The organism is Achromobacter sp. SX5 (assembly GCF_056711425.1).
In genome coordinates this window covers 3590195-3647865 of record NZ_CM160041.1, presented here as the reverse complement: position 1 = coordinate 3647865, position 57671 = coordinate 3590195, and the positions used below count along the sequence as shown (strand labels likewise).

Here is a 57671-nt window from a genome sequence, read left to right as displayed (position 1 = left end):
ACCTTACCCTTGAAGGGTTGGTCTTCGGTAACCGTCAGGTCCGTGCCTTCGATGACCGGTGCGTCATTGACGGCGGCGATCGTGACATTGACGGTGGAGGAGGTCTTGCCGCCGTTGCCGTCATCGACGAGAACGGTGAACTGGTCTGGGCCGTTGTAGTCCGGTTTTGGGGTGTAGGTGTACTCGCCGGTGGCCAGGTCGAGATCGAGTTTTCCGTTTTTTGGAGGCTCGGCGATCGTATAGCTCAGCGTATCGCCATCCGCGTCGGTCGCGATGATCTTGCCCTTGATGGGCTGGTCTTCGTCGATCGTGATGTCCACTCCTTCGATGACCGGCGCGTCATTGACGGCGGTGATGGTGATATTGACGGTCGATATTGTCTTGCCGCCGTGCTCGTCATCGACGAGCACGGTGAACTGGTCAGGGCCGTTGTAGTCGGGATTGGGGGTGTAGGTGTACTCGCCGGTGGCCAGGTCGAGATCGAGTTTTCCATTTTTTGGAGATTCAGCGATCGTATAGCGCAACGTGTCGCCGTCCGCATCGGTCGCGATGATTTTGCCCTTGATGGGCTCATCCTCGGCAATCGTGATATCGACGCCTTCGACGACCGGCGCGTCGTTGACGGCGGTGACGGTGACGTTGACGGTCGATGTTGTTTTGCCGCCGTGATCGTCATCGACGAGGACGGTGAACTGGTCAGGGCCGTTGTAGTCCGGATTGGGGGTGTAGGTGTACTCGCCGGTGGTCAGATCGAGGTCGAGTTTTCCATTTTTCGGAGACTCGCCGATCGTATAGCGCAACGTGTCGCCGTCCGCATCGCTCGCGATGACTTTGCCTTTGATGGGTTCATCCTCGGCAATCGTGATATTGGCGCCTTCGACCACCGGCGCGTCATTGACGGCGGTGATGGTGATGTTGACGGTGGACGAGGTCTTGCCCCCGTGATCGTCATCGACAAGAACGGTGAACCGGTCAGGGCCGTTGTAGTCCGGATTGGGGGTGTAGGTGTATGCGCCGGTGGTCAGATCGAGCTCGAGGTTTCCATTTTTCGGCGGTTCGCCGATCGTATAGCGCAACGTGTCGCCATCCACGTCGGTCGCGACGATCTTGCCCTTGATGGGCTCATCCTCGGCAATCGTGATATCGACGCTGTCGACCGCCGGCGCGTCGTTGACGGCGGTGACGGTGACGTTGACGGTTGATGTCGTCTTGCCGCCGTGCTCGTCATCGACAAGGACGGTGAATTGATCGGGACCGTTGTAGTCCAGGGAAGGGGTGTAGACATATGTCCCGGTGAGCGGATCGAGATCAACGTTGCCGTGCTTCGGATCTTCGGCAACCGTATAGCGCAGCGTATCGCCATCCGCATCGGTCGCGACGACCTTGCCCTTGAAGGGTTGGTCTTCGGCAACCGTCAGGTCTGCGCCTTCGATGACCGGCGCGTCATTGACGGCGGTGATGGCGATATTGACGGTGGATGAAGTCTTGCCGCCGTTGCCGTCATCGACGAGAACGGTGAACTGGTCAGGACCGTTGTAGTCCGGATTTGGGGTGTACGTGTATTCGCCGGTGACCAGGTCGAGTGTGAGATCTCCATTCTTTGGAGGCTCGCTGACCGTATAGCTCAACGTATCGCCTTCTGCGTCGGTTGCGACGATCTTGCCCTTGAAGGGCTGGTCTTCGTCGACCGTGACGTCGACGCCTTCGATGACCGGCGGGTCATTGACGGCCGTGACTGTGATATTGACGGTGGAGGAAGCCTTGCCGCCCTGGCCGTCATCGACGAGTACCGTGAACTGGTCCGGGCCGTTGTAGTCCTGGTTCGGGACGTAGGTGTACTTGCCGGTAAGCGGGTCCACTTCGACCTTGCCGTGTTCCGGGGACTGGCCGATGGTGTAGTTCAGCGTGTCCTGGTCGGCGTCGGTGGCGACGATCGTGCCGCTGAGGGGCTGGTCTTCTGCGATGGTGAGCGTGTAGTCGGAAACTTCCGGCAGGTCGTTGGCGCCGGTGACGGTTACGGTGAGCGAGGCGGTCGAGGTGGCCTGGGACGGGTCGGCGATCGTGTACGAGATCGAGCTGACGGCGGTCTGGCCGGCGCCCAGGGGCTTGAAGTCGCCGCGCGGGTCGAATTCGTAGGATCCATCGGGACGGATGGTGAAGGCGCCGCCGTGGGAGCCGGGGACGGTGAGGCCGTTGATTCCCATCGGCAGGCCGTTGACGGAGGCAAGCGTCAGCGGGTCGCCGTCGGGATCGCTGTCGTTGGCGAGCAGGTTGCCGCGGATGCGTTCGTCCTGCGAGCCGCTGGCGGTGTCGTCGAGCGCGATCGGCGCCGAATTGGGCGGGCCGGTTTCATCGCCGGCTCCGGCGCCGGCGCCAGGCTGGCGGGGCAGCGCGTCATTGGCGCGGGCCGGATTGGGGTAGGCCAGGTCCAGCGGGGTGGTGGTTTCGAGGATGCGGGCCAGGCGCACGATGCTGGTGCCGCCGCCTTCGCCGCCGCCGGCCAGCACGGCCGCGGCGGGGTCGAGCTGATCGAACGGGTCGCGGCCTTCGCGCAGCGCCGCCAGCAGGCGCTCGGTTTCCGGTCCGACCGGGGCAACGATCGCGGCCTCGGAGACGTCGGCCAGGGGCGAGTCGATTTCCGGGCCCAATGCGACATCGCGGTTTTCTCCGATCACTATCGGCATGCCGTTGCCGGTCTGGAGGGTAACCGTGGCGCCGGCGGCCGTGACGATGTCGCTACCGATGGGAACCTTGTTGCCCTGGCGCAGCTCCGTCAAGGAGCCATCGCTATTGCGTATCCAGGCGCGGCCGGTGATTTCGTTGACGACGGCGAGGAGGGGAGTAGCCATGACGGTTCCGTTCCAGGATTGATCCACATGGCCAGATGTTAGGGGCGGCGTTCTACGGCCAGCCCGTGTTCGCAGACGATGTCAGGGGTGAATTTGTCCGGTTGTCCTGAATGAAACCTGGTAAAGAAGAACGCCCGGCGCCTGCCTGAGTGCTCAGGCAGGAAGGCCGGGCGCCAACGGATGGTCCGCGCTTGCGGATCATCCGAGGGAAGCGGCCGCGGGCCGCTTCCCGGGTGGGTGCAGCTTAGTGGTCGTTGACGTTCAGCTTCCCCTTCTGGAGCAGGTCGTTGATGATGGTCTGGTTGTCCAGGAGCTGGCCGTTGGTGCCATGCATCAGGTCGACGTTTTCGAGCACGATCTTCTGGTCGGGACCCTGGCCGATTTCGCCCTTGGTGTTGATCTCGATCACCGTGTTCTTGGCGTTGTCCGGGTCCTGCTTGAAGTTCAGGTACTGGCTCAGCGTCGACTGCTTTTCGCCGACCAGCAGATCCCTCAGGTCCAGGATGTCGCCGCCGTCGGCGGGCTTCAGGATCGAGAAGTCCTTGATCGTGTCGACAGCCGGAGCGCCGACCGTGCCCTGGTCGTTCAGCTCCCACTTGAACGTGTCGCTGCCTTCTCCGCCGATCAGGGTGTCGTTGCCCTTGCCGCCGTGCAGGACGTCGTTGCCGTCGCCGCCGTACAGCGTGTCGTGCCCGTCCCCGCCGCGCAGCACGTCATTGCCCGCGCCGCCGTAGAGGAAGTCGTCGCCGGTGCCGCCGGTCAGGGTGTCGGCGCCCGACGTGCCGTAGGTCACGGCATCGACGCGGATCGTGAGGTCGCTGTCACGGTTGTAGGTATAGGCGCTGCCATCCTGATCGTGGCCCTGGATCGTGATGTCGATATTCAGGTCCAGCGCGCCGGTAAAGCCGGCGGACGGCTTGAGCGTCAGCGTGTCGAGGTTCCAGCCCTTGACGTCCACCGAGCCGTTGGCGTCCGTGGCCGTGAAGCTGTGGCCCTGGCCGTCGCTCAGCACGAAGCCGGCCAGCAGGTTCTCGACCATGATGCCGACGACATGCTCGCCGCTGGCCAGCGGCAGGTTGGCCGGGTCGACCTGGATCTGCGACAGCTTGATCTCGGCGTTCACCGGGGCTTCGTTGTAGCCGTAGACCTTGTAGTGGCCATAGCCTTCGGTACCGATCAGGCTGCCGACCTTGAAGCCGGAGTCCTTGGCGGCCAGCTGTTCCTTGGCGGCCTCGAAGCTCGGGAAGAAGGTCAGCGCCTTGCCCGGATCGCTGCTGTTCTCGATCCAGACGTTGAACATGCCCGGGCCGTTCTGGTTATGCAGGAACATATCCAGGGTGTACAGGCCGCTCTCCGTCGGGGTGAAGGTGAAGGTCTTGACCGTGGCATGGTCGCTGCCCCAGCGCAGGTCCACCACCTGGCCGCCCATGTTGCGGTCGCCCAGCACCACGCGCAGGCTGTCGTCGCCCTGGGCGTGCACGGTGTAGGTTTCGCCGGCCTTCAGGTAGATCACGCCGTTGGCGTGGATCGCCGTATTGCCGTTGACGTTGCCCCATTGCGAACGGGCGTCGCCTTGCGGGTCCTTGCCCATCAGGTCCTGGACCAGGTACTGGCTAGGATCGGTGGACTTGCTGCCGGTGAAGCCGGCATCGCCGTACTTGTGGCCGCGGCCCGAACCGATGGGGTCCTTGGAGCGGAAGCCATTGCCGTTCGAGTCGATGTCCATCAACTGCTTGATCAGGGCTTCGAGGTCGTTGGAGTAGGCGCCGTTGCCCTCCGTACCGCCGCTCTTGTCGAGCTTGGTCAGCACGTCGTTCACGTCCTTGTCCGACTTGGACAGATTCCAGCCGCTCTTGGTCGCCCACACCGTCAGGTTAAGGCCCTCGTTGGTCAGGGTCGGCTGCGGCGTCTTCACCGCCACGTCATCGTCGTGAATGGTCGTGGTCGCCGGGTTCTTGTCCGCCAGAATGCCGCGGTCGAAGGCGTTGCCCCCGGTCACGTTGCCCAGCGACAGCGACAGGCCCTTGTTGCCCTCGACCGCATGGTCGTTGACCACGCCCACGGTCACGGTGGCGCTGGACTGCCCACCGCCGATCGTGACGGAGCCGGGCAGGTTGCCGGTGTCCGTATTGCCGGTGGCGTCGCCTTCCCACTGCAGCGCGGCGGTGATGGACTTGCCGTCCGGCACCTTGACTTCGTTGCCGTCCTTGTCGACCAGCATGACGGTGTAGGAGACCGATCCGTCGGCCTCGCTGACGTGGGCCGAGTCGGCCACGACCTTCAGGAAGACGGCCGGCCCGTTGTCGTAGCCATTCAGGTTGATGGTGATATGGCCTTGCTGGCTGTCGCCGTCGGCGTCGGTGACGGTATAGGTGTAGGTCAGCGCCTTGTTGCCGATTTCGAAGTTGTCGTAGGCCTTGCGGCTCATTTCGAACGTGTAGTGGCCGTTGGCGTCGATGGTCAGCTTGCCGTACTCGTTCTCGATGACCGTCGAGCCATCGGCCCGGGTGACGCCGCCGGTCCAGGCCACCGAGCCGGCGCCGTCGGCGCCGTACTGCCAGCCTGCGACGCCGCCGCCTTCGGTGCTGAACAGGTCGCCTTCGACCTTGGGCAGCGGGTCGGTGGACGATACCGTGGCATACAGTTCGAAGGAGTTGGCCTGGCCTTCCTTGGTGTGGATTTCCGTGACCAGCTTGCCGTTGGCGTCCTTGAAGCCCGGGATGTTCAGCACATAGGTGCGGTCGCCGACCTGGAAGGTCTGCTGCAGCGAGGAGTCGGAGATCCGGACGATGTCGTCATCGCGGTAATCGCCATAGTTGTTCGGCGTTTCCGTATGTTCCAGCGTGATCGTGTGGTTGACGACGTGCTCGACGCCATCGATGGTGACGCGCAGCACCACGTTCAGCTCGACCGACTTCAGCGAATTTCCGGTCATCGGGAAGTTGTTGTGCGTGAACGTGCCGATCTTGAAGGTGGTGTCCAGCAGATCGGTGGCGTTGCTGCGCAGTCCCTCGTTGTCCACGAAGGCATAGCCGGAGTACTTCGAGCCCCAGTTGGACGGCTTGCCCCAGGTGATCGCGTCGATTCCGGGATCGCTGTCGTTGTTGGTCTGGCTATTCAGCGAGCCGTTGTTTTCCAGCTTCCAGTTGCTGAAGCCGGATTGCAGGCCGCCGACGCCGATCTCGCTGACCGGCACGCCGACGCTGGACGTCGGGTTCGGGTTGTTGGCCGGCATATCGTCTTCGACGTTGACGGTGATCGTGGCGGTGCTGCTGGCGCCCAGCGCGTCGGTCACCTTCACGCCGATGCCGAACGACTGCACGTCCTCGACGCCCTTGTTCGGGTGGTCGACCGGCGCGTCCAGCTTGACGCTGTAGTTGCCCTGGTTGTCGACGGTGACGGTGATCACGGTCTTGCCGTCGACCGTGCCGGTCAGGGTCTGGTTGCCGTTGGCCAGCGTCCAGGTCACGGGCTTGCCGCCCGACACCAGGACACCGTCGGCCGGAGCCTGCAGGCTGACCGACAGGCCCTGGTTGCCGTTGGCGTCGGAGATCTGCAGCACGCCCGAGTAGGACGTTTCGTTCGACTGGTCGACCGTGCCGTTGGAGTCTTTGATGCCGCCGGCCAGGCCTTCCTCGGAAACCGATACGTGGGCGTCGTGGATCTCGGGAGCGCTGTTCTCCGTGGCCTTGGAGGTCACGGTGAACTCGCCCGTCACCTGGTCGCCGTCGCCATCGGTGCCGGTCACGCCGACGGTGAAGTCCATCGGGCCGGCCGGGACGTTCTCCGTATAGGAACCGGTCGTGAGGAACGACATCTTGACGCCGCCGCCCGCGGTGAACTGGATCGCGTCGAAATGAGACAGCGAGGGGGTGCCGCTTTCCAGCATGTCCTTCGTGATGTGGAGGCTGCCAGTCGATGGGTTCACGTCCAACGAGAAGGTCCTGGACTCGTTGCCGCTCCAGACCGTGACCTGGATCGTGCCCGATCCCTTGACTTCGGCCACGTCCAGGCTGAAGTCCGACAGCGCCTGCTTGAAGTCCATGCGGAAGCTCTCGCCCGCATCGAAGGAGGTGTTGCCGATGCCGAACGAGTTGCCGCCGTCGAACGAATTGGCGTTGAACGTCTTGCCGCCGCCGGCGGTCAGCGTGGCGTAGCCCAGGTCGTAGCTGGTCTGCGGGTTGTTGGTGATGCTGGAGGCCAGGTCGATCGATTCGGTCGTTCCCGGGCGGGCTTCGTGCTGGGTGACCGTATAGCCGCCGGCCGGATTCACCGTGACCGTGAAAATCTTGCTGCCGTCGGGCGAGAAGATGTCGACCGAGGATTGGCCCAGCGTGCTGGTGGTCCAGCCTTCGGGCAGCTTCCCGATGGAGGAGACGACCAGCGTGGCGCCGACGGAATCGGCGCCGGTATTGAACTCCAGCGTGCCTTGCACCGTGGAGCTGGTGTTGTCCATGGTGGTGTTGGTGATGGTGCCGAACTCGGGGCTGTCATCCTCGATATTGACGGTGATGCTGCCGCCGGAGGTGGTGTGGCCGTCGCTGACCACCACGCCGACACCCAGCTGCAGCACGTCCTCGACCGAATTCGTCGGATGATCCACCTGGCCGGACAGGGTGACCGTGTAGTCGCCCGTGTTCGTCACCGTCATGGTGATGACGGGCTTGCCCAGGTAGTCGGTGCCGACCAGGGTGTGGCCGTCGCCGGACAGGGACCAGACGACCGGCCGTCCTTGCGAGTACAGCGCCGTGTCGGCCGGCTTGACCAGCGTCACGGTATGGGCGTCGCCCGAGTCCACGTCGGCAATGATCAGCTTGCCGGAGTAGGTCGCGGCGTCCGTCGTATCGGCAACGCCCTTGTCGTCCTCCAGGCCGAGCGGCAGCCCCTCTTCGGAGATGCTGAGGATGGCGCTGGTGATCGTGGGCGCGTCGTTGGCGCCGTTGATGCTCAGGCTGAGCGTGGCGCTGGATTCATCGCCATCCGCGTCGGTGATGGTGTAGTCCAGCGTGAAGTCCAGCTTGGTGTTCGCGCCCAGCGCCTGGACGGCCGGCTTGCTGTTGTCCAGCGTGAACCGCCAGGTGCCGTCGTTGTTCAGGGTCAGCGTGCCGTACTGCTCGATCTCGGCGCGCTGCGCGTCGGAGACGTTCCAGGTCACGTCCTTGATGGCGTCGGCGCCCTTGGTGTCGTTGTCCACGACGTTGCCGCCCAGGGTGTTGACGGTGGCGTCTTCGGTGACGCTGCCGCCGTCGTCGTCATTGGCCGTGGGTTCGGTGTCGATGATCTGGATGACGAGGTCGCCCGTGGTGGTCTTGCCGGCCACGTCGGTGACGGCGACCTGGAACTCGTCACGCACCTTGTCGTCACCCGCGCTGTGATCGTCGGCGCCGCCCGTCTCCTCGTAGGAGTAGGTGATCTTGCCGGTGGTCGCATCGTAGCCGGTGATGGTCAGGATGCCCTTGTCGGTGGTGATAACCACCGGCGTGTTGTTGGCGCCAGTAACGTCCTGGCCGCCGACGGTCACGCCACGGATGCCGGCCTCGGCCGAGACCGTGACGGAGCCGGTGACGATGTCGCCCGTGCCTTCGATCACGCTGTTGTGCGCACCGGTGACGGTGCCGTCGCTGTCCTCGGGGGTGATGACAGGCGGGCCGTCGGTCTGGCCGTTGATCGTGATGGTGATCACCGCCTCGGCGATGTCGCCATCGGCGTCGGTGATCGTGTAGCGGATGGTCTCGGTCAGCGTGTCGCCGTCGTTCAGGGCCTGGACAGCTTCCAGGCCGTTGTTCAACTGATACGACCAGGTGCCGTCGCCGTTGTCGATCAGCGTGCCGTACTTGGCGTCGGCCGTGTTGATGACGGTGGTGCTGGCGTCCGCGCCCAACGTGTCGTTGGCCAGCACGTTGCCGGTGATCGGGGCGGTCGCGTCTTCCGTGACGGAAGCGACGTCGTCCTCGGCCTTGGGCTCGGTGTCGATGATCTGGATGACGAGGTTGTTATCACGGCTGACGTTGGCCACGTCGGTGACCACGATTTGGAACTCATCACGCACGCTATCGTTGCCTGCACGGTGATCGTCCGCGCCGCCCGTTTCCTCGTAGGAGTACGTGATCTTGCCGGTGGCGGCATCGTAACCGGTGATGGTCAGGATGCCCTTGTCGGTGGTGATGACCACTGGCGTGGTGTTGGCGCCGGTGACGTCCTGGCCGCCGACGGTGACGCCACGGATGCCGGCCTCGGCCGACACCGTGACGGAGCCGGTGACGATGTCGCCGGTGCCTTCGACCACGCTGTTGTGCGCACCGGTGACGGTGCCGTCGCTGTCCTCGGGGGTGATGACAGGCGGGCCATCAGTCTGGCCGTTGATCGTGATGGTGATCACCGCCTCGGCGATGTCGCCATCGGCGTCGGTGATGGTGTAGCGGATGGTCTCGGTCAGCGTATCGCCATCGTTCAGGGCCTGCACAGCCTCCAGGCCGTTGTTCAACTGATACGACCAGGTGCCGTCGCCGTTGTCGATCAGCGTGCCGTACTTGGCGTCGGCCGTGTTGATGACGGTGGTGCTGGCATCGGCGCCCAGCGTGTCGTTGGCCAGCACGTTGCCGGTGATCGGGGCGGTCGCGTCTTCCGTGACGGAAGCGACATCGTCCTCGGCCTTGGGCTCGGTGTCGATGATCTGGATGACGAGGTTGTTATCACGGCTGACGTTGGCCACGTCGGTGACCACGATTTGGAACTCATCACGCACGCTATCGTTGCCTGCACGGTGATCGTCCGCGCCGCCCGTTTCCTCGTAGGAGTACGTGATCTTGCCGGTGGCGGCATCGTAACCGGTGATGGTCAGGATGCCCTTGTCGGTGGTGATGACCACCGGCGTGGTGTTGGCGCCGGTGACGTCCTGGCCGCCGACGGTCACGCCACGGATGCCGGCTTCGGCCGACACCGTGACGGAACCGGTGACGATGTCGCCCGTGCCTTCGATCACACTGTTGTGCGCACCGGTGACGGTGCCGTCGGTGTCCTCGGGGGTGATGACAGGCGGGCCGTCGGTCTGGCCGTTGATCGTGATGGTGATCACGGCCTCGGCGATGTCGCCATCGGCGTCGGTGATGGTGTAGCGGATCGTCTCGGTCAGCGTATCGCCGTCGTTCAGGGCCTGGACAGCCTCCAGGCCGTTGTTCAACTGATACGACCAGGTGCCGTCGCCGTTGTCGATCAGCGTGCCGTACTTGGCGTCGGCCGTGTTGATGACGGTGGTGCTGGCGTCCGCGCCCAGCGTGTCGTTGGCCAGCACGTTGCCGGTGATCGGGGCGGTCGCGTCTTCCGTGACGGAAGCCGTGTCGTCCTCGGCCTTGGGCTCGGTGTCGATGATCTGGATGACGAGGTCGCCCGTGGTGGTCTTGCCTGCCACGTCGGTGACTGCGACCTGGAACAGGTCGCGCACGGCGTTGTCGCCGTCGCTGTGGTCGTCCGCGCCACCGGTCTCCTGGTAGGAGTAGGTGATCTTGCCGGTGGCGGCGTCGTAACCGGTGATGGTCAGGATGCCCTTGTCGGTGGTGATGACGACGGGGGTGTTGTTGGCGCCCGTGACGTCCTGGCCACCGACGGTGACGCCGCGGATGCCGGCTTCGGCCGACACCGTGACCGAACCGGTGACGATGTCGCCCGTGCCTTCGATCACGCTGTTGTGCGCACCGGTGACGGTGCCGTCGGTGTCTTCAGGCGTAATGACCGGCGGGCCGTCGTTCTGGCCGTTGATGGTGATAGTGATCACCGCCTCGGCGATGTCGCCATCGGCGTCGGTGATGGTGTAGCGGATGGTCTCGGTCAGCGTGTCGCCGTCGTTCAGGGCCTGGACGGCTTCCAGGCCGTTGTTCAGCTGATACGACCAGGTACCGTCGCCGTTGTCGATCAGCGTGCCGTACTTGGCGTCGGCCGTGTTGATGACGGTGGTGCTGGCGTCCGCGCCCAGCGTGTCGTTGGCCAGCACGTTGCCGGTGATCGGGGCGGTCGCGTCTTCCGTGACGGAAGCCGTGTCGTCCTCGGCCTTGGGCTCGGTGTCGATGATCTGGATGACGAGGTCGCCCGTGGTGGTCTTGCCTGCCACGTCGGTGACTGCGACCTGGAACAGGTCGCGCACGGCGTTGTCGCCGTCGCTGTGGTCGTCCGCGCCACCGGTCTCCTGGTAGGAGTAGGTGATCTTGCCGGTGGCGGCGTCGTAACCGGTGATGGTCAGGATGCCCTTGTCGGTGGTGATGACGACGGGGGTGTTGTTGGCGCCCGTGACGTCCTGGCCACCGACGGTGACGCCGCGGATGCCGGCTTCGGCCGACACCGTGACCGAACCGGTGACGATGTCGCCCGTGCCTTCGATCACGCTGTTGTGCGCACCGGTGACGGTGCCGTCGGTGTCTTCAGGCGTAATGACCGGCGGGCCGTCGTTCTGGCCGTTGATGGTGATAGTGATCACCGCCTCGGCGATGTCGCCATCGGCGTCGGTGATGGTGTAGCGGATGGTCTCGGTCAGCGTGTCGCCGTCGTTCAGGGCCTGGACGGCTTCCAGGCCGTTGTTCAGCTGATACGACCAGGTACCGTCGCCGTTGTCGATCAGCGTGCCGTACTTGGCGTCGGCCGTGTTGATGACGGTGGTGCTGGTATCGGCGCCCAGCGTGTCGTTGGCCAGCACGTTGCCGGTGATCGGGGCGGTGGCATCTTCCGTGACGGAAGCGACGTCGTCCTCGGCCTTGGGCTCGGTGTCGATGATCTGGATGACGAGGTCGCCCGTGGTGGTCTTGCCGGCCACGTCGGTGACTGCGACCTGGAACAGGTCGCGCACGGCATTGTCGCCGTCGCTGTGGTCGTCGGCTCCACCCGTCTCCTGGTAGGAGTAGGTGATCTTGCCGGTGGCGGCGTCGTAACCGGTGATGGTCAGGATGCCCTTGTCGGTGGTGATAACCACCGGCGTGGTGTTGGCGCCGGTGACGTCCTGGCCGCCGACGGTCACGCCACGGATGCCGGCCTCGGCCGACACTGTGACGGAGCCGGTGACGATGTCGCCCGTGCCTTCGATCACGCTGTTGTGTGCGCCCGTGACGGTGCCGTCGCTGTCTTCAGGCGTGATGACCGGCGGGCCATCGGTCTGGCCGTTGATCGTGATGGTGATTACCGCCTCGGCGATGTCGCCATCGGCGTCGGTGATGGTGTAGCGGATCGTCTCGGTCAGCGTATCGCCGTCATTGAGCGCCTGCACAGCCTCCAGGCCGTTGTTCAGCTGATACGACCAGGTGCCGTCGCCGTTGTCGATCAGTGTGCCGTACTTGGCGTCGGCCGTATTGATGACGGTGGTGCTGGCGTCCGCGCCCAGCGTGTCGTTGGCCAGCACGTTGCCGGTGATCGGGGCGGTGGCGTCTTCCGTGACGGAAGCGACGTCGTCCTCGGCCTTGGGCTCGGTGTCGATGATCTGGATGACGAGGTCGCCCGTGGTGGTCTTGCCGGCCACGTCGGTGACTGCGACCTGGAACAGGTCGCGCACGGCGTTGTCGCCGTCGCTGTGGTCATCGGCTCCACCCGTCTCCTGGTAGGAGTAGGTGATCTTGCCGGTGGCCGCATCGTAACCGGTGATGGTCAGGATGCCCTTGTCGGTGGTGATGACGACGGGGGTGTTGTTGGCGCCGGTGACGTCCTGGCCGCCCACGGTCACTCCACGGATGCCGGCCTCGGCCGACACCGTGACGGAGCCGGTGACGATGTCGCCCGTGCCTTCGATCACACTGTTGTGCGCACCGGTGACGGTGCCGTCGCTGTCCTCGGGGGTGATGACAGGCGGACCGTCGGTCTGGCCGTTGATCGTGATGGTGATCACCGCCTCGGCGATGTCCCCATCGGCGTCGGTGATCGTGTAGCGGATGGTCTCGGTCAGCGTGTCGCCGTCGTTGAGCGCCTGCACAGCTTCCAGGCCGTTGTTCAACTGATACGACCAGGTGCCGTCGCCGTTGTCGATCAGCGTGCCGTACTTGGCGTCGGCCGTGTTGATGACGGTGGTGCTGGCATCGGCGCCCAACGTGTCGTTAGCCAGCACGTTGCCGGTGATCGGGGCGGTGGCATCTTCCGTGACGGAAGCGACGTCGTCCTCGGCCTTGGGCTCGGTGTCGATGATCTGGATGACGAGGTCGCCCGTGGTGGTCTTGCCGGCCACGTCGGTGACTGCGACCTGGAACAGGTCGCGCACGGCGTTGTCGCCGTCGCTGTGGTCGTCGGCTCCACCGGTCTCCTGGTAGGAGTAGGTGATCTTGCCGGTGGCCGCATCGTAACCGGTGATGGTCAGGATGCCCTTGTCGGTGGTGATGACGACGGGGGTGTTGTTGGCGCCCGTGACGTCCTGGCCGCCGACGGTCACGCCACGGATGCCGGCTTCGGCCGACACCGTGACGGAACCGGTGACGATGTCGCCCGTGCCTTCGATCACGCTGTTGTGTGCGCCCGTGACGGTGCCGTCGCTGTCTTCAGGCGTGATGACCGGCGGGCCGTCGTTCTGGCCGTTGATCGTGATGGTGATCACCGCCTCGGCGATGTCGCCATCGGCGTCGGTGATGGTGTAGCGGATGGTCTCGGTCAGCGTATCGCCATCGTTCAGGGCCTGGACAGCCTCCAGGCCGTTGTTCAGCTGATACGACCACGTACCGTCGCCGTTGTCGATCAGCGTGCCGTACTTGGCGTCGGCCGTGTTGATGACGGTGGTGCTGGCATCGGCGCCCAGCGTGTCGTTGGCCAGCACGTTGCCGGTGATCGGGGCGGTGGCATCTTCCGTGACGGAAGCCGTGTCGTCCTCGGCCTTGGGCTCGGTGTCGATGATCTGGATGACGAGGTCGCCGGTGGTGGTCTTGCCTGCCACGTCGGTGACTGCGACCTGGAACAGGTCGCGCACGGCATTGTCGCCGTCGCTGTGGTCGTCGGCTCCACCCGTCTCCTGGTAGGAGTAGGTGATCTTGCCGGTGGCGGCGTCGTAACCGGTGATGGTCAGGATGCCCTTGTCGGTGGTGATGACGACCGGCGTGGTGTTGGCGCCGGTGACGTCCTGGCCGCCCACGGTGACGCCACGGATGCCGGCTTCGGCCGAGACCGTGACGGAACCGGTGACGATGTCGCCGGTGCCTTCGATCACGCTGTTGTGCGCACCGGTGACGGTGCCGTCGCTGTCCTCGGGGGTGATGACAGGCGGGCCGTCGGTCTGGCCGTTGATCGTGATGGTGATCACGGCCTCGGCGATGTCGCCATCGGCGTCGGTGATCGTGTAGCGGATCGTCTCGGTCAGCGTGTCGCCGTCGTTCAGGGCCTGGACGGCTTCCAGGCCGTTGTTCAGCTGATACGACCAGGTGCCGTCGCCGTTGTCGATCAGCGTGCCGTACTTGGCGTCGGCCGTGTTGATGACGGTGGTGCTGGCATCGGCGCCCAACGTGTCGTTGGCCAGCACGTTGCCGGTGATCGGGGCAGTGGCGTCTTCCGTGACGGAAGCGACGTCGTCCTCGGCCTTGGGCTCGGTGTCGATGATCTGGATGACGAGGTCGTTGCTGTTGCTGGCGCCCGCAAGGTCGGTGACGACCACCGGGAAGCTGTCGCGCACGGCGTTGTCGCCGCCGCTGTGGTCGTCCGCGCCGCCCGTTTCCTGGTAGGAGTAGGTGATCTTGCCGGTGGCCGCATCGTAACCGGTGATGGTCAGGATGCCCTTGTCGGTGGTGATGACCACCGGCGTGTTGTTGGCGCCGGTGACGTCCTGGCCGCCGACGGTCACGCCACGGATGCCGGCCTCGGCCGAGACCGTGACGGAACCGGTGACGATGTCGCCGCTGGCTTCGATCACACTGTTGTGCGCGCCGGTGACCGTGCCGTCGGTGTCCTCGGGGGTGATGACGGGCGGGGCGTCGGTCTGGCCGGTGACCGTGACGGTCAGCGTGGCGGTGGTCGTGGCGCCGTCCGCGTCGACGACCGTGTAGGTGATCGAGGTGGTGGCGGTCTGCTGGTCGTTCAGGTACTGGAAGTCGCTGCCCGGGTTGAACGAGTACGAGCCGTCGGCGTTCAGCGTGAAGGTGCCGCCGTGCGAGCCGGCCACCGGCTGGCCGACGCTGGCGTCGTTGTTGTTGACCTGCGAGACCTTGATGGTGTCGCCGTCGGGATCGCTATCGTTGGCCAGTACGCCATTGCTGGCGTCGACGGTGAGCGAGGTTTCTTCGTCGGTCGTGTTCTGGTCGTCGACGGCCTTGGGCGCGGGGTTCTTGATGTCCCATTCGAAGGTCTGGCTGATCTTGGCGCCGGATGCGTCGGTCGCGGTGACGACGATCGTGTAGACGCCGTTGTTGCCGCCCTGCGAGGCCGAGGAGTCGATCTTGCCGGAGATGAGGCCGGTGACGGGGTCCAGCGCCAGGCCCGGCGGCAGGCCGGTGGCGGTGTAGGTGAGGGTGTCGCCCTGGTCCACGTCCTGGAACTGCCTGGCGATGTCGACCGGGGTGATGACGTCGCTGTCGTTGTTGCTCAGGTCGCCCAGAATGACGTCCGGCGTGAGGATCGGGGCGTCGTTGTTGCCGGTGACCGTGATGACCAGGGTGGCGGTGGTCGTGGCCCCGTCCGCATCGACGACCGTATAGGTGATCGAGGTGGTGGCGGTCTGCTGATTGTTCAGGTACTGGAAGTCGCCGCCCGGATTGAACGAGTACGAGCCGTCGGCGTTCAGCGTGAAGGTGCCGCCGTGCGAGCCGGCCACCGGCTGGCCGACGCTGGCGTCGTTGTTGTTGACCTGCGAGACCTTGATGGTGTCGCCGTCGGGATCGCTATCGTTGGCCAGCACGCCATTGCTGGCGTCGACGGTGAGCGAGGTTTCTTCGTCGGTCGTGTTCTGGTCGTCGACGGCCTTGGGCGCGGGGTTCTTGATGTCCCATTCGAAGGTCTGGCTGATCTTGGCGCCGGACGCGTCGGTCGCGGTGACGACGATCGTGTAGACGCCGTTGTTGCCGCCCTGCGAGGCCGAGGAGTCGATCTTGCCGGAGATGAGGCCGGTGACGGGGTCCAGCGCCAGGCCCGGCGGCAGGCCGGTGGCGGTGTAGGTGAGGGTGTCGCCCTGGTCCACGTCCTGGAACTGCCTGGCGATGTCGACCGGGGTGATGACGTCGCTGTCGTTGTTGCTCAGGTCGCCCAGGATGACGTCCGGCGTGAGAATCGGGGCGTCGTTGCTGCCGGTGACCGTGATGACCAGCGTGGCCTTGTCCGTGGCGCCCTGGGCGTCGGTCACGGTGTAGGTGATGGAGGTGGTCGCCGTCTGGCCGTCGCCCAGGCGCTGGAAGTCCGCGCCCGGATTGAAGGTGTAGGTGCCGTCGGCGTTCAGCGTGAAGGTGCCGCCGTTGGAGCCGGCCACGGGCTGGCCCACGCCGGCTTCCTTGCCGTTGACCTGCGAGACCGAGAGCGCGTCGCCGTCCGGATCGCGGTCGTTGCCGAGCACGCCTTCGGTGCGGTGGTCGACGACCAGGACGGTGTCTTCCTGGGTGCGGCCGGCGTCATCGAGGGCGATCGGCTCGGGGTTGCCGATGGTCCAGACGAAGGTCTGCGAGACCGAGGCGCCCGATTTGTCGGTGGCGGTCACGGTGATCAGGTACTCGCCCTTGACGCCGGTGTTGGTGTGGTCGGAGGCCCAGTTGGCCAGCGTGCCGGAGAAGGTGCCGGTGGCGGTGTCGAAGGTGAGGCCGCCGGGCACGTGGTCGACGGAGTAGGTCAGCGCGTCGCCATTGTCGATATCGCTGAAATAGCCGGACAGGTCATAGCTGACCGTGTCGCCGTCCATGTTGTCGCGGTTGTCCAGCGCGATCGCCACGGGCGCATCGTTGGTGCCGGTGATCTCGACCGTCAGGGTGGCCGTGCTGGTGCCGCCTTCGCCGTCCGAAACCAGGTAGGTGATGGAGCTGCTGGTCTTCTCGCCGGCCGCCAGGTTCTGGAAGTCCGAGCCGGGGTTGAAGGTGTACGAGCCGTCGGCGTTCAGCGTGAACGTGCCGCCGCCCGAGCCGGTGACGACGCTGCCCACGCCTGCGGCGCTGCCGTTGACTGCGGTGACGGTCAGCGTGTCGCCGTCCGGGTCGTTGTCGTTGGACAGCACGCCGTTCGCGGCGTCGACGCTCAGGGTGGTGTCTTCGTCGGTCTGGCCGGCGTCATCCAGGGCGGTGGGCGCGGGGTTGGTCACGTCCCAGTCGAAGGACTGCGAGGTGGTGGCGCCGGAGGGGGCGGTGGCGGTCACGGTGACCGTGTAGACGCCGTTGTTGCCGCCCTGCGAGGCCGAGTGGTCGATGGTGCCGGTGATCACGCCCGTGTTGGGATCGATGCTCAGTCCGGGCGGCAGGCCGTTGGCGGTGTAGGTCAGCTTGTCGCTGGTGTCCGGGTCGGAGAAGTAGCCGGAGACGTCGTAGCTCACGCCGGTCTGGGCGTCGACGCCGCTGGTGCCGGAGATGGCGGTCGACACCGGGCCTTCGTTGCTGCCGGTGATCGTGATGACCACGTTGGCGGTGGAGGTGGCGCCGCTGGGGTCCGTGATGACGTACGAAATCGTGGTGGTGGTGGTTTCGCCTTCGGCCAGGTGGGTGTAGTTGCCGCCCGGGTTGAAGACGTAGCTGCCGTCGGGCTGGATGGTGAAGGTGCCGCCGTTGCTGCCGTTGACGGTGATGCCGCCCGGGGTCATGGGACGGCCGCTGATCGAGACGATGGCCAGCGGGTCGCCGTCGGGATCGGAGTCGTTGAGCAGCAGGTTGCCGCGCACCAGGCTGTCCTGGCCGCCGCGGCCGGCGTCGTCGAGCGCGTTGGGCGCGTTATTGACGGTGGTGGGGGTGACGGTCGCTTCTTCGTCGTCGCCGCGCGAGCCCAGGCCCGACAGGCGGGGCAGCACGTCGTTGGCGCGGGCAGGATTGGGGTAGGCCAGGTCCAGCGGAGAGGTGGTTTCGAGGATGCGGGCCAGGCGCACGAAGCTGCTGCCGCCGTTATCGCCGCCGCCGGCCACCACGGCCGCGGTGGGATCGAGTTCGTCGAACGGGTCGCGGCCGTCGCGCAGGGCGGCCAGCAGGCGGTCGGAATCGGTGCCGCTGGGCGGGGCCACCGCGGCTTCCGAGGGATCGGCCAGCGGGCCGCCCATGTCGCCGTTCATCGCCACTTCGCGGCCTTCGCCGATCACGATCGGCATGCCGTCGCCCACCTGAAGCGAAACCGTGGCGCCCGAGGCCGTGACGACCTCGCTGCCGGCGGGCACTTTGCTGCCCTGGTGCAGTTCGGTCAGGGAACCATCGCTATTGCGTATCCAGGCGCGACCGGTGATTTCGTTGACGACTGCAGGGGTAGTGTTGGCCATGTTGGTTCCGTTTCAGGGAGTTATCCAAGATGACCAGATACTAGGTCGCGCCGGCGGCGCGGGATATTGTCCTCAAGGACAGTATCAGGAGGCGATTTTGGCGGCGCTGTCGGCGGGGGTGGAAATGCCGTGGACCAGCAGGGCGAGCTGCAGGCGGTCGGTGACGCCCAGCTTCTCGAAAACGGCCGACAGGTGGGCCTTGACCGTGCGTTCGGTAATGCCCAGGGTCTCGGCGATGGGCGCGTTGGCATGGCCGTTGGCGGCGTAGCGCGCCACCGTCATTTCGCGTTCGGTCAAGAGGCCGCCGTCCCACGAGGGCGCGCCCTGGGTGCGTTCGGCCACCAGCTTGAGCAGCCGGGACACCAGGGACCTGCCCATCCAGATGCCGCCGGAGGCCACTACCTCCAGCGCCTGCGACAGGGCCGCCGCCGGCGCATAGCTGTGGCAATAGCCGTGGGCGCCCGCGCCCAGGGCTTGTGTGCCTTCTTCGTCGTTGGGGCTGGGGCTGGCCACGACGACGCGCATTTCCGCCAGGGCGGCGGTCCAGCTGGGGTCCTGCCAGGAGGGAAGCCGGGGCAGGCCGGTATCCAGCACCGCCAGCGTGCGGCCCTGCTCGCGCCAGCGCTGCAGGTCGGCAAGGCCGCGCCCGCGGGCGGCCATCCAGCGCGCCGGGTCCAGCGCGCGCCAGTGTTGCCACAACAGGTCGTCGTGCGTAATCAACAGGACAGGAACGGGTTTCATAAAGCCTTGCAGTCCTCCGTCAACGTTCGGTGAAGGCATTCGCCTTGGCGCGCAATATCGGCTTGAGCAGGTATTGCAGCACCGTGCGCTTGCCGGTCAGGATATGGACCTCCGCCACCATCCCGGGGATGATGGGCAACAGCTTCTCGCCCACGGTGCTGCGGTCCGTGCGGACGCGCACCACGTAGTAGGAATTGCCTTTCTCGTCGGTAACGGTGTCCGCGCCGATCTGCTCGACCTTGCCTTCCAGGCCGCCGTAGATGGCGAAGTCGTAGGCGGTGAACTTCACTTCGGCCTTCTGGTCGGCGTGCAGGAAGCCGATGTCGCGCGGCAGGATGCGCACTTCGAGCAGCAGGGTGTCGTCCTTGGGCACGATCTCGATGATGTCCTTGCCCGGCTGCACCACGCCGCCGACGGTGTTGTTGAACAGCGTCTTGACGGTGCCGCGCACCGGGGCGCGGACTTCGGCCAGCTTGACCCGGTCGACCAGCGCCAGCTTGCCTTCGCGCAGCGTCGACAGCTTGGTGTTGGTTTCGGACAGCTCGCTGCGGGCCTGGTTGCGGATATTGAGCTCGGCTTCCTGGATCTTGCTTTCGGCTTCCTTGATCGAGGCCTGGAAACGGTCGATCTGCGCTTCGGCGCCTTTCTGTTCGCCGCAATAGCGCGCCACGTCGCGCTGCAGGCGCAGCAGGTCGACCTCGGAGACGGCGCCGCTCTTGAGCAGCGGGCGGGTCACCTGCAGTTCGCGCGAGGTCAGGCCACAGCTGGCGGCGGCCTGGTCGCGCTTGGCGATGGTTTCGCGCAGGTCTTCCTGGCGCTGATTGAGCTGTTCGCGGGCGACGTTGACGGTGGCGTTCAGTTCGCTGGTGCGGGCCTGCCACGCATTGCGTTCCATTTCGACCAGCCCGGGCGCCTGCGCCAGCACCTCTTCGGGCGCGACGAAGGGCTCGCCCGTGGCCAGCGCCTTCAGGCGCGCCGACTTGGCCAGCAGCGACAGGTATTCGGCGTTGTTCTCGCCCAGCGAGGAGGCGAAGCGGGTGGAGTCGATCCTGAGCAGGACTTCGCCGGCCTCGACCTCCTGGCCGGGGCGCACCAGGATTTCCTCGACGATGCCGCCGTCCAGGCTCTGGATGATCTGCACCTGGCGCGACGGCACGACCTTGCCTTCGCCGCGGACGACCTCGTCGATGCTGCCCACGGCGGCCCAGAACAGCAGGCCGCCGGTGGCCAGCAGGCTGACCCACAGCAGGATGCGCGAGCCGCGCGCCTGGGATTCGTGGATGACCCATTCCGCATTGCCGACGTAGTCGGAGCGGTGCTGCGGCTTGTTCCGGTCGGCGCCGTCGAGCAGGCGGTCGAAAAAGAACATGAAGACGCCGCGCAGCTTGCGCCACAGGGTTCCAAACAGGCCGTGCCTGGTTTCGGCTGGGTTGTTCAGCATGCTTGCCTCAGCTTCCGCGTCCGACGCGTCCTTGACGCAGGGCTTCGACCACTTGCTCCTTGGGACCGTCGGCCACGATGTGGCCGTTGTCGATCACGATGAGCCGGTCGACCAGGTCCAGCAAGGCGGTGCGGTGCGTGACCAGCAGGATGGTCTTGGTTTCGCTGGCTTCTCCCAGGCGCTTGCGCAGCTGGGCTTCGCTCTGGTGGTCCATGTTGCTGCTGGGCTCGTCCAGCAGCAGGATGGGCGGATCGTTGATCAGGGCGCGGGCCACGGCCACCGACTGGCGCTGGCCGCCGGACAGGGACTCGCCGCGTTCGCCGATCAGCATGTCGAAGCCATTGGGATGGAGGTTGGCGAAATCCGTGACGCCGGCCAGGTTGGCGGCCGCCAGAATGCTGGCGTCGTCGGCGTAGGGCGCGCCCATGGCCAGGTTGTGCTTGAGGCTGCCGTAGAAAAGCAGCGGGTCCTGGGGCACGTGGCCGATGGCTCGCCGCACGTCGGCCGGATCGATCTGGCGCACGTCGATGCCGTCGAGCAGCACCGCGCCCTCGGTGGGCTCATACAGCGCCAGGGCCAGTTTTTCCAGCGTGGTCTTGCCCGAGCCGATGCGGCCGATGACGCCGACCTTTTCGCCCGGCTTGAGCTTGAACGAGACCTTCTTCAGCGCCGGCTGCGCCGCGCCCGGATAGGTGAAGCTGACGTCGCGGAATTCCAGCCCGCCGTGGAACACGGGGCGGTGCAGGAATTCGGCATTGGCGGGGCGTTCGACCGGCAGCTTCATGTAGTTGTCGATCGAACCCAGCGACGTGCGCGCGTTCTGGTACTGCATGAGCAGGCCGGCGACCTGCCCCAGCGGCGCCAGGCAGCGGCCCGCGATCATGGACGCGGCGATGATGCCGCCCATGGAGATGGCGGACTCCTGCGCCTGGTAGACGCCGATGATCACGACCGAGATCGACACCATCTGCTGCACGGCCTGCACGAAACCGACCGTGGACGAGGAGATCAGCTTGAGCTTGCCGCCGGTCTGGGCGATGAATTCGGTGGCACGTTCCCAGTTGCGCTGGATCGCGCCCTGGGCGTTGAGCGTCTTGACGGCCTCCAGGCCGGTCAGCGCCTCGACCAGGGTGGCGTTGCGCTGCGAGGCGGCCTGGAACGACGACATGGTCAGCGCTTCCATGCGCGCCTGCGCCGCCAGCGACACCAGCAGGATCAGCACGATGGCGACCAGCGGCGGCAGCACCATCCAGGGCGAGATCCAGGCCAGGGCCAGCAGGAACAGCAGGATGAAGGGCAGGTCCACCAGGGTGGTGATGGTGGCCGAGGCGATGAAATCGCGGATGGACTCGAACGAGCGCAGGTTGGCGGCGAAGGAGCCGACCGACACCGGCCTGCCTTCCAGCCGCAGGTCCAGCACCCGTTCCATGATCTGGGCCGACAGGCGCACGTCGACCCGCTTGCTGGCGCTGTCGACCACGTGCGAGCGGGCGGTGCCCAGGATCATGTTGAAGATCACGACCAGCGTGATGCCGATGGCCAGCACCCAGAGGGTTTCGATGGCGTTGTTGGGCACGACGCGGTCATAGACGTTCATCGTGAACAACGGCATGGCCATCGCGAAGATGTTGATCAGCAGCGCCGCGACCAGCGCGTCGCGGTACAGGCGCCGGTTCTCCATGATGGCGGCCCAGAACCAATGGCGCTCGCGCACCTTGGCGACCTCGGGCGCGCGCGCGTCGAAGCGGAACTGCGGCCGCACGAAGCACACCAGGCCGGTGTATTGCGCCGCCAGTTCCGTGGCGCTCATTTCCATGGAGCTGCCGCCCAGCTCGGGATGGCTGACCACGTACTTGTCGCCGTCCGTCTTCAGCAGCAGACAGGCGCGCTCGCCATGCAGCAGCAGGATGGCGGGCAGCAGGTCCTGGGAAATGCTTTCGAGCGGGCGTTTGACCACGCGCGCCGACATCTGCGCGCGCGCGGCGGCGCGCGGCAGCAGGGCGGGGGTCAGCCGGTGTTCTTCCAGCGGCAGGCCCGAAGACAGCGCCTGGGCCGTGGCCGTCACCCCGTGCAGCCGGGTGATTTCCACCAGACAGTCCAGCAGGGGATCGTCATGTGCGGCGCGGGCGTCCGCGCGCCACTCCCGGGCGGCCAGTTCAGATAACTTGTCCATCTTCGTCATCCAGCAGGTCGAGGTGTTCCGAGAGTCGCGCGCGCTGCTGCTTGCGCTGGGTGAGTTTCTGTTGCGCCTGTATCGGCAGGTCCGTCATACGCAAGGTGCCATTGGCGATCAGCGCGTCGATCAGGTCTTCCAGGACGCGGACGAAGTCCGCGTCCAATTGCGAGAAGTCTTTGCCCTGTTTCGGCATGGGGTCTCCTTGCGCCAACGGGCGCTCAGGGTTTGGCGCTGGGCGAGCTCATGGGAATGAGCGTGGGCGGCAGCGCGCCTTCGTTGTATTTCACATGCACGGGCGCCAGGCGGGCGGTGTCGGGAACCGTCGAGTTGCACAGCTTGATCACTTCGTCGGATACCACCAGCTTGCCGTTTTCCTCGGGCATTTCGTTGCGTGCGGGCTGCAGCGCCAGGGCGGGCAGCAGCGCGTGCGACAGCGCCAGCCAGCGGTACTGAGCGAGCTGCAGATCATACAAGGCGTTGGTCAGCGCGCGGCGCGATTCGAAGAGTTCGTTCTCGGTGTCCAGCAGGTCCAGCAGCGAGCGCTGGCCGATCTGGAATTGCTGGCGATAGGCCTCGCGCACCTTGGTGGTGGCGACTTCGTGATCGCGCAGGAACGGCAGCTTCTGGTTCAGGCTGACGATGTTGTTCCAGGCCACGGCCAGGTCCTGCTGCACGTTGCGGCAGGTGTAGTCGCGGATGTCGCGCGCGGCGTAGGACTGCGCGGCGGTCTGGCGCACCCGGGCCGAATCGGCGCCGCCGCGGTACAGGTTGTAGCTCATGACGAGCTGGACGCTGGAGTTCTGGATGTCGCGGTTCTGGGGCGTCGGGTCGTTCTGGTCGCGGCCGGTGGCGGCCACGAATTCGAACTTGGGCGAGAACGCGCCCTTGGACGAGGCGACGCCGGCTTCGGCGGCCTGCAGGCCGGCCTGCTTGGACAGGAAGCTGGGGTTGCGGCGCAGCGACTCGTTGAAGTCGGCGGGCTTGGCCGGCAGCTTGCCGCTGATGTCGGGCGGCGGCTGCATGGATTCCGGGGGCAGGGCGCCGGTCACGCGCTGGAAGCGCTGCTGCACGTCGAGCAGGTTGGCGGTCTCGGTCATCAGGTTGGTCTGCGCCAGCGCCAGGCGGCCGCCGGCCTGTTCCAGGTCGACGCGGCGGCCCACGCCCGATTCGGTGCGCTCGTTGATCTGCTTGAGCGTTTCCTCGTGCAGGGAATAGTTCTGACGGGCCAGCAGTTCCATGTCGCGGTAGCGCTGCAGGTCGACATAGGCCTGCACGGCGGAAAACGCCGTCGTGTCGCTGGTGGCCAGCAGGTCGTAGAACTTCGCCAGTTTGTCGAAGCCCGCCTGCTTGACGTCATTGCTGGTGCGGAAGCCGTCGAAAATCAATTGCCGCAACTCGACGCTGTAGCCCGGCCGGCTCCAGTTCTGCGAACCCACGCCCGGCACGTTGTTGCGGTACTCGCGACCCACATAGCCTTGCGCGTTGACCTGCGGGAAAAACGCCGCGCGCGCGACGTTCTGGCCTTCCAGCGAGGCCTGGAAATCATGGTACTTGGCCTGGATTTCCGGGTTGCTGAGCAGGGTCTGCTCGACGATCTGGTTCATCGTGACCGCGGGCTGCGACGCAGCCGGAGCGGATGACTGTGCAAATGCCGCAGGACCGAATGCCAGGGCAAGGGCCGAAGCCGTGCTTTTGAGCAAAAACGAAGCCATAGTGATTATTCGCGAGTCGAGTTGAGGATTAGATGGCCGCCATATTGTGTGGAAATGTCAGTTTTGACGAGTCAATATTTGTTAATAGTTGACGAACTTTTCCAGGCGCTCCATTGAGCTTCTCCGCGTATCATCCATTAATTCAGGCTAACTTGCACGATCTTTGCTCGGTAAGGTCTTGATATGCGGGTTTAATTCAAATTTAAGTCGGTTTATTTCTTTTTATTTCGTAAAAGAAGCAACAGCGGCCACGAATAATTATATCGGTTTGATAATTTTGTATCTGTTTATCGGTCCGGTTTTACATGTGAGGTTATTTGCAACAACAGTGGCCGCTGATATGAAACACACAGCGGAAGGCGTTGTGCGCCCAGCATGGTAGTGTTGGTACTGGTATATCAGGTGTGGTTGTACTAGGTTCCGGGCGTGGGCATAATTCCTCCATGCCGCAGCGGCCGGTGCGGGAGCGAGTTGCTCACACCGTGCGAGGCCCGAGTCGGACTGTCTACCAGCAGAGCGCATCCATGGCCCAAACCCTTTACGACAAACTCTGGGACGCCCACGTCGTCCATCAGGAATCAGACGGCACCTGTCTGCTCTATATCGACCGCCACCTGGTGCACGAAGTCACCAGCCCGCAGGCGTTCGAGGGGCTGGCCCTGGCCGGCCGCAAGCCGTGGCGCACCGGCGCCAACCTGGCGGTGGCGGACCACAACGTGCCCACCCTGAACCGCGCCCAGGGCATCGACGACCCGATTTCGCGCCTGCAGGTGGATACGCTGGACGCCAACTGCGAAAAATACGGCATTACCGAATTCCGCATGAATGACCTGCGTCAAGGTATCGTGCACGTGATCGGCCCGGAGCAGGGCGCGACGCTGCCCGGCATGACGGTGGTCTGTGGCGACTCGCACACCAGCACCCACGGCGCGCTGGGTGCGCTGGCCTTCGGCATCGGCACGTCCGAGGTCGAGCACGTGCTGGCCACCCAGACGCTGCTCATGAAGAAAGCCAAGAGCATGCTCATCAAGGTCGAAGGCGAACTGCCCTTCGGCTGCACCGCCAAGGACGTGGTGCTGCACATCATCGGCCGGATCGGCACGGCCGGCGGCACGGGCTATGCCATCGAGTTCGCCGGCAGCACCATCCGCGGCCTGTCCGTGGAAGGCCGCATGACCATCTGCAACATGGCCATCGAGGCCGGCGCCCGGTCGGGCATGGTCGCGGTCGACGACAAGACCATCGAGTATTTCCGCGGCCGTCCCTTCGCGCCCACCGGCGTGCTGTGGGACCAGGCGGTCGCCTACTGGCGCACGCTGCATACGGACGAAGGCGCCAAGTTCGACTCCGTCGTCGAGGTCGACGCGCGCGACATCACGCCGCAGGTCACCTGGGGCACGTCGCCCGAAATGGTGCTGCCGGTGGATTCCCGCGTGCCGGACCCGGACCGCGAGAAGGACGAAGGACGCCGCAGCGGCATGGAGCGCGCGCTGCAGTACATGGGCCTCAAGCCCAACACGCCGCTCACCGACATCCGCATCGACCGCGTCTTCATCGGCTCGTGCACCAACTCCCGCATCGAAGACCTGCGCGCCGCCGCCGCCGTGGCCCGCGGCAAGCACGTGGCTTCCAATGTGCGCCAGGCCATGGTCGTGCCGGGCTCGGGCCTGGTTAAGCAGCAGGCCGAACGCGAAGGGCTGGACAAGATCTTCATCGAAGCCGGTTTCGAATGGCGCGAGCCGGGCTGCTCCATGTGCCTGGCCATGAACGCCGACCGCCTCGAACCGGGCGAACGCTGCGCCTCCACCTCGAACCGCAACTTCGAAGGCCGGCAGGGGCAGGGCGGGCGCACCCACCTGGTGAGCCCGGCCATGGCCGCCGCCGCCGCGGTGGCCGGCCACTTCGTCGACGTCCGCACCTTCCGTTAAGCGCCACGCACCGAGACCGACATCATGCAAGCATTTACCAATCACGAAGGCCTGGTGGCTCCGCTCGACCGCGAAAACGTCGACACGGACCTCATCATCCCCAAGCAGTTCCTCAAGTCCATCAAGCGCTCCGGCTTCGGCCCGAACCTGTTCGACGAACTGCGCTACCTGGACCACGGCGAACCGGGCATGGACAACAGCAAGCGTCCGCTGAATCCGGATTTCGTGCTGAACCAGCCGCGCTACCAGGGCGCGTCGGTGCTGCTGACGCGCAAGAACTTCGGCTGCGGCTCGAGCCGCGAGCATGCGCCCTGGGCGCTGACGCAATACGGCTTTCGCGCCATCATCGCGCCGTCGTATGCCGACATTTTCTTCAACAACAGCTTCAAGAACGGCCTGCTGCCCATCGTGCTGTCCGAGCTGGAAGTCGCGCGCCTGTTCGACGAAGTCAAGGCCTTCGCCGGCTACAAGCTGCGCATCGACCTGGAGCGCCAGGTCGTGGTGGCGGCCGACGGCCGTGAGATGGGCTTCGAGATCGAACCCTTCCGCAAGTACTGCCTGCTCAACGGCTTCGACGACATCGGCCTGACCCTGCGCCAGTCCGACAAGATCCGCGCCTTCGAGGCTGAGCGCCTGGCGCGCCATCCGTGGCTGGAAAGCCGCCCCATCGCCTGACGCACCGCTTATTCCGACCACAGGATAGTTTTCGTATGACTCACAATATCGCAGTCCTGCCGGGTGACGGCATCGGCCCGGAAATCGTCGAACAGGCCGTGCGCGTCCTGAAGGCGCTGGACATTCCCCTCGACATCAAGGAAGCGCCCGTGGGCGGCGCGGCGTTCGACGCGTTCGAACATCCGCTGCCGCCGGCCACGCTCAAGCTGGCCCAGGAATCGCACGCCGTGCTGTTCGGCGCCGTCGGCGACTGGAAGTACGACAGCCTGCCGCGCGAATTCCGCCCGGAACAGGCCATTCTGGGCCTGCGCAAGGCGCTCGGCCTGTTCGCCAACCTGCGCCCGGCCATCCTGTATCCCGAGCTGGCCAGCGCGTCCTCGCTCAAGCCCGAGATCGTGTCCGGTCTGGACATCCTGATCATCCGCGAACTGACCGGCGACATCTACTTCGGCACGCCGCGCGGCGTGCGCGCCTCGCCCGACGGCGCCTTCGCCGGCGAGCGCGAGGGCTATGACACCATGCGCTATGCCGAATCCGAAGTGCGCCGCATCGCGCGCATCGGCTTCGAATCGGCCCGCAAGCGCAACAAGAAGCTGTGCAGCGTGGACAAGGCCAACGTGCTGGAGACCTCGCAGTTCTGGCGCGACATCGTGATCGAGGTGGCCCGCGACTATCCCGACGTGGAGCTGTCGCACATGTACGTCGACAACGCCGCCATGCAGCTGGTGCGCAGCCCGCGCCAGTTCGACGTCATCGTCACCGGCAACCTGTTCGGCGACATCCTGTCGGACGAGGCGGCCATGCTGACCGGCTCGATCGGCATGCTGCCCTCGGCCTCGCTCAATGCCGGCGGCCAGGGCCTGTACGAACCCAGCCACGGCTCGGCCCCGGACATCGCCGGGCAGGGCGTGGCCAATCCGCTGGCCACCATTCTGTCGGCCGCCATGCTGCTGCGCTACTCGCTGAACCTGGCGCCGCAGGCCGACCGGATCGAGGCCGCGGTGCGCCGCGTGCTGGCCGACGGGCTGCGCACCGCCGACATCTTCGAGGCGGGCACGACCAAGGTCGGCACCGCCCAGATGGGCGACGCGGTGCTCAAAGCCCTGGGCTGAGCCGCCTGACGGACTCGGCAAGAGGCCGTCCAGGTGGCGGCCTCTTGCATTTCGGGGCTTTCCGGCGTGGCCGGGACGCCGCGAAAACCGTCCCGGCCCATTGCGTCCCCAATTTTTTATAGCTGCGCCGCAACATCTCCCCGTGCATTCTGATAAATTGTTGAATTGCACGGCTTTTTTCCCGGACCCTGTCTTCACCTTTATATAGAGCGATTGAAATGAATCAAGCAGTAGGCCTTGTCGGCTGGCGCGGTATGGTCGGCTCGGTGCTCATGCAACGCATGCGCGACGAGAACGACTTCGCACTGATCGAGCCGGTTTTCTTCTCCACCAGCAACGCTGGCGGCGCTGCGCCCACTTGGGCCGACGGCGCGGGCCCGCTGCAGGACGCCTACGACATTGACGCTCTGAAAAAACTGCCGATCATCGTGACGGCGCAAGGCGGCGACTACACGTCCGAGATCTATCCCAAGCTGCGCGGCGCCGGCTGGAACGGCATCTGGATCGACGCGGCCAGCACGCTGCGCATGGCCGACGACGCCATCATCGTGCTGGACCCGGTCAACCGCCCGGTCATCGACGCGGCGCTCAAGCGCGGCGTGCGCAACTTCGTCGGCGGCAACTGCACGGTCAGCTGCATGCTGATGGGCCTGGCCGGCCTGTTCAACAACGACCTGGTCGAATGGATGACGACCATGACGTACCAGGCCGCCTCGGGCGGCGGCGCGCAGCACATGCGCGAGCTGCTGACCCAGTTCGGCGAAATCAACCAGGCGGTCAAGCCGCTGCTGGACGATCCCGCCTCGGCCATCCTCGAAATCGACCGCGGCGTGCTGGCCAAGCAGAAGGACCCGGCGCTGCCCCAGGAGCATTTCGGCGTGCCGCTGGGCGGCAACCTGATCCCCTGGATCGACAAGGACCTGGGCAACGGCATGTCCAAGGAAGAATGGAAGGGCGAGGTCGAGACCAACAAGATCCTCGGCCGCGGCGCCGCCTTCGGCACGCCCGCCACCCCGATCGACGGCCTGTGCGTGCGCATCGGCGCCATGCGCTGCCATAGCCAGGCGCTGACCATCAAGCTCAAGCGCGACCTGCCGATCGACGAGATCGAAGCGCTGATCGCGCAAGGCACGCAATGGGCCAAGGTGGTGCCGAACACCAAGGAAGCGACCGTCGCGGCGCTGACGCCGGTGGCCGTCACCGGCACGCTCGACATCCCCGTGGGCCGTCTGCGCAAGCTGTCGATGGGCTCGCAATACCTCGGCGCGTTCACGGTCGGCGACCAGCTGCTGTGGGGCGCCGCCGAGCCGCTGCGCCGCATGCTGCGCATCGCGCTGGCCGAGGCCTGAGGCCGGTCTGGCGGCGCGTCGCGCCGCCTGTACACGCCGTCAGCGCGAACAAGGGCACCTGCGGGTGCCCTTGCCGTTTTACGCGGGGTCCGGCCGCATGCGCGGGACCGGCGCGCCAGCAAATCCCGGCGGGCCTTTCAGGTTTGTGAAATGCGCTCGATCCATTACACTTTTCCGATGAATTGATGCCGATTCCGGCCATGTTCGGCATGGATCGGCGCCAGCCCGTCATTCGACTACAAGAACGGAATTCCAGCTTATGACCCAGCGTTCGCGCCAAGTGAAGCATGCCCGCCGTTTGAAAGCCCTGCAGTGGGCGATCGCGTTGGCGATCGGTTCAAGCGTGTGCGGCTCGGCTGCGGCCATGCGCGTGGGACATTCGCGGGTGGTTTCGGTGCCGGGCGCGCCGCTGCAGGCGATGGTGGGATTGCAGGACCTGACGCCCGATGAAGTGTCGTCGCTGAAGGTCTCGGTGGCCGACGAGGCGGCGTGGCAGCGCGCCGGCCTGAAGCCGCCGGTTCCGCTGGCCAGCATGGTGGTGCGCGTCGAAGACGGCATGGACCCCACGCGCAAGAACCTGCGCGTGCGCGCTTCGCAGCCACCGGCCAGCGGCGCGGTGGACCTGCTGCTGGACATCAGTTCCAGCTCCGGCCAGCGCCAGGTGCAGGTCAGCATCCTGGTGCCGCTGCGCGGCACCACCGCCGAGGTCACGCCGGCCGCGGTCGGCACGCCGTCGCGCGCGGCCGGCGGCCGTTCGGTCAACGTCAAGTCGGGCGACAACCTGTTCGGCATCGCCCAGCGCAACGCGGTGCCCAACGCCTCGGTCTACCAGATGCTGGTGGCCCTGTGGCGCGCCAATCCGCAAGCCTTCATCCAGAACAACATGAACCTGGTGCGCGCCGGCGAGAAGCTGACGATCCCGGACGCCGCCACCGTGCGCGCCGTGGACCCGGCCGAGGCGCGCCGCATTTTCAACGAACACGCCGAAGCCTTCGCCAAATACCGCTCGCGCATTGGCGCGGCCTCGGCCGCGAACCCCGCCGTGGTCCGCGGGCAGGGCGGCGCCTCCGGCAGCGTCGCGGCGCCGGCGGAAACCGGCGTCGCCACCGCCACGCCGCCGCAGGACCGCGTGCGCCTGTCCGCCGGACGCACCGAGGACAGCGCGGCCGCCCAGGCCGAAGCGCAGGCCGATGCGCGGACCTCCCAGCAGCGCGCCATGGCCGACGTGCAGGGACGGGTGGACCAGCTGCAGAGCAACGTCGACGATCTGAGCAAGGCGCTCGAACAGCAGCGCGCGGGCGCGGCGGGGGCAACAGGTACGCCGGGCGCCGCGGGCACGCCGGGCGCCGCGGGCACGCCGGGGGCAGCAGGTACGCCGGGCGCTGCGGGCACGCCGGGGGCAGCAGGTACGCCGGGTGCAACAGGCACGCCGGGTGTAACAGGTACGCCGGGTGCAACAGGCACGCCGGGTGCAACAGGTACGCCGGGTGCAACAGGCACGCCGGGTGCAACAGGTACGCCGGGTGCTTCGGGTACGTCTGGCGAAGCGGGTACGCCCGGCGCAGCAGGTGCATCGGGCGCTGCAGGTGCACCGGGTGCTGCAGGCACGCCAGGAGCAACCGGCACGCCGGGCGCAGTAGGCAGCCCGGGCGCTGCAGGTACGCCGGGTGCAGCAGGCACGCCGGGTGCAGCAGGCACGCCGGGTGCAGCAGGCACGCCGGGTGCAGCAGGCACGCCGGGTGCAGCAGGCACGCCGGGCGCAACAGGCGCGCCGGGTGCTGCAGGCACGCCGGGCCCCGGGGTCGCGCCCGGCGCCGTCCAGGCGGACAAGCCCGCCGGCACGCCGCCCATAAAGCAGGAGAACTCGTCGGGCATGCCTTCGTGGCTGGCCGACAATCTGCTCGTCATCGTCACCGCCGTGCTGGCGCTGATCGCCTTCGCCATTGCCTGGCTGCTGCGCCGGGCGGGCGCCCGGCGCGAGGACGACGACGAGGAGACCTACGCCTATAACGAGCCGGTGCTGGATACGGCAGCACTGAACCGCAAGCTCGACAGCATCAATCTCGACCTGGACGAACCGCCCACGGACGAACCGCGCCGTGTCGGCGGTCCACGGGTTTGATACATGTCTAGAGTTGCATTGGGGCTGGCGTACGACGGCTCCGCCTGGCAGGGTTGGCAGACGCAGCCGCATCGGCAGACGGTGCAGGATACGCTGGAGGCCGCGCTGGGACGTTTTTGCGGGATCGAGGAACCGGTGCCGACGATTTGCGCGGGCCGCACGGACACCGGCGTGCATGGCGCCATGCAGGTGGTCCACCTGGATACGGCGCTGGACCGGCGCATGGAATCCTGGGTCAGGGGCGTCAACGCGTTTCTGCCGCCCAGCATTTCGGTGCAGTGGGCGCAGCAGGTGTCGGATGAATTCCACGCCCGGTTTTCGGCCAGCGCGCGGACCTACGTCTATCTGCTGTGGCGCGGCCGGGTGCGTCCGGCGCTGTGGGCAGGGCGCGCGGGCTGGTGCTTCCAGCCGCTGGACGTGGACGCGATGCGCGCGGCGGCGAGCGCCTTGCTGGGCGAGCACGATTTCTCCAGCTTCCGTTCCTCGCAATGCCAGGCCAGGCATCCGGTGCGCCACCTGCAGCGGCTCGACATCGAAGAGCGCGGGCCGTTCCTGGTGTTCACCTTGAAGGCGAACGCCTTCCTGCATCACATGGTGCGCAATATCATGGGAGCGTTGCTGCAGGTCGGGCAGGGCAGGGAGACGGTCGACTGGATGGCGCAACTGCTGTCGTGGCGCGACCGCAAGCGCGGCGCGCCGACGTTCGCGCCGGACGGCCTGTACCTCTCGGCCATCGATTATCCCGAAGCGTTCGGGCTGCAGGAACTCGACGGCGGGTCGCAGTTGCTGTCGCCGTTTACTCAAACCTATTAGGAAAGCCGCCGGCGACGGCGCCGCCTTTTCCTGCCCGATGGAGGTCTTTTGCCATGCGACGCCGCGCGTTTTTGAAGCAGACCGCCCTGGGAGCCGCCGCCGGCGGCGCGGCCGTGGCGGCTCCGGTTTTCGCGCAGGAAGCTCCGGCCGTCGCATGGAGGCTGGCTTCCAGCTTTCCCGATGAATCGCCGACGATGTCGGCGGGCGCCGAAGACGTGGCGCGCTATGTCTCCGAAGTGACGGACGGGCGTTTCACCATCGAGATCTATCCGGCCGGCGATCTGGTGCAGCCGGGCCAGATACTCGAGGCCGTGCAGTATCGCGTCGTCGATTGCGGCCATACGGCCTCGACCCGCTATTTCGACACGGACCCGGCGCTGAGCTTCGACGCCGGCGTGCCGTTCGGCCTGAACACGCGGCAGATGCACGCGTGGATGCTCCAGGGCGAGGGCCTGGCGCTGACGCGCGTGCTGTTCGACAAGTACAACATCCTGAACTTTCCCTGTGGCTACACCGGCGCCCAGATGGGCGGCTGGTTCCGCCCGGAAATCAAGACCGTGGACGACTTGCGCGGGCTGAAGGTCAAAGCCGGCGGATTCGCCCGCGCGGTGCTTGCCCGCATGGGCGCGATCCCCGTCGCGGTGCCGGTGGCGGAAACCTATGCCGCGCTGGAACAGGGCGTGGTGGACGCGGTCGCCTGGATCGGCCCCTACGACGACGAGAGCCTGGCGCTCTACAAGGTCGCCAGGAACTACTATTTTCCCGGCTGGTGGGCCGGCACGCTGCAGTTGTCGCTGTACGTCAACCAGGACGCCTACGACGAGCTGCCCAAGCCGTACCAGTCCGCGCTGGCGCTGGCCTGCAACATGGCCACGGGCAACATGATCGCCAAGTACGACGCCGGCAATCCACAGGCGCTGCGCCGCCTGGTCTCGCGCGGGGCTCAATTGAAGGCGTTTCCCAGGCCGCTGCTGCAGGCCGGCTACGAAGCGTCGCTCGCCGTCTATAAAGAAATCAGCGCCAAGAACCCCATGTTCAAGAAACTCTACGAGAGCATGACGGCGTTTCGCGACATGGAGGCGCCGTGGTTCCGCCTGGCCGAAGGCAGCTTTGACAACCTCATGACGACTCTGGCTCAGCCGGGCTCCTAGCGTGCCGGCCTCGCCCGGCGGATATACTGAATCAACCCGTCGCGCATGCGACGAAGCCACTGAAGAATTCCATGCGCACACGCATCAAGATCTGCGGATTGACCCGCGAAGAAGACATCGACGCCGCCGTCGCGGCCGGCGTCGACGCCATCGGCTTTGTCTTCTACCCCAAGAGCAAACGCTGCCTCACGCCCACGCGCGCCGCGCAGTTGCGGCGCATGGTGCCGGCCTTCGTCGACGTCGTGGCGCTGTTCGTCAATCCCGCGCAAAGCGAGGTCGAGGCCGTGCTCGACCAGGTCGGGCCGGAACTGCTGCAGTTCCACGGCGACGAAACGCCGCAGGATTGCGCCCACTACGGCCGCCGCTTCCTGCGCGCGTTCCGCGCCGGCGCGCCGGGCCTGGAAACCGCGGAAAACCTGGCGTCCACCTGCCGCGCCTACGGCGAGGCCGCGGGCTGGCTGTTCGACAGCTACAGCGCGGGCTACGGCGGCAGCGGCCACGGCTTCGACTACGCCTTGCTCGACGAAGTGAGGGCCGATCCGATCTCGCGCCCGCTGATCCTGTCGGGCGGATTGAACGCCGAAAACGTGGGCCAGGCGGTGCGCTCGCTGCGGCCTTGGGGCGTGGATGTGAGCAGCGGAGTCGAGGTCGAGCAAGGAATAAAAAGTTCTGATAGAATCTCGTTCTTCGTTGCCGCGGTGCGAGCCGCGGACGCGATACTGAAGAGTGAAGCAGTGCTGATGAATAAGCCGCACTGAGTAGTGTGAAGTTGTGCTGGGAATGTCGCCAAGCTGGTTTTCCCGGACGCAATGAAAAATGCAAAAAATCTTCCAAGACGATTTGCATAGTTCAAAAAAGCACTATATAATTCTTCTTCTTTGCAGGCGGTTAGCTCAGCTGGTTAGAGCGCCACGTTGACATCGTGGAGGTCGTTGGTTCGATTCCAATACCGCCTACCAAATTCCTGCAAAGTGGTGCCAAGCACCGCCTTAAAAGCCGCGTAAGTCTTAGACTTCGCGGCTTTTTGCTTTCTGTGCTGCAAAGTAGCGCCAAGCGATTTAAGGGTAGGAATGAGTAAGGCCAATCAGAATAAGGGTAGGCCCCCGCCGCCTCATTTTCCCGCCTCTGCCGCGCACCGATCCAGATAATCTGACCACCACTGCATGAGCCGGCTGCCCCCGTCCAGATACTCAGCGTGGTTATTGCGCGCTGCTGCGCTCATGCTTCACGTTTAGCTTTTGACTGTCCAGCTTTTTGACGTCAGTTCGCAAACCGTGCCGTTTTGCATTGATGAGAGGAATGCGGTGAGCCTGACGGTTTCTTCTTGTCCGCAAGCTGGGCGAGTGAACATTGGGATGCCAACCCGTCCATCGCTTGGAAGTCGCGGGCATCAACCGCCGGGCTGAAGGTCCTGCGCCGCCCCAATATACTGTATAAAAATACAGTATATTGGGGCTATGGGGCTGCGCGAGCCAGCCCCTGGCATGTGCGGTAGGGGACGAGAAATGGCCGATGAGGAATGGACACAACGGGACGAGTATTGCTGGCAGGGACCGCCTGGTTGGACGATCTGCCGCGTGTTTGTCGAGGGCATGTGGCAATACGAACTGTGGTTCAGCCGCGGCGCCAGCGGCACGATCTACGGCATGCGCGCATCGCTGGGCGCCGCGCAGGATCTCTACAGGCAGAAGCTGCGCTAGGCCGTCACCGGCGGAATTCCGGCGCGCCCGAGCGCAAGTCTATCCAGCCAGCTTCATGGAAACGTCGGCGTGCGTACCACGATCCAGATCGATTCCCTTCCCGGCCGTACATTCGGGCAGGTCGAGCAGTTCGGCCGCGACTTCTCCGGCTTCGATTCGTCGCGTGATGTCATCCAGCAGTTCCGTGCGCGAAGCAAACCCTCGACCTCTCAGGCCTTTCACAAAAAGGCGGTAGGTCAAGTTGGGTTCGACGCCTTTCATCACGCCGAGGTCGAAAATCCTGCCTTGTTCGTTCCGAAGAAACAGGTGGCCGGGCCTGGCGTAGATTCTGTATACCCGCCACGGCGACAAGGTCGCGGCGTGCGCAACCGGCGGGCGCCCACGCTGGCCGTCCTGCTGCCGTGACGACGTCGCCGGCGGGATGAGCTTCCGGCAAGCCGTGATGGCGCGGGCGAAGGACCTGCTGAATAGCTTCATAAGGCGGCCTGAATGAATCGAAGCGCGGCGTAGCCGCGATACAGCGAATCAGCCGACCAGATTAGGGTTTGGGATTGAAGGCTGCCGGCCTTTATCGAGGTGGAGCATGCGATTCGCCACTAACGAACCCGGCAACAGTGCATCGTCGTGGCAGGCGCCACACCACCACAGTACGCTCAATACCGGCTGGCCCCTACGATTGAATTGAAACAAGCATGGCGCGCGCCCGACCCGCCTGCGGAGCGGCGATTGAAATAAACTGTGCACAACGGAAATATGCCGTATTTGATTTCAACCAGGGGGCGGTGTGAGCGACAAAATGCCGCGGCGGGGGCGATCCACGGCGCGTCGGGTGACGCTGGGACTGGTCGCGGGCTGGCTCGTGCTGGTCGCGGGTCTTGCGCAGTGGATGTCGCAGGGGATCGAAGCGACGCGGCTGGGCAGCCTGGCCGCCAGCGCGGAATATGAAACCCGGATTACCGCGCGCGTCATGGACCGCCTGTTCACCGAGATGATCAGCGTCGCGAACATGGTGTCCCGCCAGGCGCAGGTAATCGAGCTCGCCGCCCGATACCGTACCGATCCGCCCGGCGCGGCGGAGCTGACCCGGCAGGAGCGGGCGGCTTTGTTCACGCGCGATCCCCTGGTGCGCAAGGTGGGCGACCTCATGAATGCGCTGGCCGGCGATCTGCGGTATGCGCGCATTTATATGAACAATATGTCGGACGATACGGTGACGGCCAGCAACTGGGCGGAGCCGGACAGTATCGTCGGCATGGTTTATTCGGGCCGGGCCTATCTGGTGGACGCGTTGCGTGAGGGCAAGGGCAGTTATTTCGGCATTGCCCGGCTGAACAAGAGCCCCTCGTACTTCGTTTCCAGCCGCATCGAGGACGTGAACGAGCAGCCGTTGGGATCGGTGACGGTGAAATTCGATGCGCCGGACGTGGCGCTGTACCTGGCCGGGCGGCATACCACGCTGGTCGTGAATCGCCAGGGGCGGGTGACCACGGCTTCGTCCGCGTCGTTGATGCTGCGCAACGTGGCGGCGCTCATGCCTGCGGGCACGGTGCTGCCTTCCGACGGCGATGAAGATCCGGGCGAGCCCATGGACCTGCGCCCGATTGCTTCCCATGCGGACCAATGGCTGGTCGAAGGTCGGCCGTACCTGGTGCGGCGCCAGCCGCTGTCCAATGCCCAATACCAGCTGATTACGCTGGCTTCGCTGGACGAGCTGACGCTCATGCGCCGGCAGCATCTGTGGGTGGCGGGGCTGGTGGCGGTGTTCGGCTCGGTGCTGATCCTGCTTTCCAGTCACGCGGTCGGGCAGATCGTGAGACGCCGCCAGGATGAACGGCACGCGGCCAATCATGACGCGCTTACCGGTTTGCCGAACCGGCGGGCCGTCATGGCCGAACTGGAGCGGTATTTTTCGCTGGCGAATCGGATGCAGCGCTGCGTGCTGGTGGCGTTCATCGATCTGGACGGTTTCAAGACGATCAACGATACCTACGGCCACGATATAGGCGACAAATTCCTGATCGAGGTGGGCCGGCGCCTGTCGGCCGGCCTGCGTGCCGGGGACATGCTGGGACGCTGGGGAGGCGACGAGTTTGTCGTGGTCGGGCTGGGCGCGCGGCCCGGGCCGGACGCGCCGGAGGGTGAGATCGTGGAGGCCATGCGCGCGCGGCTTGCGCCGTTGCTCAGCGGCGCCTACACGCTGGACGGCTGCCGCTTTCATTACGCGGGCGCGAGCTTCGGCATCGTGAGCGCGGACCCTGCCGCAAGCACGCTGCCGGCCGTGCTCAAGCAAGCCGATCTGCTGATGTATGCGGACAAGCAGGCGCGGCGTCAGACGCAGACGGCTTGATCCGCCAGGACGCCGCCCTCAGTCGGACAGTTGCTGCTGTTGCCGCCGCTTCAGGTCGGCAAGCCTGGCCTGGGTTTCGCGGCGCCAGCCGTCTTCCCAGGACGTCAGTTTCGCGCGCCACTTGCTGGGCGATTCGCCCGTGTGGCCCGGCATGTTTATCGCCTTCATGTACGGGCAGGCCGAGAGAGGTACGCCGTGCCTTGCAGCTTCCTGGCCAGCCTTGTGGATGAGCTCATCCATTTCGCGCCTCCGATGGTAGAAGTTGCCTTAGGGACGACGATGACCGTCGTCTCTCCGGAAGTCCAGCACTGTTACTGCGGGAAATAGAGGGGCGGGTCTCAAAAAAAGCGCCCGTAGAGCTGGGCGCGTAAGGAGTGTGCGATGGCGGGCGGCGCATCCGACGTCAGCGGCCTCCCGGCTTGCCGACAGGCGGATTTTTGCCCGCCTGCTCCTGGGTTTTCTTGTTGCGGCCGTAGGCGTCCCGTCCTTCGGGCAGTTCCTTTCCACCGCCGGGATAGCCGGAGTTCGAGTCCGGGTCATTGTTCTCTCGCCCCGTGGGAGGGCCGTCCGCGGTGGGTTGGGCCTTGCGCCGTTCGTTGTCGGATTCGGCATGGAAGGGAAGCTTGGGCATGTCGCGGGTTCCTGGTTCGCACGATCGCCGCAACGCTGCGGCGATCAGCTTGCAGCAAGCGGCGTGCCGCGGGGCCAGCGTCAGCGGCCGAACTCGTTGGTCTTGTGGCCGCCGCTGCCGGCCTGGCCTCCCGGTATTTTTCCGTCGGGCGCGGGGTTGGCCCGCGAGCCCTTGACGGTGCCCTGGCCGCGTATCTGCTGGGGCTCGCGCTCGGCCGGGCCGGCCGCGGGGGCAGGCGGTTTGGGCGGCGTGGGGCCCGCGGTGTCCGGGCCCTGGCCGTCGGGTCCGGCCTGCTTCGGGACCGGCGCCGATTGTTTGCCGGCCTCCTGGCGGGCGCCGGACTGGTTTTGCGGCTGGGCATGCAGCCGGGGCGTCGACGGATACAGCGCGGCCAGCGCCAGCGGTATGGCCAGGAATGCGCGAGCGGGTTTCATGGCGGTCTCTCCATAATGAATCCCGGCTGCGGAGCAAACGCCGTTCCGGCGGCTCCGCGCGTTACCGGCTTGTATCAAGCGCTACCGAGGGTCCGGCAAGCGCGCCGATCTGCACATTTTTGTAGGAATAGGGTGGGCCCTGTAACGCGCCGTCTTATTTGGCGGGCGAGTTGAATCTATGCTGCGGGCGAGCAGTTCTCGCGAGGTAATCATGAAAAAAATAACGTTGCTCTGTGTTGGAGCGTTTATCGGGTGCGCCGCGGTCTCCATGCCGGCGATGGCCGACCACGATGACCATCGGGACTATTATTACGGCGGCCATCATGGCGGCAAGTACAAGCAGGAATACTGGGACGGAAACTGCAAGGTCGAGCGCAAGTGGAAGCGCAACGGCGACTACAAGGAAGAGCGCAAGTGCAAGGCGCCGCGGCCCGTGGTCTATCCCGCCTATCCGCAGCCTGTGTACCCGCAGCCGGGCGTCGTCATTCAGGGCACCGCCGTGATTCGCTAGGCGGTAAGATGGCTGTTCCACGGCATGGAGGTGCACGATGGAAACAGGCAATCCACCTGCCTACCGGAGCACGCTGGTCGTGCAGCCCGGGCGCGGCGGCAAATATGAATGGGAAATCGTGACGCGTTCCGCCCGCACGGGCGACGTCGTCCGTGTGGAGCGGGGCGAGGACCTAGCCTACGACAACTGGGACGCCGCCATCGAGGCCGGCAACAAGGCGGCGCTCGACTACCGGCCGGACGATCCGCCCGTGCTGCGGCTGCCTGACTGAAGCGGCGCGCCGGCCGCGCACGGCGGCCGGTCTCTTGCGGTTCAGCGCTTGCGCTGCGCCTCGTGCAGCAAGTGGCTCACGTGGCCGTAGCCCGGCCGGCGGCTGATTTCTTTCATGTACTGGCGCAGTTCATCTTCGGCCGACGGCATTTCGCCGCGGCCGGCGGGCGTCAGCAGCCTGGCGTCCGGGTGCTGCAGCTTGCCCCTCCATTCGGCCGAGTTTTCATCGCGCGAAAAAGGGGAGTTCCGGTCGAGTTTTCCCATTGCCATCTCCTGGGCGATTGAAGAAAGCGGCTCGGGGCCGGGCGGCCCCGCAGGTTCACTGCGCGCGGCGAGCGACCGCGCGCGGCACGTATCGCTGGCTATCGCCTGGCGGTTGTTTCCATTTCTTGGTCTGTGCCATCCAACCGGCTTCCCAGGCTTCGACCTTGTCGCGCCATTGCGCGATGGATTCCCCCGTGTGGGCCGGCATGGCCTGGGCACGGTAGTAAGGGCAGTCCCACAAGGTCAATCCGTCGCGGGCGGCTTGCGCGCCCAGCTTTTGGATGTCGTCGCGTTGCATTGCAAAACCCTCCAAAAGTAAACGATTGGGGGGTTTAGTATGGAGGCAAAGCGCAATAGTTCGCAATAGTGTTGGGATACTATCCCGACTGGCCGTCATGCACTGCTACGGTATATTGCGGTGTTTCTTCAGATACGGACTCGCAACCCATGGGTCAGACCGCCCGGGCCAATTTCCAGTCTTCCGTCCGGCGCCCGGCGGCCCGCCGCCGACTGCCATGATGAGAGTGCTGTGGCTATGCCTGGGCTGCCTGATGCTGGCGTTGGGCATCATCGGCGCGTTTCTGCCGGTGATGCCTACGACCATCTTCCTGATCCTGGCGGTAGGCTGCTTTTCGCGCTCGTCCCCCAGGCTGGAAAAATGGCTGCTGGACAGCCCCACCTACGGGCCCGCGCTGCGCGCCTGGCGCGACCAGGGCGCCGTGTCGGCCAAGGGCAAGACCTATGCCTGCCTGGGCATGGCGCTGGGGTACGTGCTTTTCTGGTGGGGCGCGGACCCGTCCTGGCAACTGGGGGCGGCGGTCGCGGTTTTCTTCCTGGCCAGCGCCGCCTATGTCCTTACCCGGCCGTCGCCGCGCCCGCCCGCCGCGGATGAAAAGCCGCCCGGCGCATAGGCGCCGGTCTCAGTGCGAATGCCTGGGGTCGCCGCGGGTTTCCACGACCTTCAGGTACAGCGTGGCCGGCTCCAGGCAGCCGCCGGTCGATAGTTGGCCCACCCATTGCCGGTACAGTTCCTGCCACGGCGTCTGCGACGCGGGCGCCTGGTAGCCGGGTTCCTGGCTGCGGCGCGCCATTTCGGTTTCGTCCACCAGCGCCGTGACCGTGCGCTGGTTCAGGTCGACGCGGATGCGGTCGCCGGTGCGCAGCAGCGCCAGGCCGCCGCCCACCGCGGCCTCGGGCGACATGTTCAGGATCGACGGGCTGGCGGAAGTGCCGCTCTGGCGGCCGTCGCCCATGCAGGGCAGGTCATCGATGCCGCGCCTGATCAGGGCCGCAGGCGGCGCCATGTTGACGACTTCGGCGCTGCCGGGGTAGCCCACGGTGCCGGCGCCGCGGATCACCAGTATGCAGCGCTCGTCGATGTTCAGCGCCGGGTCGTCGATGCGCGCGTGGTAGTCCTCGGGGCCTTCGAATACGATGGCGCGCGCCTCGAAGGCGTTTTCCGACCCCGGCTGCGACAGATAGGCGCGGCGGAAGTCGTCGCCCACCACCGACATCTTGATGATGGCGCTGTCGAAGAAGTTGCCCGACAGGACGATGAAGCCGGCGCGGTGCTTCAGCGGCCGGTCGCAGCTGCGGATCACGTCGGCGTCATGGGGTTTGGCCGCGGCGGCGATCTCGCCTATGGTCTTGCCCGACACCGTGGCGCAGCCGGTGTGCAGGCGGCCGGCGGCGGCCAGTTCGTGCAGCACGGCGGGAACGCCGCCGGCGCGGTGAAAGCCTTCGCCCAGGTGTTCGCCGGCGGGCACGCAGTTCACCAGCAGCGGCACGTCTTCGCCCAGCCGCTGCCAGTCGTCCAGGCTGAGATCGATGCCGGTGTGCCGGGCGATGGCGATGAGGTGGGGCGGGCAGTTGCTGGACGCGCCCAGCGCCGAGGCCACGACGATGGCGTTCTCGAAGGCCTCGCGCGTCAGGATGTGGGACGGGCGCAGGTCTTCGCGCACCATGTCGCAGATGCGCACGCCGGTGGCGTAGGCCATCTGGCCGCGTTCGCGGTAGGGCGCCGGGATGCTGGCGCAGGTGGGCAGCGACATGCCCAGGGCCTCGGCCAGCGAGTTCATCGACAGCGCCGTGCCCATGGTGTTGCAGTGGCCGATGGAGGGCGACGAGGCGGTGGCCAGGGTCATGAAGCCTTCGTAGTCGAGCTTGCCGGCGGCCATGAGCTTGCGGGCATGCCAGATGACCGTGCCGGAGCCCACGCGCTGGCCGTCGTGCCAGCCGTCGAGCATCGGGCCGCCCGACAGCACGATCGCGGGTATGTCTATGGTGGCCGCGGCCATGAGGCAGGCCGGCGTGCTCTTGTCGCAGCCGGTGGTCAGCACCACGCCGTCCAGCGGATAGCCGTGCAGGATCTCGACCAGCCCCAGATAGGCCAGGTTGCGGTCCAGCGCGGCCGTGGGACGGCGGCCCTGTTCGGCCAGCGGGTGCACGGGGAATTCCATCGGAATGCCGCCGGCGTCGCGGATGCCGGCGCGGATGCGTTCGGCCAGCGCCAGGTGGTGGCGGTTGCACGGCACCAGGTCGCTGCCGGTCTGGGCGATGCCGATGATGGGGCGGCCCGATTGCAGTTCCTGCCGGGTCAGGCCGTAGTTGAGATAGCGCTCGACGTAGATGGCGGTCATGTCGGCGTGGGTGGGGTCGTCAAACCATTTCTGGCTGCGCAGTTTGCGGGGATTGTGCGGCATGGACATCTCGCTCTATGGTTGCGTGGCCGCCCGGCGCGGTCCGGGCGGCTGGAAACCGGGTCAGTTGCGCGCCTTCCCGATTTCGTCGTTCAGCTGCTTGATCAGGTCGGGGCCGAGTTCCTGCGTGTACTTGTCGACCACCGGCTGCACCGTCTGGCGCATGCGCGCCACTTCCTGTTCAGACACAGTATTGATCTTCATGCCGGCCGATTCCAGGATGCCCATGGCTTTCTGGGAATCGGCGCGGCTGTCCTTGCGTTCGAAATCGCGCGACGAGGCGGCGGCCTGGCGGATCAGCCGCTGTTCGTCGGCCGACAGGCCGTCCCACCATTTCTTGGACGCCAGCACCACCCACGGCGTATAGACGTGACGGGTGATGGTCAGGTAGGGCTGCACCTCGTAGAACTTGCTGCTCTGGATGGTGGTGATGGGGTTTTCCTGGCCGTCCACGGTGCGCGTCTCCAGCGCCGTGAACAGTTCCGAGAACGGCATGGGCACGGCGTTGGCGCCCAGCGCGTTGAACACGCCGAGCGCGATCTGGTTCTGCATGACGCGCAGTTTGATGCCTTGCAGGTCTTCGGCGCGCACGATGGGGCGCTTGGAGTTGGTCAGGTTGCGAAAGCCGTTTTCCCAGTACACCAGCCCGACCAGGCCCTTGGCTTCCAGCTTTTTCAGCAGGTCCTGGCCCAGCGGGCCGTCGAGCACGGCGTCGGCTTCTTTTTCGCTGTTGAACAGGAACGGCAGGTCGAACATGCCGAACTCCTTGACCATGCCGGCCAGCGGCGCGGTCGAGCCCACCATCATTTCCTGGACGCCGCCGACCAGCGCGCCTTGCATCTGTTCGTCCGAACCCAGGCTGGCCGAGCCGAAGGTTTTCATCTTGAGCTTGCCGTCGCTGATTTTCTGCAGTTCCTGCGCCAGGTGGCGCGCGGCGCGGCCCTGGACGCTGTCTTCGTTCAGGCCGTAGCCGAAACGGATCAGGCGCGGTTTGACGTCGGCGGCCGAAGCGGCGGCGACGGTGCAGCACAGCGCCGCGGCCAGGGCCAGGGTGCGGGTCTTGAAACGGGTGATCATGGTGCTCCTCCTTGGATTTTTCTAATGCATCCAGCGTGCAGGGACGGTGATCAGTTCAGGGAAGATCACCAGCAGGATCAACAGCAGCGTGTAGGCGACGACATAGCGCCACACGCCTTTGATGATGGTTTCCATATTGATGCGGGCGACGCCGCAGACCACGTTGAGCACGGTGCCGACCGGCGGCGTGAGCAGGCCCACACAGCCCACCATGACGAACATCACGCCGAAGTAGACGGGGTCGATGCCGGCCTTGGTGACCACCGGCATCAGCACCGGCGCCAGGATCAGGATGGTGGGCGTGAGGTCCATCACCGTGCCCACCAGCGTCAGCAGGATGAGCAGCGCGAACATCAGCAGCTTGGGCCGGTCCAGCACCGGGTCCAGCAGCGCGATGAGGTCTTCGGGCATGTCGGCCAGCGTGATCATGTAGGAGGACACCATGGCGGCGGCCACCAGGAACATGACCACGGCGGTGGTGCTGGCGGCGTTGACGAATAGCGGCGCCAGATCGCGCAGGCCGATTTCGCGGTAGACGAACAGGCTGATCAGCAGCGCGTAGACCGCCGCGACGACGGCCGCCTCGGTCGGGGTGAAGATGCCGCCGCGCAGCCCGCCTATGATGATGACCGGCAGCATCAGGGCCCACAGCGATTCGCGCAGCGCGCGGGCGCGCTCGCCCCACGAGGCGCGCGGCGCCGGCCCGGCGCCGCCATGCCGGCGCGCCACCCAGGCCCATACCGCCACCAGGGTCAGGCCCATCATCAGCCCGGGTGCGATGCCGGCGAAGAACAGCTTGGTGATGGAAACGTTGGTGGCGACGCCGAAGATGATGAAGGCGATCGACGGCGGAATGATGGGGGCGATGATGCCGCTGGCGGCGATCAGCCCCGAGGCCTGGCCCGCGTCGTAGCCTTTTTCGCGCAGCATGGGGATCAGCAGGGAACCCAGCGCCGCGGCGTCGGCGACGGCCGAGCCCGACAGGGCGGCCAGCAGCACGCTGGCGAAGATGGCGACATAGCCCAGGCCTCCCCGTATGTGTCCCACCAGCAAGGTGGCCAGATTGACGATGCGGCGCGAAATGCCGCCGGCGTTCATCAGTTCTCCGGCCAGCATGAACAGGGGCACCGCCATGAGCGTGAAGCTGTTGGCGCCCGACAGCATGTTCTGTGCCAGGATCTGAGTGTCGAAGAAGTCCAGCTGGACCATCAAGGCGATCGCGCTGAGCAGCAGCGCGAAGGCGATGGACTGGCCCAGGGCGATCAGCCCCAGCAGCACGAACAGGAACAGGGCAAGGGTCATTCCTGGCCTCCCGCATGGCCGGGAGGCAGGGGCAGGGGGCCGCCGGCCAGCACCCGCGCCAGATCGGCCAGCGTCAGCAGGCCCATCGCGACCGCGGCATAGAGCGTGGCTGCGTTGAATGCCGCCAGCGGCATGCCGGTGACGGGCAGCGCCGTGTCCAGGCCGATGACGGTCTGGGTCCAGCTGCCATCGGCCATCAGCCAGAGCACCCACAGGATCAGCAGCTGGCTGAAAACGTGCGCGGCGCGGCGCGCGCCCGGGCCGAAGCGTTCGACCAGCATGGTGACGCCGATGTGCTGGTGGCTGCGCAGCGCGATCACCGAGCCCAGGAAAATCATCCAGACGAAGGCCAGGCGGGAGATCTCGTCCGATACGTTGATGCCGGAATTGAACAGGTAGCGCAGCGCCACATTGCCGAACAGCAACACCACCATTACGGCCAGACAGGCCGCCATCAGCCAGGTCTGCAACGCGAAGCACCAGTCGGCGGCGCGGGCCAGCGGCGAACCGCCAGGCCGCCCCGGTGGGAAGGCTCGCATGGTTTGTCTCCTCTCCGTCGTGCGGAATTTTTGGCTTATGCTGCCGAAAATGTTAGCGCTAACATTTTTGCTTTGGCAAGCCTTTGTTTTTTGGGTCAGACTACGCGCTCGCCAACTCATGCCGAGGACAAATGTCCGCCCGTAAACCCCGAAGCCCGCACGCCGGGCGCGTCACCATGCAGGACGTCGCGCGCCGCGTCGGCGTCAGCGCCATTACGGTGTCGCGCGCCTTGCGCACGCCGGACAAGGTGGCCGAGGCGCTGCGCCTGCGCATTGCGCAGGCGTGCGAGGAGCTGGGCTATGTTCCCAATCACGCCGCCAGCGCGCTGGCGTCGGCGCGCTCGCAGACCATCGTGGTGCTGATTCCGTCGCTGAGCAACGTGGTGTTCGTGGACATCCTGGCCGGCATCAAGGAAGTGCTGGACCGCCACGGCTACCACATGCTGATCGGCGTGACCGGCTATGGCCCGGACGAGGAGGAAGGCCTGCTGCGCAAATACCTGCAGCATTCGCCCGACGGACTGATTCTGACCGGCATCGACCACAGCCCCAGCGTATGGGAGCTGCTGCGCGCGCGCGGGCTGCCCACGGTGCACACCATCGAAACCCTGGACGGCGGCGAGCACATGAGCGTCGGCTTCTCGCAGTTCGATTCGGGCTACGCCGCCGGCCGCCACCTGGTCGAGCGCGGCTGCCGGCGCATCGGCATCGTGGGCGCGCAGCTGGACCCGCGTTCGCTGCGCCGTTGCGAGGGTTGCCGCCAGGCGCTGCGGGACGCGGGCCTGTATGACGCGGCGCTGGAGATCATGACGCCGGAAAAATCGTCCATCGGCCTGGGCGCGTCATTGCTGCAGGACCTGCACGCCGCCCATCCCGATTGCGACGCGGTCTTTTTCTGCAATGACGACCTGGCCCAGGGCGCGGTGTTCCAGTGCGGCCGGCTGGGCCTGGCGGTGCCGCAGCGCATGGCCATCGTGGGTTTTCACGACCTGGCCGGTTCGGCCTGGACCACGCCGCCGCTGTCGACCATCGCCACGCCCCGCTACCAGATCGGCGCGGCCGCGGCCGGGCTGCTGATGCGGCACCTGGCGGGCGAGGCCGTCGCCGAACGCCACGTGGACCTGGGGTTCACGCTGGTCCAGCGCGAAACCAGCTGAACGCCGCTGGCTACGCCTCGCTGCCCGGTTCGGGCGTCTGGGTGAAGGCCCGCACCAGGCGGGCGATGCCGTCGAGTTCGTCGTGCGCGCCGGCGACCCATTCGGGCGTTTCGAAGGGACTGTCGGAAGGGGTGTCGTCCAGGCTGGCCTTCAGGTCGCCGAGCAGTTCCAGCGCCATGTCGGTGGCCTGGGGGCTGCTGCGGGTGGACAGGGCGATGGCGATCGCCAACGCCTGGCGCATGGCCAGAAGGCGGCCATCCAGTTCGGTGCCCATGGGATTTCCTTATCGTGAGACTTGAATGGCCTCATTTTAAGGGCCTGGTTTTGCGCCAGATCAAATGAGGCGGGCCGGCGCAGGCGAATAATCCGGAGTATGCAAGCCGCTCCCCGTCCTCAACCGTCCGAAGCCCAGGCGCCCGCGGTCGCCAAGCCCCTGTTTCCGCCCCAACTGCTGGCAAGGCTGGACAAGAACGGGCCGCGTTACACCTCTTATCCCACTGCCGACCGGTATCACGCCGGTTTCGGCGAACTGGACTACCGGCTGGCCCTGCGGCAGCGGCGGGCGACCAGCCCGGATGAACCGCTCTCGCTGTATGTGCACATCCCTTTCTGCGAGTCGGTCTGTTATTACTGTGCCTGTAATAAGGTGATCACGCGTCACCATGACCGCGCCGCCCGCTACCTGGACGCGCTGGCCGCCGAGATCGGCCTGCACGTGCGCGAACTGGGCGAGGGCGTGCCGGTCTCGCAGCTGCATTTCGGCGGCGGCACCCCGACCTTCCTCTCCGACGCCGAGCTGGACCGCCTGATGGCGGACCTGCGCCGCGCCTTCCGCTTCGAACCCGACGCGGAGCTTTCCATCGAGGTCGATCCGCGCACCGCCACGCCCGAGCGGCTGGCCTATCTGCGCCGGCTGGGCTTTAACCGCCTGAGCTTCGGCGTGCAGGATTTCGACGCGCGCGTGCAGGCGGCGGTGCATCGGGTGCAGTCCTTCGAGTCGGTGGAGGCGCTGGTGCGCAGCGCCCGCGAGCTGCGCTACGACTCGGTCAACGTGGACCTGATCTACGGCCTGCCGCTGCAGACCGCGGAATCGTTCGGCCGCACCATCGAGCAGGTCATCGCGCTGCGGCCCGACCGTATCGCGCTGTATGCCTATGCCCATCTGCCCACGCGCTTCAAGCCGCAGCGCCGCATCAACGAGATCGACCTGCCGCCGCGCGCCACGCGGGTGGGCCTGCTCAGCGCCGCCATCGACGGCTTCCTGAAGCAGGGTTATTCGTACATCGGCATGGACCATTTCGCCCTGGACTCCGATTCGCTGGCCGTGGCCAAGCGGCGCGGCGAGCTGCATCGCAACTTCCAGGGCTACAGCACGCAGCCCGACCGCGACCTGGTCGCGCTGGGCGTGTCGGCCATCGGCCGCATCGGCGACACCTACAGCCAGAACGCCAAGGATCTGGACACCTATTACGCGGCCATCGAGTCCGGACGCTTCGCGGTGGAAAGAGGGCTGGCGCTGAGCGAGGACGACCTGGTCCGGCGCGAGATCATCATGGACATCATGTGCCAGGGGCGCGTGGACTTCGCGCGCATCGAGGCGCGCCACCGCCTGCGCTTCGGCGACTACTTCAGCCGCGAGCTGGAGCAGATGACCAGCCTGGCCGAACTGGGCCTGGTCGAACTGCAGCAAGGCGCGCTGCGCGTGACCGGCCTGGGCTGGTATTTCGTGCGCGCCGTGGCCATGGCATTCGACGGCTACCTGCAATCGGCCGCCAGCGGGGCCAGCTACTCCCGCATCATCTAAGAGACCGATAGCGGGAGCGGCGGGGCGCTTCATTCGATCGCGAACTTCTCGCGCAGGTACAGGGCCAGCGACAAGTCGTCGGACAGCTGCAGCTTGCGCATCGCGCAGCGTTTGTGCGTGCTGATGGTCTTCTTGCTGCGCACCAGCCGCGCCGCGATCTGTGTCACCGAAAAGCCCTGGCTGATGTGGCGCAGGATCTCCACTTCCGAGGTGGTCAGCGATTCGTGCGGGGCGGTGGGCTCCTGCGAGTGGACCCGGCCGTCGCGCACGGTCAGGAACTTGTGCTTGCCGCTGAGCACGCCTCGGATCATTTCGGGCAGCAGGCTCAAACCCCATTTCTTGGCCATGTAGCCGTTTGCCCCCGCCCGGAAGGCGGCGTACTGGGTTTCCTGGCGGTTGCCGGCCGAGAACGTGATGATCGCCATGTTGGGGTGATAGCGGCGCAGGCGCCGCAGATAGCTCACGCCGTCCCAGAGATCCTGCGGCAGGTAGAAATCCACCAGGGCCACGTCGCAAGGCGTGTGGGACAGCTTTTCCAGTAACGATCGGGCCGAGGTTTCCTGGTGCAGGACCCGGAAGCCGGACCGGCTTTCGAGATAGGCGCTTACGCCCACGGCGATGACCGGGTGGTCGTCCAGGACGGCCACGTTGACCACCGGGGGCAGGCGCGACAGCAGCAGGTGTTGGCGGGCTTCCGGCAGATTGCCGGTTTCGGGACGCGCGGGGCTGGAGGAATTGAGTGCCGCGGTGCGGGGCGCTGGAATAGGTTTCATCTTGTGCTTTCCGCTGTTTTGGTTGGGGCGGAATGCCGGAGGCCGGCTCCGCGCTGAGTTCGCTGTTGGTCCTAGATTGGTAGCAGCCAGATTACGTTTTCGGCCGGCTGTTCGCACTGGAAATGCGCTGATTTCGGACCGTTGTACTGTTTGACTTTTCCTGGCGGTAAATATGGCCTATGACGATTAAAGTTTGGTTACAGTACAAAAATAATGGATACACGACAAGCCGCCAGACGCAGATTTCGGCATCGAGTCGGCGGACGGCGGTACGGACAGGTCGGAGTCCTAGGGCTGGATGTCGCGCTTTCGCCACGGAAAAGGCGGCATTAGTGCTACAATCGGGTCAGATAAACGAATTTTGGTTACGCGCGTTTCAAGCGCGAGCCACACAGGCACCGCACCATGCTTTACCCGCTGGCACGAACTACGACCCGGAACTTTCGCCCTATGTCGCGTTAGTGTTTTCGTGCGTCGGGTTTCTCCGTGTCAGGTCAGCGGCAGAACTCAGCAAGACAATCCAAAGAACGCGGCTTCCAGGCCGCGTTTTTCGTTTCCGTTTTTTGATTTTTCAGTTTCCAGAACCTCCAGGAAAGACTCCCGATGGTACAGATCACATTGCCCGATGGTTCGCAGCGCCAATATCCGGGGCCGGTAACGGTCGCTGAAGTGGCGCAGTCGATCGGCACGGGCTTGGCCAAGGCCGCCCTGGGCGGGCGCGTCACGTTCGAAGGCGAGCAAGCCCGGCTGGTCGACACCAGCTTCCGCATCGAAGGCGACGCAAGCCTGGCGATCGTGACCGCCAAGGACGCCGACGGCCTGGATCTGATCCGCCATTCCACGGCCCACCTGCTGGCCTATGCCGTCAAGGAGCTGTTCCCGGACGCCCAGGTCACCATCGGCCCGGTGATCGACAACGGCTTCTACTACGATTTCTCGTACAAGCGTCCCTTCACGCCCGAAGACCTGGCCGCCATCGAAAAGAAAATGGCCGAACTGGCCAAGAAGGACGAAACCGTCACGCGCGAAGAGTGGTCGCGCGACGACGCCGTCGAATTCTTCAAGGGCATCGGCGAAAAGTACAAGGCCGAGATCATCGCCTCGATCCCCTCGAACGAGACGCTCAGCCTGTACCGCGAAGGCAACTTCATCGACCTGTGCCGCGGCCCCCACGTGCCGTCCACCGGCAAGCTGAAGGTCTTCAAGCTGATGAAGGTGGCCGGCGCCTACTGGCGCGGCGACAGCAAGAACGAGATGCTCCAGCGCATCTACGGCACCGCCTGGGCCACCAAGGAAGAACAGGACGCCTATCTGCACATGCTGGAAGAGGCCGAACGCCGCGACCACCGCAAGATCGGCCGCGAGCTCGACCTGTTCCATTTCCAGGACGAGGCCCCGGGCCTGATTTTCTGGCACCCCAAGGGCTGGACCCTGTGGCAGCAGGTGGAGCAGTACATGCGCTCCGTCTACCGCGACAATGGCTACCAGGAAGTGAAGGCGCCGCAGATCCTGGACATTTCGCTCTGGAAAAAGACCGGCCACTGGGACAACTACCGTGAAAACATGTTCACGACCGAGTCCGAGAACCGTGTCTACGGCCTCAAGCCCATGAACTGCCCGGGCCATGTGCAGATCTTCAACGCCGGCCTGCATTCCTATCGCGAACTGCCGCTGCGCTACGGCGAATTCGGCCAGTGCCACCGCAACGAGCCCTCGGGTTCGCTGCACGGCATGATGCGCGTGCGCGGCTTTACGCAGGACGACGGCCACATTTTCTGTACCGAAGAACAGCTCCAGGACGAATGCGCCGACTTCACGGCGCTGCTGCAGAAGGTCTACCGCGACTTCGGTTTCACCGAGGTACTGTACAAGGTCGCCACGCGTCCGGAAAAGCGCATCGGTTCGGACGAGGTCTGGGACACGGCCGAGGCGGCCCTGATGGAAAGCCTGCGCCGCACCGGCTGCGAATTCGAGATTTCGCCGGGAGAGGGCGCTTTCTATGGTCCCAAGGTGGAATACACCCTGAAAGACGCCATCGGCCGCCACTGGCAGTGCGGCACGATCCAGGTCGATTTCTCCATGCCCGTGCGCCTGGGCGCCGAGTACGTGGACCAGAACGACCAGCGCCGTCCGCCGGTCATGCTGCACCGTGCGATCCTCGGTTCGCTGGAGCGTTTCATCGGCATGTTGATCGAAAACCACGCCGGCGCCATGCCGCCCTGGCTGGCTCCGGTGCAGGCCGTGGTGTGCTGCATTTCCGAGCCTTCGGCCGATTATGCGGCCCAAATCACGCAAAGCCTGAAAAAACAAGGCTTTAGAGTGGAGTCCGATTTGCGCGGTGAAAAAATCACTCGTAAAATTCGGGAACACAGCCTGCAAAAGGTTCCGTACATCCTGGTCGTCGGCGACAAGGAAAAACAAAACGGCACCGTCGCCGTCCGCGGGCTGGGTGGTCTGGACCTCGGCGCCATCGCCATCGACGAATTCGTCGCGCGACTGGCCGAGGACGTCTCCACCCGCCGCGACGTCAATCAACCCGATAGCAGCGCTGCTTAACATTTCTAGGAGCTTTCAACATCGCCACTGAAAAAGCCAATCGCATCAACGGTGAAATCCGCGTCCCCGAGGTGCGCCTGATAGGTCTGGACGGAGAACAGCTCGGCATCGTCAAGATCGCCGAAGCGTTCCGTCTTTCCGAGCAAAGCGACGTGGATCTGGTGGAAATCGCGCCGAACGCCGAGCCGCCGGTCTGCCGTTTGATGGACTACGGCAAGTTCAAGTACCAGGAGCAGAAGCGCCAGGCTGAAGCCCGTTCCAAGCAGAAGGTCATCCAGGTCAAGGAAGTCAAATTCCGTCCGGCCACCGACGAGGGCGACTACCAGGTCAAGCTGCGCAACCTGCGCCGCTTCCTCGAAGAAGGCGACAAGGCCAAGGTGACGCTGCGTTTCCGGGGCCGCGAAATGGCCCACCAGGAACTCGGCATGCGGGTACTCGAACGTGTGCGCGACGATCTGCTGGAACTTGCCCAGGTCGAAGCCATGCCCAAGCTCGAAGGCCGTCAGATGGTCATGGTGCTGGCGCCCAAGAAGAAGGCCGCGCCCTCGGGCAAGTCCGAATCGGCCTGAGCGCCGGGAGGCGCCCTTAGCCGGGATCGCCTTCAGCACGGTTGCCCGTAGAACCCGCCGTCCGCGCCGTGGACCGGCGGGTTCGCTTATTGGGCGGCTCTGCGCTACGATGTCAAAAAGAAAGCCGCCTTCCCGCGAGGGAAGGCGGCGTCCGTTCAGGGTGTCGCGATGCACGTATTGTTCGTTTTGGATCCCTTGCCGCTGCTCAAGGCGTACAAGGACAGCTCGGTTGCCATGATGCGCGCTCTGGTCGCGCGCGGCCACACGCTCAGCGTGGCCATGCAGGGCGACCTCTACATCGAGGAAGGCACGGTCAAGGCCGTGACCACCCCCATCGAACTGGTCGCGGACGCCGATCTGCACGGCCACGACTGGTGGCGCGAATCCGCGGCGCAGGACCTGCCGCTGGCGGATTTCGGCGCGGTCGTCATGCGCAAGGACCCGCCGTTCGACATGGAATACGTGTATTCCACCCACCTGCTCGAATATGCCGAGGCGCAGGGCGCCCGGGTGTTCAACGGCGGCGCCGCGATCCGCAACCATCCGGAAAAGCTGGCGATCACCGAGATCAGCGAGTTCACCGCGCCCACGCTGGTGACCCGCAACATGGCGCGCCTGAAAGCCTTCCACGACAAATACCAGGACGTCATCGTCAAGCCGCTGGACGGCATGGGCGGCACCGGCGTGTTCCGGCTCCAGCCCAAGGACCCGAACCTCAACGCCATCCTGGAAACCCTCACCGAAGACGGCGCGCGCACCATCATGGCGCAGCGCTACATTCCCGAGATCGTCAACGGCGACAAGCGCATCCTGCTGATCGGCGGCGAGCCGGTGCCATATTCGCTGGCCCGCATTCCGCTGGCCGGCGAAACCCGCGGCAACCTGGCGGCCGGCGGGCGCGGCGTGGCGCAGGAGCTGTCGCCGCGCGACCGCGAAATCGCCGAGGCCGTGGCGCCCAGGTTCGCCGCGCGCGGCCTGTTGCTGGTCGGCCTGGACGTCATCGGCGATTACGTCACCGAGGTCAACGTCACCAGCCCCACCTGCTTTGTCGAAATCGCGGAACAGACCGGATTCGACGTCGCGGGCATGTTCGTCACGGCGCTGGAACGGGCTGTGGCGGGCAAGACCGCGGCCTGAGCCGGGGCGCCGCCATGGCCACGGGTATTGTCATCGTCGTGCACGCGCCCCTGGGCGCGGCGATGCGCGAATGCGCCAGCCACGTCATGGGCGACATCGACGGCATGCTGGCCATCCACGATATCCAGCCCGAGGACCGGCCGGACGATCTGGCGCCCGACGTGCTCAAGGACATCCTCGAACAGGAGCACGGTGGCGGGGTGCTGGTGCTGACGGACCTGATCGGCGCCACGCCCGCGAACATCGCCAAACGGGCCGTGGCCGGCGCGCAGGCGCAGGGCATCCAGTGCTGCGTGCTGGCGGGGCTGAACACCCCGATGCTGCTGCGGGCGCTGACCTACCGCAACCTGCCCCTGGCCGAAACCCGCGAAAAAGCCCTGTCCGGCGGAGTGCAGGGCGTCTTGCGTGTAGACTGACGGGCGGTAATTTGCCCTATCATGTCGGCTGATATTTTCGGCTGACATCCGGTTCGACGTTTTGCTGCAATCCTCACCGCGGTTCCCGCCGCGGCCATAATTCTTCCTATGCCTAATACAGACATCGTCATCAGCAATAAACTTGGCCTGCACGCCCGCGCGGCCGCCAAGCTGACGCAACTGGCCAGCAAGTTCTCAAGCGAGATCTTCATCTCGCGCGGCGCGCAGCGCGTGAACGCCAAGAGCATCATGGGCGTCATGATGCTGGCTGCCGGGCTGGGCGTGACGGTGCGGCTGGAGGCTTCGGGCAGCGATGCCGAGCAAGCCCTTGCCGAAATTGAAACTCTGTTCGATAGCAAATTCGGTGAGCAGGAATAGAACTTCTTCTGAATCCGCCGGCCTGAGCGCGGCTCGGGCCGGCACGTCTGCGACCCTCATGGACACACACGACGGGGCTGGCTGTGCCAGCCCCGTCGTGTGTCTTTACGGCAAAGGCGTCGCCAAGGGATATGCCATCGGGCGCGCCGTCGTCATGGGCGCGGCGGCGCTCGAAGTCGCGCACTACCGCATCGCACCCGAGGACGTGGCCGCCGAAAGCCGGCGCCTGACCGACGCCCTGGCTTCGGCGCAGCAGGAACTGCTGCAACTGGCCGAGACCTTGCCGGCCGACGCGCCGCGCGAGCTGGGCGCCATGCTGAACGTGCACAGCCTGCTGCTGGGCGACCCGCTGCTGGCCGAGCAGACGCTGGCCCTCATCGCCGAGCGCCACTACAACGCCGAATGGGCGCTGACCACGCAGGGCCAGATCCTGGGGCAGCAGTTCGACGCCATGGAGGACGAGTACCTGCGCGAGCGCGGGGCCGACGTGCGCCAGGTCATCGAGCGCGTGCTGCACGTGCTGGCGGGCTCCTCGGCGATCCTGCCCGACATGTCCCACATGGGGGGCGACGACGCGCTGGTGGTCGTGGCCCACGACATCTCGCCGGCCGACATGCTGCGCCTGCGCGGCGGGCGTTTCGCGGCCTTCGTGACCGACCTGGGCGGGCCCACCTCGCATACCGCCATCGTGGCGCGCAGCATGGGCGTGCCCGCGGTGGTGGCGATGGGCAACGTGCGCGAGCTGGTCCGCGACGGCGACATGCTGATCATCGACGGCGCGGCCGGCACGGTGATCGTCAATCCCTCCGACCGCATCCTGCAGGAATACCGCCGCCGCCAGTCCGCCTATGCGGACGAGCGCGCCGAACTCAGCCTGCTGCGCGACGAACCGTCGATCACGCTGGACGGCATCGACATCGTGCTGCACGCCAATATCGAACTGCCGGACGAGGCCGCGCTGGCGCTGGCCTCCGGCGCGCACGGCATCGGCCTGTTCCGCAGCGAGTTCCTGTTCATGGGGCGGCCCGACCTGCCGGGCGAGGAAGAGCAGTACGAAGCGTATTCGTCCGTGGTGAAGGTGATGGCCGGGCGGCCGGTCACGATCCGGACGCTGGACATCGGCTCGGACAAGACGCTGGACGGCGAGGCCACCGTGGCCACCAACCCCGCGCTGGGGCAGCGCGCCATCCGCTATTGCCTGGCGCGCCCGGAAATGTTCGCGACCCAGCTGCGCGCCATCCTGCGCGCCTCGGCCCACGGACCGGTGCGCCTGCTGATACCCATGATCGCCCACATGCACGAGGTCGTGGCGACCCGCGCGGCCATCGAAGCGGCGCGCCGCGAACTCGACGCCCGCGGCCAGCCCTACGCGGCGCACATGGACGTGGGCGCCATGGTCGAGGTGCCCGCCATCGCCATCGCCATCGAGCCTTTCGCGCAGGCGCTGGACTTCCTGTCCATCGGCACCAACGACCTGATCCAGTACACGCTGGCGATCGACCGCGGCGATCACGACGTGGCCGGCCTGTACGACCCGCTGCATCCGGCCGTGCTGCGCCTGGTCGCGCACACCATCAATGCCGGCGAACGCGCCGGCAAGCCGGTCGCGGTGTGCGGCGAAATGGCGGGCGATTCGCGCATGACCCGCCTGCTGCTGGGGCTGGGCCTGACCGAGTTCTCCATGCACCCGCAACAGCTGCTGGACGTCAAACGCGAAGTGCGCCGCGCCCACTCCAACGCCCTGCGCGTCAAGGTGGCCGCCGCCCTCAACCGCGCCCTCCCGGTCGACCTGGACGCCCTGGGCCCCGGCTGAACCGCGCCCAGCCGCCGCAGACAAAAAAGCCCGGAGCCACAAGCCCCGGGCTTTTTTCGACAGACTGAGACGCTGCCTCCCCGATCGGGGCCGCCTTGGATCCGGCTTTGCCGGTCCAAGCGCGGCGCCCCCTTGAGGGGGAGGCGCCTAAGGCGCCTCGGGGGTGGGGGTCCACCCTCTTGGATCCGGCTTTGCCGGTCCAAGCGCGGCGCCCCCTTGAGGGGGAGGCGCCTAAGGCGCCTCGGGGGTGGGCCTAAGAGTGATAAGCCGATTCGCCGTGGCTCGTCACGTCCAGGCCCTCGCGTTCCTGGTCTTCCGGCACGCGCATACCGCACAGGGCATTGGCGATCTTGTAGGCGATCCAGGCCACCACGCCGGACCAGACCACGGTCAGCAGCACGCCTTCGAGCTGCACCCACAGCTGATGGCCGATCATGCCGGCCTCGGCCAGGCCGGGACCGCCCAGGACCTGGGCGTTGAACACGCCGGTCAGCAGGGCGCCGACGATGCCGCCCACGCCGTGCACGCCGAACACGTCCAGGGCGTCGTCGGCGCGCAGCAGGCGCTTCAGGCCGTTCACGCCCCACACGCAGACCGCGCCGGCGACCACACCGATAACCAGCGCGCCCACCGGGCCGACCAGGCCGGCTCCCGGGGTGATGCCGACCAGGCCGGCGACCGCGCCGGAGGCCGCGCCCAGCATCGAGGGCTTGCCCTTGACGGCCCATTCCGTGAAAAGCCAGGCCAGCACGGCGCCCGCAGTGGCGATCATGGTGTTGAAGAAGGCCAGCGTGGCGTTCTCGTTGGCGGCCAGCGCGGAACCGGCGTTGAAGCCGAACCAGCCCACCCACAGCAGGGCCGCGCCCACGAAGGTCATGGGCAGGTTGTGCGGCTGCATGGCTTCGCGGCCGTAGCCCACGCGCTTGCCCACCACATAAGCGCCCACCAGGCCGGCCACGCCGGCGTTGATGTGCACCACGGTGCCGCCGGCGAAGTCCAGCGCGCCCTTGGCGTTGAGCAGGCCGGGCGCCGTCTCGGACGCGAACCACACCATGTGGGCGATGGGCACGTAGGCGAACGTGAACCAGATCACGGTGAACACCAGCACTGCCGAAAAGCGCGCGCGTTCGGCGAAGCTGCCGACGATAAGCGCGCAGGTGATGCCGGCGAACGTGGCCTGGAACGACGCGAACAGCAGCTCCGTCAGGGTGTTCGACATGGCGTAGGCGCCGTCGGCCGGATTGAAGATGCCGGCGAAAAAGGCGCGCGACAACCCGCCGAAGAAGGCGTTGCCCTCGGTGAAGGCCAGCGAATAGCCATAGATGAACCACAGCACCAGGCCCAGCACGAACGTGCACAACACTTGCAGCAGCACCGACAGCACGTTCTTGCTGCGCACCAGGCCGCCATAGAACATCGCCAGACCGGGTACGGCCATCATCAATACGAGCAGGGTAGAGACGAGCAACCAGGAGATATCCGCTTTATCCATTTTCAGGCTCCATTGAGTCTTTATTTATTTGTTCGTTCAGAGCGCCGCTTCGCCGGCTTCGCCTGTTCTGATCCGGATCACCTGTTCCAACGGGGCGGTGAAGATCTTGCCGTCGCCGATCTTGCCGGTGCGGGCGGCCATTTCGATGGCCTCGATGACCTGGTCGACCAGGTGGTCGGGCACGGCGGCCTCGATGCGCAGCTTGGGCAGGAAGTCGACCGCGTATTCCGCGCCGCGGTAGAGCTCGGTGTGGCCTTTCTGGCGGCCGAATCCCTTGACCTCGGTAACGGTCAGCCCCTGGACCCCGATCCCGGACAGAGCCACCCGCACTTCGTCGAGCTTGAAGGGCTTGATGATGGCGATGAT

General features: G+C 65.8%; 42 protein-coding genes and 1 tRNA gene (2 of these 43 running past the window's edge). 22 read left to right on the top strand and 21 right to left on the bottom strand.

Annotated elements, in window-relative coordinates:
• From AC1M14_RS17125 to AC1M14_RS17095, 7 genes are all read right to left on the bottom strand, one after another.
• On the bottom strand, positions 1-2849 hold the beginning of the coding sequence (locus AC1M14_RS17125; protein WP_479730102.1) for a retention module-containing protein. 9358 nt of this gene lie to the left of the window's left edge; only the first 2849 of its 12207 coding nucleotides appear in the window; it begins with the start codon at positions 2847-2849; the stop codon falls past the left edge of the window.
• 244 nt (positions 2850-3093) lie between these two features.
• Positions 3094-18216 carry a retention module-containing protein gene (locus AC1M14_RS17120; RefSeq protein ID WP_479730101.1) on the bottom strand — a complete coding sequence of 5041 codons (15123 nt, stop codon included), beginning with the start codon at positions 18214-18216 and terminating at the stop codon, positions 3094-3096.
• A gap of 84 nt (positions 18217-18300) precedes the next feature.
• Positions 18301-18957, bottom strand: coding sequence for a response regulator transcription factor (locus AC1M14_RS17115; RefSeq protein WP_102771675.1), 657 nt, complete (start codon positions 18955-18957; stop codon positions 18301-18303).
• A gap of 19 nt (positions 18958-18976) precedes the next feature.
• Positions 18977-20398 carry an HlyD family type I secretion periplasmic adaptor subunit gene (locus tag AC1M14_RS17110; RefSeq protein WP_102771674.1) on the bottom strand — a complete coding sequence of 474 codons (1422 nt, stop codon included), beginning with the start codon at positions 20396-20398 and terminating at the stop codon, positions 18977-18979.
• Between the two features lie 7 nt (positions 20399-20405).
• Positions 20406-22571 (bottom strand): type I secretion system permease/ATPase, encoded by a 2166-nt coding sequence (locus AC1M14_RS17105; protein ID WP_479730100.1) that lies wholly within the window; start codon positions 22569-22571, stop codon positions 20406-20408.
• A complete protein-coding gene (locus tag AC1M14_RS17100; RefSeq protein ID WP_043542665.1) occupies positions 22555-22767 on the bottom strand; it encodes a hypothetical protein in 213 nt (70 codons plus the stop codon). Before AC1M14_RS17100 ends, AC1M14_RS17105 begins: the two co-directional genes overlap by 17 nt.
• 25 nt (positions 22768-22792) lie before the next feature.
• On the bottom strand, positions 22793-24286 hold the full coding sequence (locus AC1M14_RS17095; RefSeq protein WP_111825508.1) for a TolC family outer membrane protein: 1494 nt from the start codon (positions 24284-24286) through the stop codon (positions 22793-22795).
• Positions 24287-24810: 524 nt separating this feature from the next.
• Here AC1M14_RS17095 and leuC point away from each other — a divergent pair.
• The 10 genes from leuC (at position 24811) to AC1M14_RS17045 (ending at position 35136) form a co-directional block, all read left to right on the top strand.
• A complete protein-coding gene (leuC, locus tag AC1M14_RS17090; protein ID WP_102771672.1) occupies positions 24811-26214 on the top strand; it encodes a 3-isopropylmalate dehydratase large subunit in 1404 nt (467 codons plus the stop codon).
• A gap of 24 nt (positions 26215-26238) precedes the next feature.
• Positions 26239-26889, top strand: coding sequence for a 3-isopropylmalate dehydratase small subunit (gene leuD, locus AC1M14_RS17085; RefSeq protein ID WP_102771671.1), 651 nt, complete (start codon positions 26239-26241; stop codon positions 26887-26889).
• Positions 26890-26924: 35 nt separating this feature from the next.
• A complete protein-coding gene (gene leuB / locus AC1M14_RS17080; protein ID WP_102771670.1) occupies positions 26925-28001 on the top strand; it encodes a 3-isopropylmalate dehydrogenase in 1077 nt (358 codons plus the stop codon).
• A gap of 218 nt (positions 28002-28219) precedes the next feature.
• Positions 28220-29350: an aspartate-semialdehyde dehydrogenase gene (gene asd, locus AC1M14_RS17075; protein ID WP_102771669.1), complete on the top strand. Its 1131-nt coding sequence runs from the start codon at positions 28220-28222 to the stop codon at positions 29348-29350.
• A gap of 259 nt (positions 29351-29609) precedes the next feature.
• A complete protein-coding gene (locus tag AC1M14_RS17070; protein WP_479730099.1) occupies positions 29610-31472 on the top strand; it encodes a FimV/HubP family polar landmark protein in 1863 nt (620 codons plus the stop codon).
• 3 nt (positions 31473-31475) lie between these two features.
• Positions 31476-32285 carry a tRNA pseudouridine(38-40) synthase TruA gene (truA, locus tag AC1M14_RS17065; protein WP_479730098.1) on the top strand — a complete coding sequence of 270 codons (810 nt, stop codon included), beginning with the start codon at positions 31476-31478 and terminating at the stop codon, positions 32283-32285.
• 53 nt (positions 32286-32338) lie between these two features.
• Positions 32339-33436 carry a TRAP transporter substrate-binding protein gene (locus AC1M14_RS17060; protein ID WP_102771666.1) on the top strand — a complete coding sequence of 366 codons (1098 nt, stop codon included), beginning with the start codon at positions 32339-32341 and terminating at the stop codon, positions 33434-33436.
• Positions 33437-33507: 71 nt separating this feature from the next.
• Complete coding sequence (locus AC1M14_RS17055) at positions 33508-34194, top strand: phosphoribosylanthranilate isomerase (RefSeq protein WP_479730097.1); 687 nt, start codon at positions 33508-33510, stop codon at positions 34192-34194.
• Positions 34195-34318: 124 nt separating this feature from the next.
• Positions 34319-34395, top strand: a tRNA-Val gene (locus AC1M14_RS17050).
• Positions 34396-34941: 546 nt separating this feature from the next.
• On the top strand, positions 34942-35136 hold the full coding sequence (locus tag AC1M14_RS17045; protein WP_102771664.1) for a hypothetical protein: 195 nt from the start codon (positions 34942-34944) through the stop codon (positions 35134-35136).
• Positions 35137-35175: 39 nt separating this feature from the next.
• Here AC1M14_RS17045 and AC1M14_RS17040 read toward each other — a convergent pair whose 3' ends face one another.
• Positions 35176-35613 carry a hypothetical protein gene (locus AC1M14_RS17040; RefSeq protein ID WP_111825501.1) on the bottom strand — a complete coding sequence of 146 codons (438 nt, stop codon included), beginning with the start codon at positions 35611-35613 and terminating at the stop codon, positions 35176-35178.
• Between the two features lie 319 nt (positions 35614-35932).
• Here AC1M14_RS17040 and AC1M14_RS17035 point away from each other — a divergent pair, with 319 nt between their 5' ends.
• On the top strand, positions 35933-37483 hold the full coding sequence (locus tag AC1M14_RS17035) for a GGDEF domain-containing protein (RefSeq protein WP_479731815.1): 1551 nt from the start codon (positions 35933-35935) through the stop codon (positions 37481-37483).
• Between the two features lie 18 nt (positions 37484-37501).
• Here the strand turns inward: AC1M14_RS17035 and AC1M14_RS17030 are convergent, their stop codons facing one another.
• From AC1M14_RS17030 to AC1M14_RS17020, 3 genes are all read right to left on the bottom strand, one after another.
• A complete protein-coding gene (locus AC1M14_RS17030) occupies positions 37502-37723 on the bottom strand; it encodes a CrpP-related protein (RefSeq protein ID WP_102771662.1) in 222 nt (73 codons plus the stop codon).
• 163 nt (positions 37724-37886) lie between these two features.
• Positions 37887-38114: a hypothetical protein gene (locus tag AC1M14_RS17025; protein ID WP_479730096.1), complete on the bottom strand. Its 228-nt coding sequence runs from the start codon at positions 38112-38114 to the stop codon at positions 37887-37889.
• 80 nt (positions 38115-38194) lie between these two features.
• The gene (locus AC1M14_RS17020) at positions 38195-38548 is read right to left on the bottom strand and encodes a hypothetical protein (protein ID WP_209164807.1); all 354 of its coding nucleotides are present in this window, start codon (positions 38546-38548) and stop codon (positions 38195-38197) included.
• Positions 38549-38759: 211 nt separating this feature from the next.
• Here AC1M14_RS17020 and AC1M14_RS17015 point away from each other — a divergent pair, with 211 nt between their 5' ends.
• Positions 38760-39059 carry a hypothetical protein gene (locus AC1M14_RS17015; protein ID WP_102771659.1) on the top strand — a complete coding sequence of 100 codons (300 nt, stop codon included), beginning with the start codon at positions 38760-38762 and terminating at the stop codon, positions 39057-39059.
• Positions 39060-39096: 37 nt separating this feature from the next.
• Complete coding sequence (locus tag AC1M14_RS17010; RefSeq protein ID WP_102771658.1) at positions 39097-39330, top strand: hypothetical protein; 234 nt, start codon at positions 39097-39099, stop codon at positions 39328-39330.
• 41 nt (positions 39331-39371) lie between these two features.
• Here AC1M14_RS17010 and AC1M14_RS17005 read toward each other — a convergent pair whose 3' ends face one another.
• On the bottom strand, positions 39372-39593 hold the full coding sequence (locus tag AC1M14_RS17005; RefSeq protein ID WP_102771657.1) for a hypothetical protein: 222 nt from the start codon (positions 39591-39593) through the stop codon (positions 39372-39374).
• A 55-nt stretch (positions 39594-39648) separates the two neighbouring features.
• Positions 39649-39891, bottom strand: coding sequence for a CrpP-related protein (locus AC1M14_RS17000; protein WP_111825499.1), 243 nt, complete (start codon positions 39889-39891; stop codon positions 39649-39651).
• Between the two features lie 217 nt (positions 39892-40108).
• Between AC1M14_RS17000 and AC1M14_RS16995 the strand changes: the two genes are divergently transcribed.
• A complete protein-coding gene (locus AC1M14_RS16995) occupies positions 40109-40504 on the top strand; it encodes a YbaN family protein (RefSeq protein ID WP_479730095.1) in 396 nt (131 codons plus the stop codon).
• A 9-nt stretch (positions 40505-40513) separates the two neighbouring features.
• Here AC1M14_RS16995 and AC1M14_RS16990 read toward each other — a convergent pair whose 3' ends face one another.
• From AC1M14_RS16990 to AC1M14_RS16975, 4 genes are read right to left on the bottom strand one after another with little or no spacing between them, the layout of a single operon-like run.
• Entirely contained in the window at positions 40514-42295 is a 1782-nt protein-coding gene (locus tag AC1M14_RS16990) for an IlvD/Edd family dehydratase (RefSeq protein ID WP_102771871.1), read from the bottom strand.
• 60 nt (positions 42296-42355) lie between these two features.
• A complete protein-coding gene (locus AC1M14_RS16985; RefSeq protein WP_479730094.1) occupies positions 42356-43369 on the bottom strand; it encodes a TRAP transporter substrate-binding protein in 1014 nt (337 codons plus the stop codon).
• Positions 43370-43390: 21 nt separating this feature from the next.
• Positions 43391-44671 (bottom strand): TRAP transporter large permease, encoded by a 1281-nt coding sequence (locus AC1M14_RS16980; protein WP_102771653.1) that lies wholly within the window; start codon positions 44669-44671, stop codon positions 43391-43393.
• Positions 44668-45210: a TRAP transporter small permease gene (locus AC1M14_RS16975; RefSeq protein WP_479730093.1), complete on the bottom strand. Its 543-nt coding sequence runs from the start codon at positions 45208-45210 to the stop codon at positions 44668-44670. Before AC1M14_RS16975 ends, AC1M14_RS16980 begins: the two co-directional genes overlap by 4 nt.
• Positions 45211-45341: 131 nt before the next feature.
• Here AC1M14_RS16975 and gntR point away from each other — a divergent pair, with 131 nt between their 5' ends.
• Positions 45342-46367, top strand: a complete 1026-nt coding sequence (gene gntR, locus AC1M14_RS16970) for an HTH-type transcriptional regulator GntR (protein ID WP_479730092.1) — start codon at positions 45342-45344, stop codon at positions 46365-46367.
• 10 nt (positions 46368-46377) lie between these two features.
• Here the strand turns inward: gntR and AC1M14_RS16965 are convergent, their stop codons facing one another.
• On the bottom strand, positions 46378-46641 hold the full coding sequence (locus AC1M14_RS16965; protein ID WP_479730091.1) for a hypothetical protein: 264 nt from the start codon (positions 46639-46641) through the stop codon (positions 46378-46380).
• A gap of 99 nt (positions 46642-46740) precedes the next feature.
• Between AC1M14_RS16965 and hemN the strand changes: the two genes are divergently transcribed.
• On the top strand, positions 46741-48171 hold the full coding sequence (hemN, locus tag AC1M14_RS16960; protein ID WP_209164811.1) for an oxygen-independent coproporphyrinogen III oxidase: 1431 nt from the start codon (positions 46741-46743) through the stop codon (positions 48169-48171).
• Positions 48172-48200: 29 nt separating this feature from the next.
• On the opposite strand, the gene AC1M14_RS16955 is transcribed toward hemN, so the two are convergent.
• Positions 48201-48944: a response regulator gene (locus tag AC1M14_RS16955; protein WP_102771648.1), complete on the bottom strand. Its 744-nt coding sequence runs from the start codon at positions 48942-48944 to the stop codon at positions 48201-48203.
• 603 nt (positions 48945-49547) lie between these two features.
• On the opposite strand from AC1M14_RS16955, the gene thrS reads away from it, so the two are divergent.
• The 6 genes from thrS (at position 49548) to ptsP (ending at position 55813) form a co-directional block, all read left to right on the top strand.
• The gene (gene thrS / locus AC1M14_RS16950) at positions 49548-51500 is read left to right on the top strand and encodes a threonine--tRNA ligase (protein WP_111825493.1); all 1953 of its coding nucleotides are present in this window, start codon (positions 49548-49550) and stop codon (positions 51498-51500) included.
• 20 nt (positions 51501-51520) lie between these two features.
• Complete coding sequence (gene infC, locus AC1M14_RS16945) at positions 51521-52069, top strand: translation initiation factor IF-3 (protein ID WP_102771646.1); 549 nt, start codon at positions 51521-51523, stop codon at positions 52067-52069.
• A 168-nt stretch (positions 52070-52237) separates the two neighbouring features.
• Entirely contained in the window at positions 52238-53206 is a 969-nt protein-coding gene (gene gshB / locus AC1M14_RS16940) for a glutathione synthase (RefSeq protein ID WP_209164812.1), read from the top strand.
• Positions 53207-53220: 14 nt separating this feature from the next.
• Positions 53221-53622: a PTS sugar transporter subunit IIA gene (locus AC1M14_RS16935; protein WP_479730090.1), complete on the top strand. Its 402-nt coding sequence runs from the start codon at positions 53221-53223 to the stop codon at positions 53620-53622.
• A gap of 108 nt (positions 53623-53730) precedes the next feature.
• On the top strand, positions 53731-54000 hold the full coding sequence (locus AC1M14_RS16930) for an HPr family phosphocarrier protein (RefSeq protein ID WP_102771643.1): 270 nt from the start codon (positions 53731-53733) through the stop codon (positions 53998-54000).
• Between the two features lie 58 nt (positions 54001-54058).
• Positions 54059-55813, top strand: a complete 1755-nt coding sequence (gene ptsP, locus AC1M14_RS16925) for a phosphoenolpyruvate--protein phosphotransferase (RefSeq protein ID WP_111825492.1) — start codon at positions 54059-54061, stop codon at positions 55811-55813.
• 253 nt (positions 55814-56066) lie between these two features.
• Here the strand turns inward: ptsP and amt are convergent, their stop codons facing one another.
• Positions 56067-57305: an ammonium transporter gene (gene amt, locus AC1M14_RS16920; RefSeq protein WP_102771641.1), complete on the bottom strand. Its 1239-nt coding sequence runs from the start codon at positions 57303-57305 to the stop codon at positions 56067-56069.
• 36 nt (positions 57306-57341) lie between these two features.
• Positions 57342-57671, bottom strand: the 3' portion of a protein-coding gene (locus AC1M14_RS16915; RefSeq protein ID WP_102771640.1) for a P-II family nitrogen regulator. It continues 9 nt past the right edge of the window; the window shows 330 of its 339 coding nt (coding positions 10-339); its start codon lies beyond the right edge, outside the window; its stop codon occupies positions 57342-57344.

Excerpts from the sequence above, each read along its gene's own strand:
- amt (WP_102771641.1), bottom strand. The coding sequence starts at position 57,305 with ATGGATAAAGCGGATATCTCCTGGTTGCTCGTCTCTACCCTGCTCGTA.
- leuB (WP_102771670.1), top strand. The coding sequence starts at position 26,925 with ATGACTCACAATATCGCAGTCCTGCCGGGTGACGGCATCGGCCCGGAA.
- AC1M14_RS17040 (WP_111825501.1), bottom strand. The coding sequence starts at position 35,613 with ATGAAGCTATTCAGCAGGTCCTTCGCCCGCGCCATCACGGCTTGCCGG.
- AC1M14_RS17110 (WP_102771674.1), bottom strand. The coding sequence starts at position 20,398 with ATGCTGAACAACCCAGCCGAAACCAGGCACGGCCTGTTTGGAACCCTG.
- AC1M14_RS17070 (WP_479730099.1), top strand. The coding sequence starts at position 29,610 with ATGACCCAGCGTTCGCGCCAAGTGAAGCATGCCCGCCGTTTGAAAGCC.
- gntR (WP_479730092.1), top strand. The coding sequence starts at position 45,342 with ATGTCCGCCCGTAAACCCCGAAGCCCGCACGCCGGGCGCGTCACCATG.
- AC1M14_RS17055 (WP_479730097.1), top strand. The coding sequence starts at position 33,508 with ATGCGCACACGCATCAAGATCTGCGGATTGACCCGCGAAGAAGACATC.
- AC1M14_RS16975 (WP_479730093.1), bottom strand. The coding sequence starts at position 45,210 with ATGCGAGCCTTCCCACCGGGGCGGCCTGGCGGTTCGCCGCTGGCCCGC.
- leuD (WP_102771671.1), top strand. The coding sequence starts at position 26,239 with ATGCAAGCATTTACCAATCACGAAGGCCTGGTGGCTCCGCTCGACCGC.
- AC1M14_RS17115 (WP_102771675.1), bottom strand. The coding sequence starts at position 18,957 with ATGAAACCCGTTCCTGTCCTGTTGATTACGCACGACGACCTGTTGTGG.
- AC1M14_RS17030 (WP_102771662.1), bottom strand. The coding sequence starts at position 37,723 with ATGGATGAGCTCATCCACAAGGCTGGCCAGGAAGCTGCAAGGCACGGC.
- AC1M14_RS17095 (WP_111825508.1), bottom strand. The coding sequence starts at position 24,286 with ATGGCTTCGTTTTTGCTCAAAAGCACGGCTTCGGCCCTTGCCCTGGCA.
- AC1M14_RS16985 (WP_479730094.1), bottom strand. The coding sequence starts at position 43,369 with ATGATCACCCGTTTCAAGACCCGCACCCTGGCCCTGGCCGCGGCGCTG.
- AC1M14_RS16965 (WP_479730091.1), bottom strand. The coding sequence starts at position 46,641 with ATGGGCACCGAACTGGATGGCCGCCTTCTGGCCATGCGCCAGGCGTTG.
- leuC (WP_102771672.1), top strand. The coding sequence starts at position 24,811 with ATGGCCCAAACCCTTTACGACAAACTCTGGGACGCCCACGTCGTCCAT.
- thrS (WP_111825493.1), top strand. The coding sequence starts at position 49,548 with ATGGTACAGATCACATTGCCCGATGGTTCGCAGCGCCAATATCCGGGG.
- AC1M14_RS16995 (WP_479730095.1), top strand. The coding sequence starts at position 40,109 with ATGATGAGAGTGCTGTGGCTATGCCTGGGCTGCCTGATGCTGGCGTTG.
- asd (WP_102771669.1), top strand. The coding sequence starts at position 28,220 with ATGAATCAAGCAGTAGGCCTTGTCGGCTGGCGCGGTATGGTCGGCTCG.
- AC1M14_RS16935 (WP_479730090.1), top strand. The coding sequence starts at position 53,221 with ATGGCCACGGGTATTGTCATCGTCGTGCACGCGCCCCTGGGCGCGGCG.
- AC1M14_RS16955 (WP_102771648.1), bottom strand. The coding sequence starts at position 48,944 with ATGAAACCTATTCCAGCGCCCCGCACCGCGGCACTCAATTCCTCCAGC.
- AC1M14_RS17045 (WP_102771664.1), top strand. The coding sequence starts at position 34,942 with ATGGCCGATGAGGAATGGACACAACGGGACGAGTATTGCTGGCAGGGA.
- truA (WP_479730098.1), top strand. The coding sequence starts at position 31,476 with ATGTCTAGAGTTGCATTGGGGCTGGCGTACGACGGCTCCGCCTGGCAG.
- AC1M14_RS17060 (WP_102771666.1), top strand. The coding sequence starts at position 32,339 with ATGCGACGCCGCGCGTTTTTGAAGCAGACCGCCCTGGGAGCCGCCGCC.
- AC1M14_RS16930 (WP_102771643.1), top strand. The coding sequence starts at position 53,731 with ATGCCTAATACAGACATCGTCATCAGCAATAAACTTGGCCTGCACGCC.
- AC1M14_RS16990 (WP_102771871.1), bottom strand. The coding sequence starts at position 42,295 with ATGCCGCACAATCCCCGCAAACTGCGCAGCCAGAAATGGTTTGACGAC.
- AC1M14_RS16980 (WP_102771653.1), bottom strand. The coding sequence starts at position 44,671 with ATGACCCTTGCCCTGTTCCTGTTCGTGCTGCTGGGGCTGATCGCCCTG.
- AC1M14_RS17035 (WP_479731815.1), top strand. The coding sequence starts at position 35,933 with ATGCCGCGGCGGGGGCGATCCACGGCGCGTCGGGTGACGCTGGGACTG.
- AC1M14_RS17025 (WP_479730096.1), bottom strand. The coding sequence starts at position 38,114 with ATGCCCAAGCTTCCCTTCCATGCCGAATCCGACAACGAACGGCGCAAG.
- AC1M14_RS17000 (WP_111825499.1), bottom strand. The coding sequence starts at position 39,891 with ATGCAACGCGACGACATCCAAAAGCTGGGCGCGCAAGCCGCCCGCGAC.
- ptsP (WP_111825492.1), top strand. The coding sequence starts at position 54,059 with ATGGACACACACGACGGGGCTGGCTGTGCCAGCCCCGTCGTGTGTCTT.
- AC1M14_RS17120 (WP_479730101.1), bottom strand. The coding sequence starts at position 18,216 with ATGGCCAACACTACCCCTGCAGTCGTCAACGAAATCACCGGTCGCGCC.
- AC1M14_RS17010 (WP_102771658.1), top strand. The coding sequence starts at position 39,097 with ATGGAAACAGGCAATCCACCTGCCTACCGGAGCACGCTGGTCGTGCAG.
- hemN (WP_209164811.1), top strand. The coding sequence starts at position 46,741 with ATGCAAGCCGCTCCCCGTCCTCAACCGTCCGAAGCCCAGGCGCCCGCG.
- AC1M14_RS17105 (WP_479730100.1), bottom strand. The coding sequence starts at position 22,571 with ATGGACAAGTTATCTGAACTGGCCGCCCGGGAGTGGCGCGCGGACGCC.
- AC1M14_RS17005 (WP_102771657.1), bottom strand. The coding sequence starts at position 39,593 with ATGGGAAAACTCGACCGGAACTCCCCTTTTTCGCGCGATGAAAACTCG.
- gshB (WP_209164812.1), top strand. The coding sequence starts at position 52,238 with ATGCACGTATTGTTCGTTTTGGATCCCTTGCCGCTGCTCAAGGCGTAC.
- AC1M14_RS17015 (WP_102771659.1), top strand. The coding sequence starts at position 38,760 with ATGAAAAAAATAACGTTGCTCTGTGTTGGAGCGTTTATCGGGTGCGCC.
- AC1M14_RS17020 (WP_209164807.1), bottom strand. The coding sequence starts at position 38,548 with ATGAAACCCGCTCGCGCATTCCTGGCCATACCGCTGGCGCTGGCCGCG.
- AC1M14_RS17100 (WP_043542665.1), bottom strand. The coding sequence starts at position 22,767 with ATGCCGAAACAGGGCAAAGACTTCTCGCAATTGGACGCGGACTTCGTC.